A 57,260-nucleotide genomic window follows, 5' to 3' on the forward strand; every position below is an offset into this window, starting at 1 on the left:
ACAGCCTGTTGAAAACCAGTGCGGGGGCATTCCAATTTGCTCTGATCCTTAAGCAGCGGTTGGGCCTAGACGTGAGCTTTGGGCAAGACGGTGATCTGGCAATCGAGCCGCGTGCCGCGCGTGCCAGTTTTAAACATAGGGCGGATACTCGCGTTGACGAGCTCAATGTCGCGGCAGGACTTGGCATCGCTTTGGCTCGCCTGGCGGTCTTTGCTAGTCGAGCGCCCTATCATCAGTTGCCTGCTAATCCCCTTGAGATTTATGAGCTAGTGCGTCACTCCACTGGGCGGGCATGCGTTGACTTTCAGGGGTTGCTGGATCTCTGCTGGATGAATGGCATTCCGGTTCTATTTCTCAAAGAGATGCCCAGGAACACTAAGCGCATGACCGGTATGGCAGTCATTGTAGACGGCCGTCCAGCAATCCTTCTAGGTTTCAATCACACGCATCATTCTAAACAATTGTTCGTTTTGGCCCATGAGCTTGCCCACATTTTGTGTGGTCACGTCCAGGACAATGGAGCTCTGATTGATGAGGACATCGCTGATGTGAGCGAAGGACTTGAAGGTCGTGTGCAGGTCCGAAGGGACGAGCAAGAACGGGAGGCAGATACTTTCGCCCTCAGCCTCATACGGCATGGACAGATGGACATTGTTCGACGGATACCTCGCCAGACATCGGCTACCACTTTGGCGGCTGCCGCGCTTAGGGCTAGTCGGGAGAATGGTATAGATCAGGGACACCTTATCCTGTCTTATGCCAAAGAACATGATGACTGGATTTGGGCTAATCAGGCATTGAGGTTTGTTCCGCAAGAGGTCGGAGCGGTCGAGTTACTGCGGGATCGATTCATAAGGAATACTGATCTTTCAGCGATTTCCGAAGAGAGTGCCGAGCATCTTCTTTCCATGCAAGGATTTGCGAGGTAGCTCAGTCTTGTATTTGCTCGATAGCGATGCCGCAAAAAAAATATGCCAATACAGCCTTCTCCATGAGTTGGCCGGCGCGTTGGGCTGTGGCTTAGGCGATTTTGCAGTGCTTCCGCAGCTTAAGTTTCAGCTGAAGCTGATCAAGGACGATAAGGCTCTCGCCAAACTCGGTTCTTTGGAAGCGGTCGACCTTGCGCGACAGCTCGTGGCGTCAGCCTCTGAAGTAGAGGTTTTGGTGGAATCTGCGAATCCCCTGCTCCTGCTCAATCGACCTGATATTGATAGCGGTGAGGCAACTCTATTTGCGGCACTCTATGGTAACGAGGGGGCGGAGCTCCTGAGTGGTGACAAGCGGGCATACGTGGCGCTTTCCAAGGTTGAGGGCATTCCAGTGGTTGACGCTCTGTGGGCTCGACTGATTTGTCTGGAAGAAGCCTTGTATCTAATCCTGGGAAGCGCGGAGTTTCAGCTGGTCTCGGCAAAGGTTCGTGCTCGACCGGACGTCGATACTTCTGTAAGCATTGCTTTCGGTCGAACGGCGGAAAATCCGTTAGAGTCTGTAGTCGAGGCGCTTCTAAGCTATATGCGCTCCCTTGAGGCGGATACCAGTGGGAAGTATGTGCTACCTCGCTGACTACCTAGAGGCTTAAACATCCATTTCTACCAAATATTATGACCATGCGTGTGTATTCGTCCTAGAGTTTGGCGAATGTGATGCAGATGACCTAAGAGAAGCCCCCGAAAGGGGGCTTTGTCGTTAGCGGGATCAGCCGTAGCAGTTTCTATTGCTGGCGTCAGGGCCAGAGCGACCCTGGGCGAGTGGCTTAATCTGGACCTGAGGACCTGCCTGCGCTGCGGGCCAGGCATCACCAGCTCAATCTGCCCGTTTAGACTTCTTGCTCCAGACACTTCCCATTGTCAGGTACATGCGCTAATGAACCGATGAGGCGCGAGACAACCCTTCAGTTAGACTCACGGCAGTTAGAGAGGAGGGCGGGTGGCATTTTGCTATGTTCGGTATTATATTATTGAGAAAGGCGATGTTGTCGACCTGATCTTCAGGAGTTTGTCTTAATGAATATTTGTGTGCGCGCATAAGGACTGGTACTAAAATATGTCTTTTTTTGACAAGGGTGTTGATCCAGCTGAGTTTGATAAATATAAGTCTGAAGTTGATATCAGGTTCAGGCAGCTGACTGAAGAAATAGAAAGGAAAGCTTCGGACTCTGAGGTCTCAGCACTTGAGTCAGCTAGTAACGCTTCTAAGGCTTTAGCAAGTGTAAAGTCAATAGAAGGGCAGATAGAGCAAGCTCTTGCCGCCCTTATATCGTATAAGGATACTGCAAGTGGCGAGCTTATCGGTATCACTGATATTGGTAAGCAATCCAAAGTCCTGCTGGCAGAAGTTTCAGATGTTGCGAAGGCTGGAGAAGAGGCTCGCTCAGCCATAGTTCAGCAGCAGAGTTCAATGTCAGAAGTATTCAAGGCAGCGAGCGCCGATCTAGCTATGATTAAGGCTGCGCTTCAGGAGGTTCAAAATCTTCCAGGGCAGGTTGAAAATGGTAAGAAGCTTTTGGAAGGGGCCGCTGCTGTTAGTAAGGACATGGAAAGTCTGCTGACACATTCGATGAAGAAGAAGTCAGATATAGATGATTTGCACAAGTCTATTTTAGGTGCGGAAGTAAAGGCTGCTGACGGGAGCGTCGAAAGGATCGATGGGCTTCTTGATGAGCTGCAAAACTCGTATGACTCAATAAAGTCGAAAACGGAAGATATGGAAGGTAAGGTTGATGGGACAGTTAAGGAGTTGCTTGAAAAGCATGAACTAGCCTTGGCTAGTGAAAAGGATAAGTTTGAGCAGCTCTTGGATGTTTCAAATAAAAGGTATGCGGCGATAAATGATGAAATTTCAGGGTTGTTGCCAGGTGCTATGGCTGCAGGCTTGAGCGCCGCCTACGAGAAAAAGAAAGATGATGAAATAAAGTCGTTGTCGGGGCACGAGTTTAAGTTCTTGGTTGCCATAGGGCTCATGGTTGGTGTTTCTTTAATCCCGTTTGGTGTTGATGTCTTTTTGTTGGGCTGGAAGGGTAATGACCTGGTTGAGGTAATTAAAGGGACTCCAAATTTAATTGTCTCAATTTTGCCTTTGTATTTTCCGGTCTTATGGTTCGCATACTCGTCAAGTAAGAAGCTAAATCTTTCCAAGCGTTTGATCGAGGAGTACACCCACAAGGCGGTTCTTGGAAGGACATTCTCAGGACTATCAAACCAGATCGAGTCGCTGCCCCGTGAGAGTATTGTACGTGATGAATTGAGGACCAAGCTTCTGTTTAATATGCTTCAGGTTAGTTCGGAAAATCCAGGGAAGCTAATTACAGATTACAATAAGACTGATCATCCATTGATGGATGCGTTGGAGAATAGTGCAAAGCTTTCTGACTCTATTGAGAGCTTGTCTAAGTTGCCAGGTTTTTCTGCGCTTGCAAAGAAATTGTCTGCCAAGACTGACGAGCTTCTAAGCGCTCAGACCCAAAAGGTCGAGAGCGGGTTAGCTGCTCAAGAAGAAATTGAAAAACCGACGCAGAAAGCTGCTGCTGATAGCGAGCAGGCAAAGGTATAAGGCTGCAACATATGCTGCCGGGAAGGAATCGCTTCTTCCCGGTTGATAATCGAAATCCCAATGGCTAGCTCGACGTTCGCCCGTGGTGATACTCATAAATTCATGGAAGCATCCCCGGAAAATACATGCCCATCTCCGTATAATGAGGTGTAGTGCAGCTCAATTGCGATATCTTTTCGTGTAAGAAAGCTAACCAGTGCGGCTTCACATCCCGGTTGTGTGTTTTTTGATAGGCCCAAAATCTCTATTTCTGCACCGGGTCTCAGGGCGGCGAGCCTTGCCGGCCATGCAATAGAGAAACAGAGCGGATTCAAGCCAATGTCACGCAGGATATTCGGCCATTTATTAACACCTAACCCGTTGTAGGTCTTTCCTGACACTGAAACACTTAACGAGGTAAGCACTCCGAGTCCGATACCTTCATTGCTTAGATACAATCCGTTCTTACCCCCTGCCCCTGCTAAGTGGGGGGTGACTATAAGAAATGGTCGCACGGAAAGAACGTTGTGTTGCTTACCTATATTGATTTGCCATAACGATACGCAGAGGGCACCGCTTGCCACAATAAGCGCTGCTAGAGATATTAGTCGCTCAGGATTGTTAGCAGCTCGCGACCAAGCTGAGGCTATTGATTTTGCGAGTGGGCGTAGCATGTTCTGAATCCCCCTTTTCAAAAGTTGTTCTATTTCCTGGCTGTAATGCTCCAACGTTCCAAGCTTGCGCGAATCGCGTCGCTCACAACATCCGTATGCTTTTCTATCAGGCGGCTCAGCGTCTCGAGTCGATTCACTGTGATCGGTTCGTAGTGGCCTTCATTCAAGCGCCGCGCAATTTGGTTGAGATTTCGGCCTAGTGCAAGCAATTGATAGTTGGAGTCGCCCAACGCATCGATTTCGGACATGCTGAACTGCGGTTCATGGGTTAATCCTGTGCGAATAGCATCTACGATCCAGCGCCTCGAAGAGCAGTTCTCAGCTTCAGCGCGCTCTTTTATGGCGGTTCGCTCGGAGCTGGTTAGTAGAATTTCAAAGCGTTCCTTTCGCTCTCTAATGCCCTCAGTTTGCGTATAAGCTTTTGACCGCGCGGGTCTTTTTTCCGCGCCTGAGATCGCCAGTTGGTTTTCGATAGCTTCCTTTAGAGCAGCCCCAGGGGTTTTACCAAGACCGGCGCAATAAGTCGTCCAGCGTGTTTTTAGATCGGCGCCAAGGTGAACGTTTATGGCCCGGCTTGGCTTCTCCATAGCAGTCTCTCCAGACACCCTATGCGTACTAATAGATTAGTTCCTGATGATGTGCGCACACACTACCGGCGCTTAGCCTATCCTGCAGTAGTCACTTGTAGCAATTGGAATTTCGTCATGACGAAGATATTCGGATATATGGTGCTTCAAAATATAGAGCCAAACTGAGATAATCTGCCCTGCCGAAACGTAGTGTTTTGGTTAGTTCGATGAGTGCTGTAACCGCCTCGCTGATGCTTACTGCATTATGGGCGCGGCCCTTAAAAGACGGGGCCTACACCGGGTAAGACTGGCGCATAGTCACCCCAAGGACGGTTTAACCGTGCCGGGTGCGATTCCTGAACAGATCGACAGGCTGGAATAGACGGCCCAGTGCTCACCATGTCAAATGGAGAGGTGACTATGGGTCCGTTCAAGCGTTTTGTGCTCAAAAGCTTCCGATCAGCTAGTTTCGCGACGATGCTCACGTCGATGCTGGCTTCCCAGCAGGGGTACGCTCAAATTCCTGTAACCGTTACTACCCAAGTGACGGATTCCCCCATGACAGTCGCAGAGTTCGCATCTAACACGACTCGCTGGGCTCAACAGGTTCAGCAGATGACATCCCAGATTGATCAGATGAAGCAGCAGTACGGCGCGCTCACGGGGTCGCGTGGGCTCGGTCGAGTATTTGACGACCCGCAGCTGCGAGAGTATCTGCCCCAAGATTGGCAGGCTGTGTATGACGCAGTGAAGCGTGGCGGCTATTCAGGTTTGAATAGCCGTGCCGGTTCGATCTATTCGGACAACAAGGTGTTCGATGCCTGCGAAAGCCTGGTTCAGGATCAGCAGCGCGATGCTTGCCGAGCACAGGCGGTGAAGCCGTCGCAAGATAAAGCGTTTGCTCTGGAGGCCTATGACCAGGCCGAAGCCCGACTGCGTCAGATTGACCAGCTCATGGGGCAGATCAATCAAACGCAAGATCCCAAAGGGATCGCAGAGCTGCAGGGTCGCATCGCTGCAGAGCAAGCGATGATCCAGAACGAGCAGACCAAATTGCAAATGTTCCAAATGGTCGCTGGGGCTGAGGGCAAGATTCAGGAGCAGCGGCAACGGGAACTGAATGCCCAGGTGCTCGACAAGAGAGGCTACAAGAATCGCGAATTGCTGAACCTGGGGGGCAACTGAAATGATCTCGTACGCTCATATTCTCCCCTTGGTCGTGTGCTTCTTCATCCTCACTTCCTTACGGCGATTCTGGATTTGCATTGGTCGGTTCGGGGCTTTGAAAGAGGTGTCACGACGTGCACCTGGGTTGATCCAGAGCGATCTCCTGGCGGCGTCGGCCGCGATCATGCCTTTCGTACTGGCGCTTGCCGATTGGTTGCAGATAGTGCCGCCCCGAGCAACTGGGCCAATCTCCTCAACGCTCGCCGTTTTGATCTCGTTCGCATGTGCACTGGGTTCGTCGCTATTGATTTCGAGGTCCGAATGCCGCGTCGCGGGTAGTTGGGCAGGGACAAGGGAAAGCGCGTTGAGAACGCTTGTAGCACTTCAGATAATCAACGCTGCTGAGCTGGCCTATTCGCTGAAATTTGCTGGGGAATTCCGCCCGGAGGCGGAGTATTTGCTGCCTCGTGAAGTGAATGGGGCGGATCAGAATCGGGAGGGCCGGAAATGACAGTCTCTCGTTTCTCAATTGTCGTTTTGTTTCTGCTCACGGGCTGCGGGGCAGATGAACCTGTCCATTCTGTCGATTGGTACAAAGCCCACAGCTCGGAAAGGGATATCCATATATCGGAGTGCGAGCGACATGCCGGGACTCTTGCTCTTACGCCGAACTGCGTTAATGCCAAGCAAGCCAGGAATGAGCAGCAGCTTGATCAGCGCGGCTATCGGAAGCGTGAAGTGCTGAATCTGGAGGGGCAATGACCATGGCGTCCAATATCTACGAATGGATAGGTGGCTCTGTCGACGCGGTGTTGAACAGCTACGTTCAGCTGATGGCACATAGTGTCATTGATGACTTCTCGGGCTTGTTCGTTGTTGGCGGTGGCCTGTTTTTCATGACCCTCGGCCTTTTGTCGGTCAGTGGGTTCATCGAGCATCCCCTTCCACATCTCTTTAAGCTGATGCTGAAGTGGGTATTTATCGGCGCACTGGCACTCAATGCTGATACGTACCTTGGTTGGGTGGTGGAAGCGATTCGCGGCCTGGAGGCTGGCTTGGCAGATGCATTTTCGCCAAACGGCGACGGTGTAGCTGCGACATCGGTCTATCAGGTGATTGATAGAGCTATGACCGACGGCTTGGATATCTTTTCCGACCTCATTGCTCGCGCAGGGAGGCGTGGGATCACCGAGATAGGCATGATTCTTTATGACGGGGTCATCGCTGGAACGATGCTCTTTGCAACATTCCTGATCACGCTACCCGCTGGAGCGATGATCATTACAGCGAAGGTACTTTTAGCGTTTTTGCTTGGGTGCGGCCCGTTGTTCATTGCAATGCTGCTTTTCGGCCAGATGACCAGCAAGTGGTTCGATCAATGGTTCGCCCAGGTGATGACCTATGTCATTCAGTGTGCTGCTGTCACGTCAGTGCTGACGCTTGGAATAAAATTCTTTTCGGTAATGTTGGCAGATGTGCAGCCCACTGCTGGAAACGGCCCAGCGACCGACATGCTGGAGATCCTCGCGTTGAGCGGGATCGTGCTCTACATGGTTTATCAGGCTTACTCTTTAGGAGGCCAGCTTGCAGGTGGTTTGTCGTCCAGTGCGATCACATTGCGGCAGATGGCTCAGGCTGCGATAAACCCAGCCAAGGCGGTCTTTAACACAGTTAATCCGATGTCAACGCGCCGTGACCTGCAGTCGGGCATGATGACCACTGCAAGAGGTTTGAATCATGTGATCGCAGGGAACAGCGTTTGGAATCCCGCCTACCGGCAGCATGTCATGCAGAACCTGGGCAAGAACTGGGGTAGGGCGAGAGGAGGGAAGGTCGGCAGTTAAAGGTTTACTGGTACCGTGGAGCATGCTGCGCGCCCTGGCGGGCTTACCCAAAGGGGCTCTGCCCCTCTGGACTTCCCGCCCTCGCCGGTAGCAGGGGCCGCTGGGAAAGGCATCCAGCAGCCCCACATGTAGGATTGGGGGTGCGCAGCGTCAAGGGTTCGCTTCGCCGTCATCCTCGCCCGGTCCCGTTTCACGGGCTGCGGCCTCCGGTGACGCCCTTGACCCCCGTTTATCTGTTCAGCGCTGAAATTGTCTTGCTTTAGTCACCGACACGAGGGGGAGCCCGTGAATACTTCGGAGAGCGTCATCATCACGAGTGTTGAGCGGGAGCGGCGTCGGAAGGCTGTCGAGTATGCTTGCGCGTCAATCGGGCTCGAGGGTTTTGTATTGAGCGCTGAAGAACAGCGACGCGCTCAAGCTTTTGTGGACGGGAAGCTCACCTTGACCGAATTTGTTTCAGCCAGCATCCACGAATAGCTGGAAGCTGGGTCAAGGGCATCACCGCAAGCCGCAGCGGAGCGTAGCCCGGAGGGCGAGCACCGAACGGGTGAGGATGATGGGCGTAGCCGTACCCTTGATGCAGCTGTAAGCGACCAAGCCTAGCGACAGGGGGAGGAACAAGGCGAAGCCGCCGGACCTGCCCCTGCCGCCCGTCCGGCAAGGATAGGACGCGGGATGCAACCGAAGGGGTTGCCCAAGCGAAGCGCGGAGTATCTGGATGCATGACGTATCTAAAAACTTATTTTCGATCCTGAAGTAACTCCGTGTTTAATGTGCTGCCACCGTGCTCTTTTTTCTGCATCTGAAATGGTCGAGGTTGGTTGGTCCAACTGATCATTTGGCTTGGGCGTGTTTATGTCTAGTCTTCGTCGATTGCGTTTTTCTGCCACAGCTAAGCCTGCATTCGCTACGAATGTGCCTTTTCTGAACTTACTGATTATCCCCCTCATCCATCTGCTGGGGCTAGTTTTGATGCTGTGCGTAGCCAGTGCACCTTGCAGTTCGTCCAACAGAGTTTGTGCTGTCGTATGTTCGAACCTTTCCATCATTTCCATGATTATTTTCTTCTCTGAGCGAGAGGTGAGCATATGAGGCCAGATTAGTTGGGTTTCGGTGGTTTCCCCGTGTTCGCTGTAATTCAAGGGGGCAGAGTCGCCGTGTAGATTGCCTCCCGGTAGTTGTTGTAGTGATTCTTTATTTGGATTCTTTGTAGGTTTATGGGGTGACAACATCTTGTCATCCCCCGGTGACATATGTGGCACCGGGGGAGAGACGCTCTGGTCGGTGGCCGGTGTCTTCCTGGCGGGGGGAGGGTCACATTTTGTCAGGGGGGTGAAAATTTCGAGCGTGTATCTATTCGAACTCTGTCCGCCATCACTTCTGAATTGCTTGCTCACTGTCACGAATTTCTTTGCTTCGAGCTCCTTTAGTACCCTTTGTACAGTTCGCTCCGAAGTGCAGCATTTTCTCGCGATGATGCTGATTCTCGGCCAGCAAACACCTAGGTCGTCAGCGGCATCCGCTAAGGCCATCAAAACAATTTTTGACGATGGCGTAAGGTGCTGATCCCATGCCCAGTTTGAGGCTTTGATGCTCATCCCAGAGCACCATCTAACTCCAATACATCGTTAACTTGTATGGTTCGGAAAAAGACTCGTCGCCCAACGCGAACTACAGTTGGCTTAAGCTTTTGTGCCAGATCCGAATTGTTGTACATGGCGACTCTAAATCCGGCTGGAGACTTGCCGAGCAAGCTTGCTACCTGGGCTAGACTCATCAGCGGGCCAAATCGGTCGAGGAGGTATTCTTCTGCAGTCATGGGCTTCTCCGTGCTTACGTTGATTAACGTCTCGTTGTAATTACGGCTGAAGCTATCAGTATACTTTGGTGACAGTAAAGATGGAGGTTTCTAGTGCTACTGTCACCAATTTCGAGTTTAGGTCCTCTGGAAAACAACTCGGAAAACAATTTGAAAACACGTTGACAACAGTGTGGCAACAGAAAGAAAACAATAGGAAAACGAAATGGAGGTTATTTAGTTCCTATGCTCTGTCTGAAAAATACCGTCGCATACACCGCATGACACAGGCCAGCGAGACCATTGCGGCATAACTTTTTGCGAGCTTGTCGAAGCGCGTGACGATTCGGCGGTTCTCTTTTAGCCAGCCGAACATGCGCTCGATGATGTTGCGCTGTCGATATTTGGGGCGATCAAACAGCCTCGGCAAGCCGGGCTTGGGCTTGCGCTTCATTGAGCGGAGCGGTATGACCGGCTGCATCCGATAGCGGTCGCAGTAACGGCGCAAGGCCTCGGCGTCGTAGCCCTTGTCGGCCAGCAACCATTTGCATCGTTTGCGTGGACGGCCACGCTGGCTTGTCGGGATGCTGACCCTATCAAGCAAGGGTTGGGCGTAACTGATGTCACTGGCTTGGCCGCCAGAGAGAAGGAAGCGCAGCGGTATCCCGTTGGCGTCGCATAGCATATGTATTTTGGTTGTCAGGCCGCCGCGACTGCGGCCTAAAGCGTGATCGGCAGGCTCGAAAGGCCCCCTTTTTTCCGTGCTCCAGATGAAGCACGGGTTGCTCGAACAGCAGTGGAGTCGATCATCCAGGTGTGGGGGGCGATCAAGCCTTTGTCATTGAGTTTGAGGTGCAATCGTCTGAGCATCTGATCGAATGTTCCGCGGTTTCGCCAGACTCGGAAGCGGTGATAGACCGTAGCCCAAGACCCGAAGCGCTCAGGCATATCTCGCCAGGCTGCTCCCGAGCAGAGAACCCAGAGCACACCATCGAGCATCAAGCGATCACTATTGCGGGGCCTGCCCCTGACGTGCGCTGCTGTAAACAGATCGGCGACGACTGCCCACGCTTCATCCGAGAGTTCATAACGCTTTGCCATCACAGAATTCCTTTCCGTAGATGATCGGCAACTGTACAAAACCAAGGCCGTTCCGGCGCCACATTTCAGTTTCTTGGCATTTCAGACAGAGCCTAGGGCGCTTTTGTATGTCAGTGCTCTGTGGGTGAGCGATTGGAAAATCTGATGTCAATATGGCATCTTGGTGGTATGACTCCATAAGATTTCGGACAGATACCATGTTTTACGACGCACGCGAATTAAGAGCTCTTTCTATTCTGAAAAAAGTCAAAAAGCACCCTGGATTACTGGCTGCTGATGAAAATGAGCTGATCTATTCATGCATAGCGGTTGTTTCCTACCTGCTATTGCGCGGCGAAGCCCTTGCATCAAGGCCTATTTCCATAGACGAGATGACCGGTATCGGTGAGCACGCTCAGGAGGCCGAGATCCCTCACAACAATGCCCATCTTCCCCACCTCTTCGAGGCACTGCACAGCCCATTTCAAGGCCTGGGCACACGAGGAACAACTGAGTTCCTCAATTATCTAATCGATCGCTGCATCAAAAGGCTTACACAGGTTGAGCCGAGGCACTGCAAAGTCGTCTCAGGGTTTGCCGGAACGGTATTGAACCACCTTCAATACGACGTCATCGACGTAGTACCCAACGTCGCCGACCTATCTCTCGGCACTAAAAGCCAGGGCATAAAACATTCATTCCTGATGTCGGGAAGGATCAGCAAAGCACAATACAACCTCATCAAGCTTAAACTGCACTGCAGCCAGATCAACATCCGCTTTGTTGACCGCCCCCGTAACCTACCTAAGCCCAATGAACATCGTGCTTATCTGATTGACGCGCCCCTCCCGAAAAACCTCTCCGTTGTCCAGGATAAATTAATCCACGAAATGGCCTCGGAAGAGATTCTTGAGCAAATCCCTGGTGACCTTGGGGATGGAAGCCTTTACATACTGACACGCAGCGCCAACGGCGTTAATTCTGCAGAATTCAAACGTTCATGGCAGCGCTATCACCGGAGCATGGAGGCCGTCATTGCCTTCGACAGCTACCATGACAACATTTTGAAAAAATTTATCTTCATTGTTTTGAATCGTCAAAATACCCGAAACGGTGCCTGCCTCTATATCAACCTCTCCAACAATCCGGCCATCCAGCACCTCGACGCCATCGAACGCTCGATGCTGGCGGGTGCAGTTTATCTTTCCTGGCGCTTTAACGTTCACCCCGTCAAAAATATTTCCGAAAATGCCACCAGTTTATGGAACAGTCACTTCAAAAATGGCTATCGCAATGTCAATGGGCTCTGCAATGAGGTTCTCCAGACACCTGTTCCCAACCGCCACCTTTTCAATGTCAAACGACACGTCAATTTCGCAGAGCGAAAGACGATCACGTAGGACTATAACGTTGAAGAGCTGCTCGAGCATTTGAACTCTGCCACTCCGACATGCCTCTACATCATGGGCAACAACGGATCCGGCAAAAGCTCACTTCTTGGGAAATTGGCAACACAAATAACCGAGAACAAACAGCCCTCTACAGGCATTACACTTTCGCAATCGAGCCGTTTCCCTAAAATGTCAGGCAACGAGCACTTCTTGTCTTACTGCCTGAAAAACCGTTCTCCAAAATATCTGTCTGAGATTGTGCCTAAGCTGATTTCAGCTCTTTGCCGTGACGTAAAAAAACTTGATACCTTTAACCGTTGCCTAGAGCTGCTGGATTTCACACAAAATCTTTATCTAGGCCCAAAACCTCATTCAGATGAATCTTTCGACGTCAATATCGAACATTTGATCTCCATTGGCGAGAGCGCCATTGAAAACGATGAAAGCCTGCGAGACCTCCATGAAGAGTCTCTGGCATTTTATCTGGTTAAAAAAAGTTCATCCGATAATTACATCATTTTCTCAGAACTGAGCTCTGGCGAGCGAAACATAATAGCCTTACTGGCATTATGCATTGACAGTTCCACACGAGGAAAAATCGTCCTTCTGGACGAACCGGAGATCAGCCTGCATGTGCGTTGGCAGCAAAGGTTCCCTTTGCTCCTTGAAATAATTTCTCAACACTTGAAAGTTTCGTTCATCACGGCGACGCACTCTCCCCTTCTGATTTCCAACGCCCCACTTGACAACACTCACGCTTATACACTTAAAACCGGAAACCTCGAATACATTGAGGCCGCGAAGCGACGTTCGGTGGAAACCGCTCTGGTGTCTGTCTTCGATACTTACACACCCTTGAACAAAGAGGTTTACGAGCGCTGCGCCCGACTCGTGGCACTGACGATCGAAGGAAAAAACAGTCAGACCAAACAATTGAAAAAATTTTACAACGATAATTTAAAACAGTTAAAAGACCTAAAAATTACGGTTAAAGCATCCTCCGTCATCAACCATGACAGCCGCTATAAAAGCGACCTCGACCTCATCAACAAAGCCATGGTTGCCATCAAAGCAGTACGTGACGAGGCCAGCGATGCCAGCGCATAAAAACGACATCAGAAACCTTCTGGCGAAATACCGAAAAAACTGCATCGGTGATCCCTCAGGCTTGGCAGAGGCGCAGCGCTATATTACCTCGATGACAGACAAAGCCTTGGCTGAATATAAAACCCGTAAAGCGTCAGGCTTAAGCTCAACGACAAAACCCCCTCGCCGAAAAAAAGGTTCGTCTTCGCCCAATAAAAAGACACTATGGAGTGAGTTTTACGAATACGCGTCACCGACGAACGAAAACGTTACCGGAAAATCCATCAGAAACCACATCCGCACACTGATCGAGGCAGAGCAACACCAGCAGTGCTGCTATTGTCGGCGGCCTTTGCTCAACAACGCCTACGCCAAACCGATCGAGCACATCTTGCCACACAGCATTTTTGTTCAACATACTTTCAATATTCTCAACTTGAGCATTTCCTGCGTCGACTGCAACAGCAAGAAATCTGACAACGTATGGACTGCACACCGGGAAAGATTCTGGCGAACAACTCGCTACCCCACCGCCCGTGCATTCTCCGACATGTACCACCCAAGACTTCATCGCTATGATGAACACATAAAGTTCTTCAGAGTGCAATCAAATACACATTGCATTTCGATATACACAGGCCTGACACCTCAGGGAATAAAACTGTGTGAAAAACTGCTGACGCATATCTCAAAACTCGAAGTCTTCGTCAGCGCCAACTCGGAACTCAAGAAACATATCCAGACCCTCCAGGATGAGCAATCCCAGCCTGGCTCCGCCGCCGGAGACGCCATCGAGGCATTCAAGAAAGCCTTCGACAAAGCCACAGAGGCTATTCTGGAAGACGTCTGAAGAGCGCATCAGCCTGCGGATGCCGGCACAAGTTACTGATAAGCTCACTCTTTCCCTCTTCACCACCAAGCCTTCAGGCCGGGGGACGAGATTGGGGCTGTCGATGATCTCCGGGTTCGTTCAGCAATCTAGGGTCTGTGTGAAAAGTCTTGAGACGAAGGTCAGGCAAGGCGAAAACAGCCGAGGAAGCGGAGTTTACGGGTTGTAAATGAGCATTCCGAGGCTGTTTTCAACGCAGCATCACCGAGTATCAAGGCTTTTCACACAGAGCCTAGTTTGTCTAGCTTGTGAACTAAATCTTCAGCCCGCAGATGAGTGTAACGCTTGAGCATCTGCATCGATTTATGCCCGCTGATTGCCGAGACTTCTTGATCTGAAAGGCCGCCCTCAACCAGTCTACTTACGGCTTCGTGCCTCAGATCGTGAAAACGGAAGTCCGGCACGCCAGCCTTTTTCTTGATGGCGGCCCAGATCTTGGTGAACGCATAGGGGCGACGCTTTCCATCACGCCCAGGCTCACCGAAAAAAACCAGATCGCAGTCAATTGGCCGCACGGGATTCGCCAAGGCTGCGCGGAAGATCTCGGTAGCGAGCTTCGTCAACGGAACGGTGCGGGCACTGTCATTTTTTGTATCCGACAGCCGGACGATCCGTTTTTGGACGTCGACCTGTGATCGCCGCAGGCCTGCGATCTCCGATGCACGCATACCTGTCGCCAAGGCTATCTGGACGATCCAGCCCAGCATTGGATTGCTGTGCTTTCCCACAGCGGCCATGAGACGCTTTTCTTCATCAGCCATCAGGCGCCTGTTACGACCTTCGCCGGGGCTCGGTTTTCGAATGTTGAGCACGGGGTTAAAGGTGACGCCAAGTCCCCACTCCTGAATTGCGACTGTGAACAGATGACTGAGTAGGGCAAGCTCCAGCCGCACAGTGTTATTGCTCGTGGGTTGGCCGCGGTTGGTCAGCGAGCCCAGGCGTGTATCGCGATAATTGGCGATCACCTCGGATGACAGAGCTGCAAGCGAATATTTTCCCAGGTGCTGGATCAGCTGCTGAGCCTTAGTCGCCTCGGCCTTTTGCGTGGTGGGCTTCTTGGTAGGGCTGACTTCGCGCAGATATCGCTGCAGCGCATTTTCGAGTGTCAGTCGCTCGGACCCGCTGCGCTGGATATACACACCCCGCACCATTTCATCTTCGGTACGTCGCGACCAATCTTCGGCGTCGCGTTTGGTGCGGAAGGTTTTGGCATTGGTCGGCCATCCGGTCTTGCGGATGACGGCCTTCCAGGTGCCGGCAGGGGTTTTGACGATTGTGGCCATCTGAAGGACTCCAAAGGCGTGCAAGCGAAGCCGCACTGTACCTAATTTGTACCTTCGGACCATAGGACTGATCCGGCTGCCACAAACCCAAAAAGCCGAAAGCCGCGTAATACGCGGCTTCAAGGTTGGTGGGCCCACACGGACTCGAACCGTGGACCAAAGGATTATGAGTCCTCTGCTCTAACCGACTGAGCTATAGGCCCTCAGTAAGTGGCCGGATTATAACGAGGGTTTCGCACCTGTGCCATCTGAAAGATCCGATAGTGCTATACGAAGAAACGTCGCTGCGAACTCGTCCGGGGGCAGGGGCAGGCTGACGATGTAGCCTTGGATCTGCTCGCAGCCTTCAGCCGCCAGGAACCGTTGCTGGGCCTGGTTCTCCACACCCTCGGCAATGATGGTCAGCTGCATGCTGCGGCCCAGGGCAATGATCGCGCGTGCGATGGCGGCATCGTGGGGATCATCGGGCAGGCCGCGGATGAACGATTTGTCGATCTTGAGGATGTCCAGCGGCAGGCGCTTGAGGTAGCTCAGCGATGAATAACCGGTGCCGAAGTCGTCGATGGCCAGCTGCACGCCCAGTTTCTTCAGCTTGTACAGCACGGCCAGGGCTTCCTCTGCCTGGCTCATGATGAAGTTTTCGGTGATTTCCAGCTGCAGGTCGCCGGCCTTGAGCTGGTAGTGCTTCAGCAACTGTTCGATGCGCCGGGCGAGGTGAGGTTGGCGCAGCTGTGCGCCGGCGAGGTTGATCGACAAGGGGCCGAATGGTTCGTAGTGCAGCTTCCAGGCCTGCATCTGTCGGCAGGCCTGCTCCAATACCCAGTCGCCGATCTGGAGGATGGTGCCGTTCTCTTCCGCCAGGTGGATGAAGTGCTCTGGCGGCACTTCACCAAATGTCGGGTGGCTCCAGCGGATCAGCGCTTCGGCGCCAACCAGGCTCTGGGTCTTGAGGCTTAGCTTGGGCTGGAAGCACAGGCTCAGTTCGTTGCGTTCGATGGCGCGGCGCAATTCGTGCTCCAGGGCGATGCGTTCGCTGGCCTGGGCGGTGAGGTCGAGGGTGTAGGCTTCGACGCGGTTGCGGCCCTTGGCCTTGGAGCGGTACATGGCGGCGTCGGCGTTGCGAATCAGTGTGGCAACGTCGGTGCCGTCCTGTGGATAAAGGCTGATGCCGATGCTGGCGCTGGTGAAGAACTCGTGCTCGCCGGCCTGGAACGGCGCGTTGAAGCAGGTCAGCAGCTTGTTGGCGATGGCGCTGGCGTCACTGGGTTTGTGCAAGCCGGGCAGCAGGATGATGAACTCATCGCCACCCAGGCGGGCCACGGTGTCGACATCACGCACCTGCTCCTTCAGGCGTTGGGCGATGCCCTTGAGCAGCAGGTCGCCGACCGGATGGCCGAGGCTGTCGTTGATATGCTTGAAACGGTCGAGGTCGAGGAACAGTACCGCGCCCTTGCGGTTGGATACCTGCGAGCAGGTGAGCGCGGCCTGCAGGCGGTTCTCGAACAGGGCACGATTGGGTAGGCCGGTCAGCGGGTCGTGGTGGGCCTGGTAGTCGAGCTTGGCCTGTGCGTGCTTGAGGCTGGAGATGTCGGCGAACACGGCGACGAAGTGGGTAATCTCGCGTTCTCTGTTGCGCACGGCGCTGATGGTCAGCCAGCCGGGGTACAGCTCGCCGTTCTTGCGCTTGTTGTAGATCTCGCCTTGCCAGTGGCCTTCATCGGTAAGCTGGTGCCACATGGCCGCATAGAACGCGCTGTCGTGCTGGCCGGAGGCGAGCAGGCGCGGGGTCTGGCCGAGGGCTTCGATCTCGCTGTAGCCGGTAATTTCGCTGAAGGCGCGGTTGACGGCACTGATGCGCTGGTCGATGTCGGTGATCAACACGCCTTCGGCGGTGTTCTCGAACACGGTGGCGGCCAGTTGCAGTTTTTCCTGCATCAGGTGGCGCTCGGTGATGTCGCGGGCGATGGTCAGCATGCAGTCGTCGCCGGCAATCGGCAGCGGCCGTGCAGAAAGCTCGCAGAGGCGAATCTGCCCATCGCTGCGACGCAGGTGGCAAGTGAAGTCGCGTACGAAGCCGTCACGGTTGAGCTGTTCGACCAGGCGCTTGCGCTCGTTGAGGTCGACCCAGATGCCCAGGTCCAGTGAGGTCTGGTCGATGTTCGGGCTGAGGTCATAGCCGGTCAGGCGGCAGAAGCCTTCGTTCACTTCGAGCAGCAAGCCGTCGCTCTGGCGCGACAGCAGCAGGCCATCGGGCGAGGCATGGAAGGCCTTGGCGAATTTCTCTTCCGAGGTTTGCAGCTGTTCCTGGGTTTCCTTGAGCTGGCTGATATCGCGTACCGCCACCACCAGCGCGAGGTTGCCGTCGAGTTCGAAGGTTTCGGCCGAGGTCAGGCCGGTGAACAGTTGGCCGTTGCTGCGGCGGAAGCTCATTTCCAGGTTGCGTATACCACCTTGGTGCAGGCGTTCAAGCAGCCGCGGGCCGGTGCCTTCGAGGCCCCACAGGTTCAGTTCGGTGGCGGTGCGGCCAATTACCTGGCCCGGGGTGAGGCCGATCTGTTCTTCGAAGGCTTCGTTCACCTCCAGCAGGCAGCCGTCGCTGTGGCGGGCGATCAGCAGGATGTCGGGGCACTGCTGGAACACCGAGGCGAACTTCTGCTCGGACAAGCGCAGGGCATCCTCGGTGCGCTTGGTTTCGCTGATGTCGATCATCAGGCCGCGCATCACAGGCAGATGGCCATGCTCGATCATGCTGACGATGTTGCGTACCCACAGTGGCTGGCCATCGGCCCTGATCACCCGATAGTCGAGGCTGTGATCGCGGCCGGCGGCAGTTTCGCTGTCGCAGTAGGCCTGGGCCCAGAGGGCATCCTCCGGGTGCAGGATGCTGCGCCAGAAGCCGGGCTTGAGCCAGTCGGCCAATGGGTAGCCGAGCAGGCCTTCGGCGTGGGGCGAGACGTAGCTGTAGGTGAAGTCGTTGGCGTCGGCCTCCCAGGCGATGGCAGACAGGCTCTCCACCAGGCTGCGATAGTGGTACTCGCTGCTGCGCAGTTCCTGTTCCAGGGCTATGCGCCGAGAAATTTCCGAACTGAGCCGGCGGTTGATGCGGATGACCACTGCCAGCACGGCCATCAATACCAGCACCGCCGGCAGGCCATACACCAGCAGGTCTGACCAGAACATCCGTTGGTCGACCACATTGCCCACCCAGCGTTGCTGGATCTGGCTGACTTCGGCGCTGCTCATGTCTGCCATCACTTTGTCGAGAATGCCGACCAGTTCCTTCTTGTCGCGCGGGGCGGCCATGGCCAGTTGGTAGCGGTAGGGTGTTTCGCCGCTGACGTACAGGCCGTCGAGCTTGAGCTGGCGCAGGCTCCAGATGCTTGACGCGAGGTCACCGACCACGGCGTCCACTTCGTCAGTGGCCAGCGCCTGCAGAGTGGAACTGACGTTGGGCAGGGCCACCAGGTTGAGGTCTGGATGGTGGGTGCGCAGCAGTTCGTGCGGGGCGTAGTTTTCGACCACGGCAACCTTCAGGCCGTAAAGGTCGTTCAGATTGCGCGGTTGTGCGCCGCCTTTGTGGGCGAGGATGACGATGGGGAAGTCGAGGTATGGCCGGGTGAAGGCCAGGTAGGCTTGGCGCTCGGGGGTGGACATGATGCCGGGCAGCAGGTCGATGCGGCTTTCGCGTGCCTGCGTCAGTACCTCGGTCCAGCTGCTGGGTTCGACCGGTTTGAGCGTCACACCCAGGCGTTGCTGGATGGTGGCGATGTAATCGGCGGCCAAGCCCTGGTACCGGCCCTCCTGGTCGCGAAACTCGAACGGTGGCCAAGAGGCGTCTACACCCAGGCTCAGCTGCGGGTGGGCAGCCAACCAGGCTTTCTCCTCGTTTGTCAGGGTCAGGGCGCCGGCCGTTGTGTTCCATAAAATCAGGAGCAGCAACAGGATGGCCGGCATCGGGTGCATAGCGGCCTCGCATTCAGGGGGTCTGAAGTCGAGTGTAGACGGGCATTGCTGCCGGTGTGCGGTGAAGGACAGGGTCTTTTGTCAGAGACAACAGGGCCTTGCGGGTGTGGTGCGGCCTGCATCGCGTTCATGGCAAGCGCGGCCCCTGTAGGAGCAGCCTTGTGCTGCGAAGTCGCCAGTTAGGCTAAAGAATCATCTTCTGTTGCAATGGACTCTTCGCAGCACAAGGCTGCTCCTGCCGAGATCTCGCCAGAATTCAGATTTTGCGCAACAGGCGGAAAAGAAAAACCCCGGCCTGGGCCGGGGTTTTGTCATCACTCGTCGAGGAATGAGCGCAGATGCTCGCTGCGAGTCGGGTGGCGCAGTTTGCGCAACGCCTTCGCTTCGATCTGACGGATCCGCTCACGGGTCACGTCGAACTGCTTGCCCACCTCTTCGAGGGTGTGGTCGGTGTTCATGTCGATACCGAATCGCATGCGCAGCACCTTGGCTTCGCGTGCGGTCAGGCCCGATAGCACGTCACGGGTGGCTTCCTTGAGGCTTTCGACCGTGGCCACGTCGATCGGGGACTGCATGGTCGAGTCCTCGATGAAGTCGCCCAGGTGCGAATCTTCGTCGTCACCGATCGGGGTTTCCATGGAGATCGGCTCTTTGGCGATCTTCAGTACCTTGCGGATCTTGTCCTCAGGCATTTCCATGCGCTCGCCCAGCTCTTCCGGGGTCGGTTCGCGACCCATTTCCTGCAGCATCTGGCGGGAAATACGGTTGAGCTTGTTGATCGTCTCGATCATGTGCACCGGAATACGGATGGTGCGCGCCTGGTCGGCGATCGAACGGGTGATCGCCTGGCGGATCCACCATGTGGCGTAGGTCGAGAACTTGTAGCCGCGACGGTATTCGAACTTGTCCACCGCTTTCATCAAGCCGATGTTGCCTTCCTGGATCAGGTCGAGGAACTGCAGGCCACGGTTGGTGTACTTCTTGGCGATGGAGATAACCAGACGCAGGTTCGCCTCGACCATTTCTTTCTTGGCGCGGCGGGCCTTGGCTTCACCGATCGACATGCGACGGTTGATTTCCTTGATCTCGGCAACGGTCAGGCCGGTTTCGGTCTCAAGGTCGATCAGCTTCTGCTGGCAAGCGACGATGGCAGCGTCCTTTTCACCCAGGGCGGCAGCCCACTTGGTATTGCGCTTGGCCAGGTCACCGCTCCAGGTCTGGTCGGTTTCGTTGCTCGGGAACATGCGCAGGAAGTCGGCACGCGGCATGCGGGCGTCACGCACGCACAGCTGCATGATGGCGCGTTCCTGCTGGCGCAGGCGGTTCAAGGCGTCACGAACACGCTCTACCAGTACCTCGAACTGCTTCGGTACCAGCTTGATCGGCATGAACAGGTCGGCCAGAGCCTGCAGGGCTTCGATGCTTTCCTTGTGGGCGCGACCGTTCTTCTTCAGGACCTTGTTGGTGGCCTGGAGCTGGTCGTTGACCGCACCGAAACGCTGGCGAGCGACTTCCGGGTCCGGGCCGCTCTCGGCCTCTTCCTCGTCGTCACCACTTTCGGATTCTTCCTCGTCGTCGTCGGACTCTTCCTTCGCGGCGGCGGCCTTGGTGCCCGGGATCGGCACTTCTTCGGTCGGCGCGGCGATATTGTCGTCAGGGTCGATGTAACCGCTGAGAACGTCCGACAGACGGCCACCTTCGCTGGTGACGCGGTCATATTCGCCGAGAATGTAGTCGACAGTGCCCGGGAAGTGAGCGATGGCGCCCATGACTTCACGGATGCCTTCCTCGATACGCTTGGCGATTTCGATCTCGCCTTCGCGGGTCAGCAGCTCGACGGTACCCATTTCGCGCATGTACATGCGCACCGGGTCGGTCGTGCGGCCGATATCGGTTTCAACTGCCGCCAACGCAGCAGCGGCTTCTTCGGCCGCGGCTTCGTCGGTGTCGGCTTCCGCCAACAGAAGGGCATCCGCATCCGGAGCACTCTCGAATACGTTGATCCCCATGTCGTTGATCATGCGGATGATGTCTTCCACCTGTTCCGGATCTGAAATATCCTCAGGCAGGTGGTCGTTGACCTCCGCGTAAGTCAGGTAGCCCTGCTCACGACCGCGGGTGATCAACTCTTTGATACGAGACTGCTGTTGCGCTTTTCCGGACATAACACCCTATCCACTGAAGGTCTTGGCGGGCAAAAAACAAGCCGAGGATTATACCCGAGCATGGGCCTCACGCGCCAGATGAGGTCGGCGTTTGTGCGGGAACATTCCGGCTCAGCAGGGCGAGGAGCTGGGTTTTTTCCTCGCTGGTCAATTCGCTTTGACGTGATTTCCTGAGCAGTTGTTCCAGGCTGCGCTCGCGTTGGCGGGCGGACAAGCTAGTTATAGTGTCGAAAAACTGTTGTTCAAGGTTGTCGGCCACGATCAGCCATTCCTTTTCCGCCAAGGCCCGCAGCAGGCGCCCTTGTTCGGTGCCGTGCCAACGTGCGATCAACTGCATTGAGCTTAGCCCAGGATTTTTCTGCGCGGCTTCGATCAGTGCCACCAGCAGCTGGCTGTACAGGTGTTCTTCGTCGGCGAAGTGGCTGGCATCTTCCACCTTGCCGGCCAGCAGCGGGTGGTGCAGCAGCGTGCGCAGGGCGGCCAGGGTGGGTGGCTCGACCGGGGCCGGTACCCGTGGTGGCGCTTCGTCACGTTGCTGCCATGGCTTGCCACCCTTGCGGTTCTTGTCCCAGGGTTTGTCGCTCCACTGCTTCTTGCCAGTGGCCTTGTTCGGCTTCCACTCCTGTTCCTGATGAACGGGGGCGAAGTCGTGCTGCGGCATGTCGCCGTAGTCGGGGGTGTAGCTGGCCATGGCGTCGTAATCGTAGCCAGGGTCGTAGCCCGGCACGCTGCTGGCGGCCGGGGCGTGTTGCGCCAGTTGCTCGACCTGCTGCGGGTCGAGGCCGGTGATTTCCTTCAAGCGGTTGCGCATCAGTTGGCGCAGGTTGGCGCCGGGAATCTTTTCGATCAGTGGTGCGGCCAGGGTCGCCATGTGCGCCTTGCCTTCCAGCGAGCGTGGGTCGGCTTCGACGCCTAGCTGCTCGAAGAAGTAATCGGCCAGCGGCTGGGCGTGCTGGTTGATGCGGGCCATGAATGCATCGGTGCCTTCGGCGCGTACCAGGCTGTCCGGGTCTTCGCCTTCGGGCAGGAACAGGAAGCGCGCGCGGCGGCCGTCCTGCAGGTTCGACAGGGTTGATTCCAGGGCGCGCCAGGCGGCCTTGCGCCCGGCCTGGTCGCCATCGAAGCAGAACAGCACGCTGGGTACCACGCGGAACAGGCGCTTGAGGTGTTCTTCGCTGGTGGCGGTGCCGAGCGTGGCCACGGCGTTGCGCAGGCCCTGCTGGGCCAGGGCAATGACGTCCATGTAGCCCTCGACGACGATGATTTCGTCAAGGTTGCGGTTGTGCTTGCGTGCCTCGTACAGACCGTACAGTTCCTGGCCCTTGTGGAACACCGGCGTTTCCGGGGAGTTCAAGTACTTGGGCTTGTCGTCGCCGAGCACCCGGCCACCGAAGGCGATGATGCGCCCGCGGCTGTCGCGGATCGGGAACATCACCCGGTCGCGGAAGCGGTCGTAGCGCTTGCCGCTTTCGGCGTTCTCGATCAGCAGGCCGGCATCGATCATCACCTTCTGCTGCAGGGTATCGGCACCCAGGTGTTTGAGCAGGTTGTCCCAGCCTGGCGGGGCGAAGCCCAGGCCAAAGTCACGGGCGATTTCCCCGGACAGGCCACGGCCCTTGAGGTAGTCCACCGCCGCCTTGCGGGTCGGGTGGCTGCGCAGGGCTTGGCGATAGAACTCGGAGGCCGCTTCCAGCAGCGGGTACAGCGGCGAGTCGGTTGGCTGGCGTGGCTTGTGGTCGCGGCGGCCTTGCTCGCGGGGCACTTCCATGCCGGCGGCGCGGGCCAGCTCCTCGACGGCCTGGGGGAAGTCCAGGTTGTCGTGGTCCATGACGAAGCCCAGGGCGTTGCCGCCGGCACCGCAGCCGAAGCAGTAGTAGAACTGCTTGTCGGGGCTGACCGTGAAGGAAGGGGTCTTCTCCTTGTGGAACGGGCAGCAGGCGGAATAGTTCTTGCCGGTTTTTTTCAGCTGGACGCGCGAACTCACCACGTCGACAATGTCGAGGCGGTTGATAAGGTCGTCAATGAAACTCTGGGGAATCAGCCCGGCCATGGCAGTCTCGTCATCTGGCAGCTGGCAAGTCTAATCGCTCACGCGCCGAATGGGGCGAGTGCCGCTTGGGAAAGTGCGAGGGAATGTGTGCTCGTCGCCAGCCCCTGAGGGCCCGTCAGTCGGACGTGCACGTCTGGTCATACAGCAAGGGGGACCAGCTCTGACGTTTCAGGCAGGTTGCCCATGTGCAGTTCGCATGAAGCTTGTGCAGGGCCTTGAGCTAGCTGCTCAAGTTTGAATCGACCACTGCCATCGCCCGGCGGTTAGCCGGGCAGGCAGAAGCTTTGCGTAGAACGTCTGTATTAGTACAGACGAACGGCGCGGCGCTGTTCGCGCTGAACTTTCTTGGCGTGACGCTTAACAGCAGCAGCTGCTTTACGCTTACGCTCGGCGGTCGGCTTCTCGTAAAACTCGCGGCTACGAACTTCAGCCAGTACACCGGCTTTTTCGCAGGAGCGCTTGAAACGACGCAGAGCTACGTCGAAGGGTTCGTTCTCTTTAACTTTGACGGCTGGCATCCAGGGCTACCTTAATTCATTACCGGGGTAGACGTGCTCCTGGCAAAACAAAGGTGTGCTGGAGAACGTCGGTTTTCAAGGGTTGCGGATGTTAACCCTTAGCAAGCCGGAATGCAAAGCCTCTGATCGAAAACCGCTGGTCGGCATCCGACACGGGGACTATCATGCGCGGCTTCGAATTCAGCCCCCACAAGGGACGAACCCATGCTAGTACTGGGATTGGAAACATCCTGCGACGAAACTGGCGTCGCATTATACGACAGCGAACGCGGTTTGTTGGCCGACGCGCTGTTCAGCCAGATCGACCTGCACCGCGTGTTCGGCGGCGTGGTGCCAGAGCTTGCCTCGCGTGACCACGTCAAGCGCATGCTGCCACTCATCCGCCAGGTGCTTGACGAGGCCGGTTGCGTGGCTACCGAGATCGATGCCATCGCCTATACCGCGGGCCCAGGCTTGGTAGGGGCCCTGCTGGTGGGGGCCTCCTGCGCCCAGGCGCTGGCCTTTGCCTGGGACATCCCGGCAATTGGCGTACACCACATGGAAGGCCACCTGCTGGCCCCCATGCTGGAAGAAAACCCACCGGAGTTTCCGTTCGTCGCTTTGTTGGTTTCCGGCGGTCACACCCAGCTGGTGCGGGTTGATGGCATCGGCCAGTACGAACTGCTGGGCGAGAGCCTGGACGACGCCGCCGGCGAAGCGTTCGACAAGACCGCCAAGCTGATCGGCCTGAACTACCCCGGTGGCCCGGAAATCGCCCGCCTGGCCGAGCGCGGCGTGCCTGGCCGCTTCGTGTTCCCGCGACCGATGACCGATCGCCCGGGGCTGGAGTTCAGCTTCAGCGGCCTGAAAACCTTTGCCCTGAACACCTGGCAGCAGTGCCGCGATGCCGGCGACGACAGTGAGCAAACCCGTTGCGACCTGTCCCTGGCATTCCAGCAGGCGGTGGTGGAGACTCTGACCATCAAGTGCAAGCGGGCGTTGAAGCAGACTGGCCTCAAGCGCCTGGTCATTGCCGGTGGCGTCAGCGCCAACAAGGCCCTGCGTGCGTCCCTCGAAGACATGCTCGGCAGCATCAAGGGCAACGTGTACTACGCGCGCCCGCAGTTCTGTACCGACAACGGCGCGATGATCGCCTATGCCGGCTGCCAGCGGTTGTTGGCCGGGCAAAAGCAGGACCTGGCGATCAGCGTGCAGGCACGCTGGCCGATGGAGCAGTTGCCGCCGGTTTAAGCGTTAGAAGTGCCGTTCGCGGCCGGCGAACAGGTCGCGCAGGTTGCTGCGGTGACGCCATACGATCATCGCCGTCAGCACGGTGATCGGCAGCAGGGCCTCTGGCTCGCGCCAGGCCAGCAATGGCAAGGTCAGCGGTGTGGCGATCAGCGCCGCCAGCGAGCTGGTGCGGGTGAGGTAGAAGGTCAGCAGCCAGGCGCCGATGGCCAGTAGCGCGGCCGGGAAGTACAAGGCCATGAGCATGCCCGCGGCGGTTGCCACGCCCTTGCCGCCCTGGAAGCGGAAGTACAGCGGGAACAGGTGGCCCAGCACTGCGCACACGCCTACCCAGGCCTGTGCGTGCAGGTCCAGCCCGGCACCGCGGGCAAGCAATACCGGCAACAGGCCCTTGCACAGGTCGCCAAGCAGGGTCAGGATCGCCAGCTTGCGGCCTGCCAGGCGTAGCATGTTGGTGGCGCCGGCATTGCCTGAACCGCTGGAACGCGGGTCCGGGCTGCCCGTGAGGCGGCTTAGAACGATGGCGAAGGACAGCGAGCCGAGCAGGTAGGCGAGCAACGCCAGTAACCAAAACATGCTAACTATTCCGGGCGAGGACGCCCTGATTCTAACGGCGCCAGTCGCCCTTGTCGTGCTGTGGAGAGAAGTGCTTGGACAGAGTGTTCATCGAAGGCCTGGAAGTCGATACCGTCATCGGTGCCTATGACTGGGAGCGGGATATTCGCCAGTGCTTGCGCCTGGACCTGAGCTTCGCCTGGGACAACCGCCCGGCTGCGGCCGGTGACGACCTGAACCTGGCGCTGGACTATGCCAGTGTGTCGGCGCGCATCCAGGCGTTTGCCGAACAGGCCCGTTTCGAGTTGGTGGAAACCTTCGCCGAGCGCCTGGTGGCGACGTTGATGGAAGAGTTCCACATTCCGTGGGTGCGGTTGAAACTGACCAAGCCGGGTGCGGTGCCGGCGGCCCGTGGTGGTGTTGGCGTGGAGATCGAGCGCGGATGTCTCTGAGCACGGTTTACCTGGGCCTTGGCAGCAATATCGACCGCGAGGTGCATTTGTGCGCCGGGCTCGATGCGTTGGCAGGCATCCTGACCGACATGCGCTGTTCGCCGGCGTTCGAAAGCCAGGCGGTGGGAATCAAGAGTGGGCCGTTCATCAACTTCGTGGTGACCGGGCAGACTGAGTTGCCATTGATCGAACTGGACCGCCGGCTGAAGTTCATCGAGGCCGATAATGGCCGCTATGCCCCGGACCGCAAGGGCCTGCCGCTGGATATCGACGTGCTGATGTATGACGGCCTGCACGGCACGTTCGATGGGTTGGTGTTGCCTCGGGCCGAGATCCTGAAGAACGCCTTTGTGCTTTGGCCGCTGTCGCTGCTGGCGCCGGAGCTGGTGCATCCGGGGGTAGGCAAGACAATGGCGCAGTTGTGGCAGGAGGCGCGGATCGAGCAGGTGTTGGCTCCGGTTGCCTTTGAGTGGCGTGGGTTGCAGCTGACTCCCGCGTAAGCCTGCACCGGCCCTTTCGCGGCTAAAGCCGCTCCCACAGGGGGGGCACAACATTGGGCATCATGCGATCCATGCAGGAAAAGTTGAATTCTTCGCGGGCATGTCCGCTCAGGCTCACGCAGTCCCTGTGGGAGTGGTTTCAGCCGCGAAGGGGCGGGTATCTTCAACCGAGCTTGTAAGCCTCGAGCGCTTTCAGCCGCTCACCTTTGAGCGCCTCTCCCAGGGCCTGGCCGCTCAGCCCTGTCAGCACCAACGGTTTCACATCCACCGCCCGCGCCGCCGCCGCAGCCCCTCGCAGGTAGTCGGCCTGTGGATAACCCGCTTTGCCCTCGCCTAGCGCTGTCATCTCGCAAGCGATCAGGAAGTCTTCGAACCGTTGTGGCCGTCGGTACACATCGAACTTCTGCAACAGCTCCAGCAGTGCCGTGGCAGGCAGCTCCTGCGCCTGGTTGCCCAGCTTCAGGCATTCACCCGTCAACAACGCCAGCTCCTGGCATTCCCGTGGCGCCTTCAGGCGCTGGTTGACGGCTTTGATAGCGGCCGGTGTCAGCGACTGCAGCAGGCAGGCCCAGCGTACCTGCAGGGTCTGTTCGTGCATGGCCGCCTGTTCCAGCGCCGCCAGGGCCTTGGGGGTGTCATCAAACTCTGGCAGCAGCTCCCGCAGTGCCCCACAAGCATGCAGCACCTGGAAGAACACCTGCGGCTGCGCCTCCATCAGCGCCCGCTCGATTTCCTTCCAACTGCGCTCGGCGGTCAGCGCCTGCAGTTCGCCAGAAGCACTGATCTGGCGCATCAGTTCCAGTGTCTCATCGGCAACCCGAAAACCCAGCGGCGCGTAACGTGCAGCAAAGCGCGCAACACGCAGCACGCGCAATGGATCTTCGGCGAATGCCGGCGAAACATGGCGCAAAAGGCGCTGATCGAGATCGTCCTGGCCATGATAGGGGTCGTACACCGTACCCATCTCGTCCTCGGCCATCGCATTGATGGTCAGGTCACGGCGGATCAGGTCTTCCTCCAGGGTCACATCGGGGCTGGCGTGGAAGGTAAATCCGCCATAGCCGCGCCCGCTCTTTCGCTCGGTGCGGGCAAGGGCATATTCCTCGCCGGTTTTCGGGTGCAGGAACACCGGGAAATCAGCGCCGACCGGGCGAAAGCCCTTGGCGTGCATTTCCTCGACCGTGGCGCCGACCACCAGCCAGTCGATATCGCTGACAGGGCGACCGAGCAGGCGGTCGCGCACGGCGCCGCCAACTTTGTAGATGTGCATGTGCAGCTCTCCATAACTGCCGACAGGATACCCTGTCGGCACTCATGGCGTGGCACTAGAGGTGGTGGATGACAGCCAGATCCATGCGGCCGTAGTCGGCGCTTTCGCCGTGCTCGCCGCGTGGTGGCATGTGATGGGTCTTCATCACCTGCTCGCCCTGAACGGTTTCCAGATGGATGTCGAAGCCCCACAGGCGGTGCAGGTGCTTGAGCACTTCATCGGTAGAATCGCCCAGCGGTTTGCGGTTGTGTTGCTGGTGACGCAAGGTCAGCGAGCGGTCGCCGCGGCGGTCGACGCTCCAGATCTGCACGTTCGGTTCACGGTTGCCCAGGTTGTACTGCGCCGCCAGCAGTTCGCGAATCGTCCTGTAGCCGGCCTCGTCGTGGATGGCAGGTACATACAGGTCGTCGCGCTGGTCGTCATCGAGGATGCTGAACAGCTTCAGATCGCGCATGACCTTCGGCGACAGGTACTGCAGGATGAAGCTCTCGTCCTTGAAGCTGCTCATGGCGAACTTGATGGTAGAAAGCCAGTCACTGCCAGCAATGTCGGGGAACCAGCGGCGATCTTCTTCGGTCGGGTTCTCGCACATGCGGCGGATGTCGGTGTACATCGCAAAGCCCAGTGCGTAGGGGTTGATGCCGTTGTAATAGGGGCTGTCGAAGCCGGGCTGGAACACCACACTGGTGTGTGACTGCAGGAACTCCATCATGAAACCTTCGGTGATCAGCCCCTCGTCATACAGGTCGTTCATCAGTGTGTAGTGCCAGAACGTCGCCCAGCCTTCGTTCATCACTTGGGTTTGGCGCTGTGGGTAGAAATACTGTGCGATCTTGCGCACGATGCGCACCACTTCACGCTGCCAAGGTTCCAGGAGTGGGGCGTTCTTTTCGATGAAATACAGGATGTTTTCCTGCGGTTCGGCAGGGAAGCGCGCATCATCGCGCTCGTTACCCTTGTCAGCGCTTTTCGGAATGGTGCGCCACAGGTCATTGATTTGCCGCTGCAAGTGCTCCTCGCGCTCCTTCTGCCGCCGCCGCTCCTCTTCGGCGGAAATCGGATAAGGCCGCTTGTAACGGTCGACGCCGTAATTCATCAGGGCATGGCAGGAGTCGATCAGGTCTTCTACTGCATCGATGCCATGGCGCTCTTCACATTGGGCTATGTACTGCTTGGCGAACACCAGGTAGTCGATGATCGAGCTGGCGTCGGTCCAGGTGCGGAAAAGATAGTTGCCCTTGAAGAAACTGTTATGGCCGTAGCAGGCATGGGCAATCACCAGTGCCTGCATGCACATGGTGTTTTCTTCCATCAGGTAGGCGATGCACGGGTCCGAGTTGATCACGATCTCGTAGGCCAGGCCCATCTGGCCACGGCTGTAGGATTTCTCCGTGCTGAGGAACTGCTTGCCGTAGGACCAGTGGTGGTAACCCAGCGGCATGCCGACCGAGGCGTAGGCGTCCATCATCTGCTCGGCGGTGATCACCTCGATCTGGTTGGGGTAGGTGTCCAGGGCGTAACGCTCGGCCAGGCGGCTGATTTCCCGGTCGTAGGTCTGGATCAGTTCGAACGTCCACTCGGACCCGGTGGAAATTGGTTGGCGTCTCTGTGCTCTGGCGGTCATGTGGCTAACCTGCGCTGGAAGAGTTCACGGAAGACCGGGTAGATATCGCCGGCCGATACCAACTGCTGCTGGGCGAACGTGTCGGGGAAGGCTTCGCCGATGCGCTCGTATTCGTACCACAGCGCCTGGTGTTCACGAGGGGTGATTTCAACGTAAGTGTAGTACTGCACATGCGGCATGATCTGCTTGGCCAGGATGTCGCGGCAGATCGGCGAGTCGTCGTTCCAGTTGTCGCCGTCGGAGGCTTGGGCGGCGTAGATGTTCCAGTCGCTGGCCGGGTAGCGTTCGGCCATGACCTCCTGCATCAGCTTGAGCGCGCTGGAAACGATGGTGCCGCCGGTCTCCCGCGAATAGAAGAATTCTTCCTCATCGACTTCACGGGCGCTGGTGTGGTGGCGGATGAACACCACTTCGATGCGCTCGTAGTTACGCTTGAGGAAGAGGTACAGCAGGATGAAAAAACGCTTGGCGATATCCTTGGTGGCCTGGGTCATCGAGCCAGATACGTCCATCAGGCAGAACATCACCGCCTTGGAGCTGGGGTTGGGCTGCTTGACCAGCAGGTTGTACTTGAGGTCGAAGGTGTCGAGGAAGGGCAGGCGGTTGATGCGTGCCTTCAGACGTTCGATCTCGTGTTCGACTTCCTGGATATCGGTGAAGTTGTCTGGTTCCTCGACCTTCAGGCGGGCGAGTTCCTTCTGTGCCTCGCGCAGCAGTGCGCGGCTGCTGCCGGTCAGGGCGATGCGCCGGGCATGGGCTGAACGCAGGGTGCGCACGATGTTGATGCGTGACGGGTTGCCTTCGTTGGCGATACCGGCGCGCACGGTCTTGAAGGTATCGGCCCCGGTCAGGTGACGTTTGACCAGGTTGGGCAGTTCGAGGTCCTCGAACATGAACTCCAGGAATTCTTCCTGGGTAATCTGGAAGACGAAGTCGTCCATGCCCTCGCCGGAGTTGCCGGCCTTGCCGCGGCCGCTGCCACCGCCTCCGCCGCCTTGCGGCCTGGGGATGTGTTCACCGGCGGTGAACTCCTTGTTGCCTGGGTGCACGATGGTCTGTTTGCCCCCGCGACCATGGTGCAGCACCGGTTCGTCGATATCGCGCCCCGGAATGCTGATCTGCTCGCCATGTTCCATGTCCATGATGGAACGGCGGCTTACCGCCTCTTCGACGGCCTTCTTGATATGTTCGCGGTACCGCCGCAGGAAGCGCTGGCGGTTGACCGTGCTCTTGTTCTTGCCGTTCAGGCGTCGATCTATAACGTAGCTCATGGCCCCTCCGGTAGCTGGGAACAGCTGCACGCTTCAAGCTACGAGCTGCTGCACGTAATGGCAGCAAAGCAGCTTCCGCCGCCCAAGGCTGGCAGCAGCCTTGGGCGTGCGGTGGGTAGCTTGTCGCTTTATTGCGATTTCCTGACCCGCAGGTACCATTCCGACAGCAGACGAACCTGTTTGTCGGTGTAACCACGCTCCACCATACGCGTGACGAAGTCGTTGTGTTTCTGTTGGTCCTCCTTGCTTGCCTTGGCGTTGAAGCTGATGACCGGTAGCAGGTCTTCGGTGTTGGAGAACATTTTCTTCTCGATCACCACCCGCAGCTTTTCGTAGCTCAGCCAGCTCGGATTCTTGCCGTTGTTGTTGGCACGGGCGCGCAATACGAAGTTGACGATTTCGTTGCGGAAATCTTTCGGGTTGCTGATGCCGGCCGGCTTCTCGATCTTCTCCAGTTCTTCATTGAGGGCGATACGGTTGAGGATTTCGCCGGTTTCCGGATCGCGGTATTCCTGGTCCTGGATCCAGAAGTCTGCGTACAGCACGTAGCGGTCGAAGATGTTCTGGCCGTATTCGCTGTAGGACTCGAGGTAGGCAGTCTGGATTTCCTTGCCGATGAACTCGATGTAGCGCGGGGCCAGGTACTCCTTCAGGTAGCGCAGGTAGCGTTCCCGCACTTCGGCCGGGAACTGTTCCTGCTCGATCTGCTGCTCCAGCACATACAGCAGGTGAACCGGGTTGGCTGCCACTTCATGTGGGTCGAAGTTGAACACCTTGGACAGGATCTTGAACGCGAAGCGGGTCGACAGGCCGTTCATGCCCTCATCGACGCCGGCGGCATCTCGGTATTCCTGGATCGACTTGGCCTTCGGATCGGTGTCCTTGAGGTTTTCCCCATCGTACACCCGCATCTTCGAATAGATGTTGGAGTTTTCCGGCTCTTTCAGGCGCGACAGTACGGTGAACTGGGCGAGCATCTTCAGCGTGTCTGGCGCACAGTGGGCCTTGGCCAGCGAGCTGTTGATCAGCAGCTTGTCGTAGATCTTGATTTCGTCGCTGACGCGCAGGCAGTACGGCACCTTGACGATGTAGATCCGGTCGATGAACGCCTCGTTGTTCTTGTTGTTGCGGAAGGTGTGCCACTCCGATTCGTTGGAGTGGGCCAGCAGAATCCCGGAGTAGGGGATGGCGCCGAGGCCTTCGGTACTGTTGTAGTTGCCCTCCTGGGTGGCGGTGAGCAGCGGGTGCAGGACCTTGATCGGTGCCTTGAACATCTCGACGAATTCCATCAGGCCCTGGTTGGCCCGGCACAGCGCGCCCGAATAGGCATAGGCATCGGCGTCGTTCTGCGGGAATTCCTCGAGTTTGCGGATATCCACCTTGCCGACCAGGGCCGAAATGTCCTGGTTGTTCTCGTCGCCGGGTTCGGTCTTGGCGATGGCGACCTGGTTGAGGATCGACGGGTACAGCTTCACCACCTTGAACTTGCTGATGTCGCCGCCGAATTCCTGCAGGCGCTTGGTAGCCCAGGGCGACATGATGGTGTTCAGGTAGCGCCGCGGGATGCCGTACTCTTCCTCGAGAATGGCCCCGTCTTCGGTGGCGTTGAACAGCCCCAGTGGCGACTCGAATACCGGCGAGCCCTTGATGGCGTAGAACGGTACCTTTTCCATCAGCTGCTTGAGTTTTTCGGCCAGCGACGATTTACCGCCGCCCACCGGGCCCAGCAGATAGAGGATCTGTTTCTTTTCCTCCAGGCCTTGGGCGGCGTGGCGGAAGTAGGACACGATCTGGTCGATGCACTCTTCCATGCCATGGAAGTCGGCAAAGGCCGGATAGCGGCGGATAACCTTGTTGGAAAAGATTCGCGACAGTCTGGAATTGGTTGAGGTGTCGATCAGCTCCGGCTCACCGATGGCCAGCAACAGCCGTTCGGCCGCCGATGCGTAGGCACTGCGATCCTCTTTGCACAGCTCGAGGTACTCCTGCAGCGAGAGTTCTTCCTGGCGCGTAGACTCGAAACGTTGTTGGAAGTGGCTAAAAATACTCATGACGTCACCTCGCTCGATACGTGGAGACGACGCCGGATCAGTCAGCTGATGCTGGCATGCAACCGGGGTTGCCGATTGCTGTATACCCCCCAGAACACCTTGTAACGCTACCGATGACCCGCACGCCGGTGTACCGGCTCTCCCCTTTTTCTGGATGGCCTGCGCTTAAGAATAGTTGGTTATCCGCAAGGTCAAGGGTGAGGGGCGGAGAAGTTGCGAACGACCGTTCGTCAGATAAGCCGCAAGCCCGCATGGGGCGCGGGCTGCAGTAAAAATGAAAAAATTATTCGGCAGCGCCCTGGGCGGTCTCGGCCGGGTAGGTGGCGCGCCACAGCTCAAAGCCGCCGTCGACGCTGTATACGTCCGAGAAGCCTTGGTTCACCAGATAGGCCGCAGCACTCTGGCTGGAATTGCCGTGGTAGCACACCACCAGGGTTGGAGCGTCGAGGTCGGCATTGCGGATGAACTCGGCGACAGAATGGTTATCCAGATGCTTGGCGCCGGTGATGTGGCCGGCAGCGAAAGCTTGTGGGTCGCGAATATCGACGACGACCGCACCTTCTTTCTTGCGAAGCTCCAAGGCCTGCTCGGGAGGGATGCGCTTGAATTCGCTCATGGGTACTACTTCCTTCGGGTGTGGTCGTTGAGTGTAGTGGGTTGTGCCGATTGGCGCAGGGTGCCGTCGTCGGCGCAGTCACAGCGGTGGTATTCGCCGCTGTCGACGTTGTACAGAGTCATGGCGCCGCCCCATACGCAACCGGTGTCCAGGGCGATGATGCCGGGCTCGTCGACCTGCCCCTGCAGGGCGGCCCAGTGGCCGAAGATGATCTTCACGTGGCGTGAGCGGCGGCCTTTGTGCGCGTACCAGGGCTTGTAGCCTTTGGGGGCGGTATCCAGGCCTTCCTTGCTCTTGAGGTCGAGCTTGCCTTCGGCTGTGCAGAAACGCATGCGCGTGAGGTAGTTGGTGATGACCCGCAGGCGTTCGATGCCGCTGAGGTTCTTGCTCCACTTGTTCGGCTCGTTGCCGTACATGCCGTCCAGGTACAGTTTCAGGCGCTCGTCGTCGCGCAGCACTTCCTCGACCTCTGCGGCCAGGTCCAGGGCTTTGCCCAAGGTCCATTGCGGTGGAATGCCGGCGTGAACCAGGGCAATGCCACGGGGTTCGTCGTAATGCAGCAGCTTTTGCTGGCGCAGCCAGTCGAACAGCTGGTCGGCGTCCGGCGCTTCGATGATCTCGCGCAGGGTGTCGCTTTTCTTCAAGCGTTCGACGTTGTGCCAGGCGGCCAGCAGGTGCAGGTCATGGTTACCCAGCACGCACACCAGCGACTGACGGATCGAATAAAGGAAGCGCAGGGTTTCCAGTGACTCGGGGCCGCGGTTGACCAGGTCGCCGACCAGCCACAGGCGGTCGACGGCGGGGTTGAAGTTGACCCGTTCGAGCAGGCACTTGAGTGGCTGCAGGCAGCCCTGCAGGTCACCGACGGCGTAGGTAGCCATCAGTGCAGCGCCCCTGGCACCGCCAGGCGGAAGGGAGCGATCTCGGCATCGAAGCGTTTGCCGTCTTCGGCGAACATCTGGTAACTGCCTTGCATGGTGCCCACGCGGGTGCTGATGACCGCGCCGCTGCTATAGGTATGGCTCTGGCCCGGGTCGATATTGGGCTGCTGGCCTACCACGCCGGCACCACGCACCTCCTCGACCTCGCCGTCACCATTGGTGATCAGCCAGTGGCGCGACAGCAGCTTGGCTTTGAGCGAGCCGTTGTTCTGCACGGTGATGGTGTAGGCGAAAGCGAAACGACTGTTTTCGGGGTCGGATTGTTCTTTCAGGTAGCGGGTCACGACGCTGACGTCGATCTGATAGCGGGGGTCGGACATGCAAGGGCCTTGGGCGAACTGACGCAATAATGCAGTCTAGGCCATTGGGAGGGGGGAGGGCCAGCGGTGAGGGGCTTGGGGATTTGTGTTGCCTGTCCCGGCCCTTTCGCGGGTAAACCCGCTCCCACAGGATCTCACCCTATTTGAAGGAGGTGATTTACCTGTGGGAGCGGGCGTGCCCGCGAAGAGGCCGGATCAGGTTGAGTCAGGCTTTGGGCTGATCGGCCAACTGGTCAGCCAGGCGCACGAAGGCGGCCAGGTCCAGCTGTTCAGGGCGCAGGCTGCCGTCCACGCCGGCAGCTTCGATGGCGGCGCTGTCGAGCAGGCCTTTCATGGTGTTGCGCAGGGTCTTGCGGCGCTGGTTGAACGCTTCGCGTACCACCTGCTCCAGCAGCTTTGCGTCCTTGGCTGGGTACGGCAGCACTTCGTGCGGCACCAGGCGGACGATGGCCGAGTCCACTTTCGGCGGCGGGTTGAAGGCGCCAGGGCCAACGTTGAACAGGTGCTCGACCCGGCAGTGGTACTGCACCATGATCGACAGACGCCCCCAGTCACCACCGCCAGGGCCGGCGGCCATGCGCTCGACCACTTCCTTCTGCAACATGAAATGCATGTTGCGGATCAGCCCGGCATGGCTGAGCAGGTGGAAGATCAGTGGGGTGGAGATGTTGTAGGGCAGGTTGCCCACCACCTTGAGGCTGCGCGGTGGCACGCCCAGCTGGTTGAAGTCGAACTTCAGGGCGTCGCCCTGGTGCAGGCGGAAATTGCTGCGGCCGGCGAACTTGTGCTGCAGGATCGGCACCAGGTCCTTGTCCAGTTCCACCACGTCCAGCTGTGCTCCGCTGCCCAGCAGGCCTTCGGTCAGGGCGCCCTGGCCGGGGCCGATTTCCAGCAGATGTTCGCCGGCCTTGGCGTTGATGGCACGCAGGATGCGGTCGATGATGCCGGCGTCGTGCAGGAAGTTCTGGCCGAAGCGCTTGCGCGCCCGGTGTTGGTATTGCTCGTTCATGGTCGGTTCTCGGCCATCTGGTAGGCGGTTTCCAGCGCGACGCGCAGGCTGCCGGTGTCGACCTTGCCGGTGCCGGCCAGGTCCAGGGCGGTGCCGTGGTCGACCGACGTGCGGATGATCGGCAGGCCCAGGGTCACGTTGACTGCAGCGCCGAAGCCTTTGTACTTGAGTACGGGCAGGCCCTGGTCGTGGTACATCGCCAGCACCGCATCGCAGTGCTCCAGATATTTGGGGGTAAACAGGGTATCGGCCGGCAGCGGTCCGCGCAGGTCCATGCCTTCGGTGCGCAGGCGGGCCAGGGTCGGCTCGATGATGTCGATTTCCTCGCGGCCCAGGTGGCCGCCCTCGCCCGCGTGCGGGTTGAGGCCGCACACCAGGATGCGCGGGTTGGCAATGCCGAACTTGTCGCGCATGTCGGCATGCAGGATACGGGTTACACGCTCGACGCGCTCGGCAGTGATGGCGTCGGCAATGTCGCGCAGCGGCAGGTGCGTGGTCACCAGGGCCACGCGCAGGCCATGGGTGGCCAGCATCATCACCACTTGCGCGGTGTGGGTCAGCTCGGCAAGGAATTCGGTATGCCCGGAAAAGGCGATACCGCTTTCGTTGATCACGCCCTTGTGTACAGGGGCGGTGATCATCCCGGCGAAGTGCCCGTCCAGGCAGCCTTGCCCGGCACGGGTCAGGGTTTCCAGCACGAACGCGGCATTCGCCTTGTCGAGCTGGCCCGGTACTACCGGGGCTGCCAGGGGGGTGTCCCAGACGTACAGGCTACCCGCTGGCGCCGGCTGCTCGGGCCATAGGCCCGGCGCTACCGGCAGCAGGTTGACGGCCAGCCTCAGCCGCGTGGCCCGCTCGGCGAGCAGGTCACGGCTGGTGATGGCGATCAGGGGGTGGGGCTGGGCGTCTGCGGCGAGCAGCAGGCACAGGTCGGGGCCTATCCCGGCCGGCTCGCCGGGGGTGACGGCGAAGCGCAGGGGCTTCACTGGGCGGCCTGGTCAGCGCCAGGCAGCTTGATTTCAACGTAGGCCTCGTCGCGGATCTGGCGCAGCCAGGTCTGCAGCTCTTCGTCGTACTTGCGGTTGCGCAGTACGTTCATGGCCTGTTGCTCACGAGCCTGTTCGGTGCTGTCGGTGGCGCGACGGCCCAGCACTTCCAGGACATGCCAGCCGTACTGGGTCTTGAACGGACGGGTGACTTCGCCTTGGGCGGCGTTGGCCATCTGCTCGCGGAACTCCGGTACCAGGCTGTTCGGGTCAACCCAGTTGAGGTCGCCGCCGTTAAGCGCCGAACCCGGGTCTTCAGAGAAGCTCTTGGCCAGTTCGCCGAAGTCTTCGCCGTTCTTGATGCGCTCGTACAGGCGCTCGGCCAGTTGCTCGGTGGCAGCCTCGCTGCGGATCTCGCTAGGCTTGATCAGGATGTGGCGAACGTGCACTTCGTCACGCAGCACGTTCTCGCTGCCGCCACGCTTCTCCTCGAGTTTGAGGATGATGAAACCGTTGGGGATGCGGATAGGCTGGGTAATTTCACCAACCGGCATGCTGCTGAGCATCTTGGCGAAGTCTGGTGGCAGCTGGCCGGCTTTACGCCAGCCCATTTCGCCGCCTTCCAGGGCGTTTTCGCTGGCGGAGCGGGCAATGGCCATCTGGCCGAAGTCCGCGCCCTGCTTGAGCTGCTGGTACACATCGCCAACCTGGCGCGCGGCGGCCTGGATGGCTTCAGAGTTGGCCGCTTCCGGGGTCGGGATCAGGATGTTGGCCAGGCGGTACTCTTCCGACATCTGCATCTTGCCAAGGTCGGAGTTGAGGAAGTTCTTCACCTCCTGCTCGGACACCTGGATGCGCTCGGCCACGCGGCGCTGGCGCACGCGGCTGATGATCATCTCGCGCTTGACCTGCTCGCGGGCGTCGTCGAACGACATGCCGTCACGGGCCAGAGCGGCGCGGAACTGGTCAAGCGACATGCCGTTGCGCTGGGCAATGGTGCCCATGGCCTGGTTCAGCTCTTCGTCGGTGATGCGGATGCCGGAGCGTTCGCCGATCTGCAACTGCAGATTTTCGACGATCAGGCGCTCCAGTACCTGCTGGTCCAGCGCACCGGCAGGCGGCATGCCGCCGCCGCGCTTGGCGATGGTTTGCTGTACCTCGCGGACACGTTGGTCCAGCTGGCTTTGCATGACCACGTCGTTGTCGACGATGGCCACCACGCGATCAAGAGGTTGCACCGCGGCATGCACCGCGCCACTCAGCAATGCAACGCCCAGCAACGCCGGGCGCAGTCGATCAATAAGCTTGGTCTTCACGTTCACGGTAACCTTGAATGCCTTCGTCGAGGAAAGACTCGACCTTGTTGCCGACTACACCACCGAGGCCTTTCAGGACGATCTGAAGGAAGATGCCGTGGTCGCCTTTTTCGTTCGCCGGGAGGGCTTGGCTGAAGTCGTCGTAATCGATCCAGTAACGGTTGATCAGGCGCAGCTTCCAGCAGCAGTTGTCGTACTCGAAACCGCCCATGGCTTCCAGGGTGCGGTTGCGGTTGTAGTCATGCTGCCAGCGAGCGATGACGCTCCACTGCGGAACGATCGGCCAGATGACCGAGAAGTCATGCTGCTGGATCTTGTAGTAATCCTTGATGTAGTTCTCGCTGCCTGGGACGCCGTAGTCGCCACCGCCCACTTTCCAGGTACCGGTCGTGGAGTCGTAGGAGATGGTGTCGTTACGGTAGCGATAACCGAGGTTGACCACTTTGTTCGGGTTGTCTTCAGGCTGGTAGTGGAACATCGCGCTGCCCGAGCGGGTGCTGCGGCTGTCCGGGTCCCAGTTGAAGTCCGAATTGAAGCGCCAGTCGCGGTTGAAGTAGTAGTTGTACACCAATGCGTATGGCGACACATCGGACTGCGAGTCGCTGCGGGTACGGTAATCGATACCAGGGAGCTGAACTTTACGGTCCTTGAAGTAGAAGGCCTGACCGATGCTGAAGTTCTGGCGTTCGAAGCCGTTTTCTTCGATCCAGCGGGTGGTCACGCCCAGCGACAGCTTGTTCTCGTCACCGATACGGTCGGTGCCGCTGAAGCGATTGTCGCGGAATAGCGAGTCGTAGCTGAACAGGGTTTCACCGGAGTCGAACAGCGGGATGTCCTTCTGGTCCTTGTATGGGACGTAGAGGTAGTACATACGCGGTTCGAGGGTTTGTTTGTAGTTGGTGCCGAACAGCGAAGTTTTGCGGTCGAAGTACAGGCCGCTGTCCACGCTGAAGATCGGCACGTCGCGGTTCAGCGAGCTGTTGTAGCTGCCGTACGCCGGGTTGGCCGATTGCGCGATAGCCTGGGTTTTACCCTGGCTGTCCAAGTCCAGATCGTAGTGGGTGTATGCGTACTTCAGCTTGGGGGTCAGGAAGCCGTAACTGGCTTCCATCGGCAGGCTGATCGATGGTGCAACGTTGAAACGGTTGCCGTTGGCACGAGCGATGCCGCTGACGTTCTGGTCCAGGCGGCGACCAGGCGCACCCGCCGAAGTGTCGGGAAGGCCATCTTCGTTCAATACGAAGTCGTCTTTCAGGTCACGATCGAAACGGACTGCCTCGGTTTCGTAGGCAATATTGAGCCCACCTGGCTCGTACGGCAGCTTGCCATTGAAGGTAATCTGCGGCAGACGATCGTACGGAGTGATCTTCGAGATGGTCGCCATCTCGTAGGCATGCACATTCAACCGCGCGGTGTAGCTGTCGCCACGGTAGGTCAGTGCTCCCTGCTGGTTCAGCAGGTCCTGGGTTTCAATACCGATCTGGTCGGATTCCAGGTCTTGGAAGTAGAACGGGTCGCTGATGTCGGTGTAGTCCACCTCGGTCATCAGGCGCTCGTCCAGCCCGCCCTTGTGCTGCCAGTTGACCATCCAGCGCTGCTCTTTGTAGTCAGTCTGGTCTTTGCGGTCGTCGTTCTTGTCGTTGAGGTACGCGCCACCGAACTGGCCTTCGCTGGAAGGCGTCAGGTAGCGGAACTCGCCTTCCATCAGCAGGCCGCGCTTGGTCATGTAGCGCGGGTACAACGTGGCGTCGTAGTTCGGCGCCAGGTTGAAGTAGTACGGCGTGACCAGCATGAAGCCGGTGTCGCTGGTGCTGCTGAACGATGGCGGCAGGAAGCCGGACTGGCGACGGTCGTCGATCGGGAAGTAGATGTACGGTGTGTAGAACACCGGGAAATCCTTGACCCGCAGCGTAACGTTGGTCGCGGTACCGAAACCGGTGGCCGGGTTCAGGGTGATGTTGTTGCCCTTCAGCTGCCAGGCGTTGCTGCCCGGTTCGCAGGTGGTGTACGTACCGTCCTTGAGGCGGATGATGGCGTTCTCGCCACGCTTGGCGTACAGGGCACTGCCGCGAATGTGCGACTTGTGCATCACGTATTCGGCGTTGTCGACCTGGGCTTCGCCCGTGTCGAGCTGGATCTGTGCCTCGTCACCGACCACCAGCGAACCGTTGTCACGGATCTTGACGTTGCCCTTGAGCTCGCCACGGTTTTCGGTCTGGTAGAGGTTGGCCTCGTCGGCCTCGGCCTGCATGCTGCCCTGGCGCATCACCACGTCACCGGCGAGGGTAGCGATCTGCTGCTCCTGCTGGTACTTGGATACCTTGGCGTTGATGTAGGTCGGCGACTCGTCCTTCGGCGTGGTGTCGGCCATGCCCGGGCGGGTTGGCTCGATGTAGGCGCCACCGCAGTACGGGCCGGTTTCGGCCAGCTGTGCGGCAGTGAGCTTTTCACGCGGAACCCAGTCCAGGTGGCTGTAGTCTTCGCTACGCGACTTCAGGCCACGGCCCTTGGCCTCGGTGACCAGCATCGGCCGGTCCGCGGTTTCGCCTTCGCTCGCGGCTTCGGTGCCGGTGCTGACGGCAGCACCCTCGTGCACCGGGCGCGGTGGCAGGTTGTTGGCTGGGGTCTTGGGCTTGCAGTCCCAACCACCGGAGGCGGACACTTGGCAGTCGAATTGTTCGGCTGCCACCACGTAAGACGTGGCCAGAGGTTGCAGGGCCAGCAGACCGCCGGTTACCAGCAACGGAAACTTTCTACGAAACGCGGGGGATTTCAATGCCATCTTATTAGTCCGGGCTTCCTGCGTGCCATCTGCCCGCGTGTGGGGCCGCACGCCTCTCGATGGTCTGAAAAAGATGCTGGATAATAAAGCATGACCCGCTTGACGGCTAGGGCCGTCGGAGACCCTTGTAATGCCTGAACACGATGTACGCCTGCAACAACTGACGGTCTGGCTCGATGAGCAGCTCAATGATCTTTTCCGGAAAAACGCCTGGGGCGATGTGCCCGCAGGCAGCCTGACCGCGGCCAGCAGCGACGCCAGCTTCCGTCGTTACTTCCGCTGGCAGGGCGCTGGTCACAGCTTCGTGATCATGGATGCACCACCGCCCCAGGAGAACTGCCGACCGTTCGTCGCCATCGACCACCTGCTTGCCAGCGCCGGCGTACACGTGCCGCTGATCCATGCCCAGGACCTGGAGCGTGGCTTCCTGCTGCTGGGTGACCTGGGCCACCAGACATACCTTGATATCATTGATGCGGACAACGCCGACGGCCTGTTCGCCGATGCCATCGACGCGCTGCTGGCGTTCCAGCGCCTGCCGATGGATGCGCCGTTGCCCAGCTACGACGACGCACTGCTGCGCCGTGAAGTAGAACTGTTCCCGGAGTGGTACGTGGGCCGTGAGCTTGGCCTGGCCTTCAGCGATGCCCAGAAAACCATCTGGCAGCGTATCAGCCAGCTGCTGATCGACAGCGCGCTGGCCCAGCCCAAGGTGCTGGTGCACCGCGACTACATGCCGCGCAACCTGATGCAGAGCACGCCCAATCCCGGCGTGCTGGACTTCCAGGATGCCGTATACGGTCCGGTCACCTACGACATCACCTGCCTGTTCAAGGACGCCTTCCTCAGCTGGCCGCAGGCGCGGGTCGAAGGGTGGCTGCGCGACTACTGGCAGAAGGCGCAGGCTGCCGGCATCCCGGTGCAGGCCGAGTTCGAGGCATTCCAGCGTGCCAGCGACCTGATGGGTGTGCAGCGCCACCTGAAGGTAATCGGCATCTTCGCCCGAATCTGCCACCGCGACGGCAAGCCTCGTTACCTGGGCGACGTGCCGCGCTTCTTCGCCTATATAGAAGAAGTGATCAGCCGCCGACCCGAATTGGCGGAGTTGGGCGAGCTGATTGCTGAGTTGCAGGCCGGAGCGCGTGCATGAAGGCAATGATCCTGGCAGCGGGCAAAGGCGAGCGCATGCGCCCGCTGACCCTGCACACCCCCAAACCGCTGGTCCCGGTCGCCGGCCAGCCACTGATCGAATACCACCTGCGGGCCCTGGCTGCGGCGGGCGTCACCGAGGTGGTGATCAACCATGCCTGGCTCGGCCAGCAGATCGAGGACCACCTGGGTGACGGCAGCCGTTTCGGCCTGAGCATCCGCTATTCGCCCGAAGGCGAGCCGCTGGAAACCGGCGGTGGTATCTACAAAGCCCTGCCATTGCTGGGTGACGCGCCGTTCTTGCTGGTAAACGGCGATGTCTGGACCGACTATGACTTCGCGCGCCTGCAGGCTCCCCTGCAAGGCCTGGCCCACCTGGTGCTGGTCGATAACCCTGGCCATCACGGCCGCGGCGACTTCCGCCTGGTGGGCGAGCGGGTGGTCGATGGTGACGATGCGCCTGGCACGCTGACTTTCAGCGGCCTTTCGGTGCTGCACCCGGCGCTGTTCGAAGGCTGCCAGCCTGGCGCCTTCAAGCTGGCGCCGTTGCTTCGCCAGGCCATGGCTGCCGGCCAGGTCAGTGGCGAGCACTACCGTGGGCACTGGGTGGATGTCGGCACGCTCGAACGTTTGGCCGAGGCCGAGCGCCTGATTGGCGAGCGCGCCTGACATGTGGTGGCCAAGCACGGTGATTGGTGCCGGTGCCGGCTTTGCCGTTGCCAGCATCCCCGGGGCCTTGCTCGGCGCGTTGCTCGGCCAGGCCATGGACCGCCGTCTGCGTTTGCAAGGTTGGGAGGACATGCGCGAACGCCTGGGGGGGCGCCCAGCCTTGCAGGACGACGAGTTGCTGTTCGTGATGCTCGGGCGCCTGGCCAAGTGCGATGGCCGGGTGGTCGAACAGCATATCCAGCAGGCGCGCCAGGAGATGGTGCGTCTGGACCTGGCCGAAGCAGCCCGACTGCGCGCGATTGCTGCGTTCAACCGTGGCAAGGCGGGCAAGGACCGGCTGGGTGGGCACCTGCGCCGCATTCGCCAGCAGCCGCATGCGGCCGAAGGCACCCTGCGTGCCTGTTGGCGCATGGTCTGGGCCGACGGCAAGATGGGCAACAAGGAGCGTGAGCTGCTGCTGGACTGGGGGCAGAAACTGGGCCTGAGCCGGCGGCAGGTGCAGGCCATGTCGCTGGAGTACGAACCACGCAAGGCGGCGGGGCCGGAAGGGATCGCCATGACCTACGCGGCGGCGTTGCGCTTGCTGGCGGTCGAGGCGGATACCGATGGCGACAAGGTCAAGCAGGCGTATCGTCGGCTGGTCAGTCGGCACCACCCGGACAAGCTGGCGGGCACTGGTGCCAGTGAGGCGCAGGTGCGTGAAGCGACCGAGCGTACCCGGGAGTTGCATCAGGCCTATGCAATGATCCGTAAGCGGCGGGGCCTTTGATGGCCCTATCGCCGGCAAGCCAGCTCCCACTGGTATTGCACTGACCCTTAACACCGTGGGGTACCTGTGGGAGCCAGCTTGCCGGGGATGGGCCGTCATGGCAAACCTTACCCCTGCGGGTTCATCCACCCCCGCACCCGGCGGAACAGTTGCTCCTGCTCGGCCACCTTGTTCCCCGGCATGGCAATCAGCGACAACTGCCGATACTGGCTGTCCTTCTGCCGCTTGCTGGCCTGCAGGCGCTGCGCGGCCGCATTGCGGTCACCGCTGCGGGTGACGTAGTAGATGTCGGCAGTCGGCACTTTCAAGGTCGGCGCCAGGCTTTCCAGGTCATGCTCAACCCGCGCCGGTGTCTGAGCGGCAACCATCACCAGTTTCTGCACCTGCGGTGGCTGTTTCTCGCTCAGGTAGCGGGCCGCCCAATACGCACCGCTGCCATGGCCGATCAGCACGATGCTGCGGGCGTTGTGCTGCTGGGCAAAGGCCACCGCAGCATCCAGGCGGGCGAAAATGCGCTCGGCATCAGCCGGGTCTGTTTGCTCGCTGGCCTGTTTGGCGTCGGTGCTTTCCGCGGTGTCGGCATCTGCTGCGGTCGCCTGGGCGACGTTGGCATTGGCATCGTCCGGCACGTCCTTGGCCGGGGCGCTTTCGCCCTTTTCTGGCTGCGGCTCGGCAGCCGGCTTGGCCTCGACCCGCGCCTGTGGGCTGTCGGCGAGCAGATCGGGCAGGCTGATGCTAAGGCTGTGCCAGCCGATATCGGGGAACTTCTGCCGCAGCGGGCCGACCGCATTCGGCCAGTCAGCCGTTTCGCCAGCCCCCGGGACGATGATGACCGCTCCCTCCGGGTCGCTGTCGTTGGCTGGTTTCCACAGGGCCAGGAAGCTGTCGGCACCAGCCTGCAGGGTCTGCTGTTCGGCCTTGGGTACCAGCCGCTCGAGCGCCTGGGCGTCCTCCTGGCTGCGTTCCAGCAGCGGCGGGCGAGGGGCTTGGGCAGCGGGTGCTTCGGTAGTGGATGGTTTTTCGGCATCGGCGGCCAGGGCGCCGAGTGGAAGGAGCGAGGCTAGGCAGCACATTGCCAGCGTCGTGCGATAAAGTGTGGACATGAGTCAACCCAGGGCCAGAATGATACCGGCAGCCTAATAGTATTTGCCCGTGACGGCCATGCTGCATGGCCGCCTTGCCAAGACGAGCGTGTAGATGAAGCGAGTGCGTCGCCTGTTTGTTATCGGCTGCTTGTGGCTGCCCTTGATTGCATTGGCCAGGCCCGAGACGGTGCCCACGGTTGCCTTGGAACCGGCCCAGCAGCAATGGCTGGATACACACCGCAGCCTGCGTGTCGGCCTGGTGTTGCAGGCGCCCTACGCTCAGTTCGACCGGCGCCTGCAGCAACTGTACGGAGCCAACGTGGAACTGGTGAGCAGCCTGGCACAGGCCCTGCGGCTGGACCTTACCTGGCGCAACTTCGCCGACCAGGCCAGCCTCGAGCATGCCCTTCAGGCCGGCGAAATCGACTTTGCCCCGGGGCTTACCCAGACCCCCGCCAGCCTGCGTCTGTGGCTGTTCAGCGACCCTTACATGCGCGTGCCGCAACTGGTGGTGGGGCCGCGTACCGGGACCATGGCCGTGGAACTGGAAACGCTCGAGGCCGAGCAGCGGGTGGCGGTGCGCATGCCCAGCCAGCTGGCGGACTACCTGCGTGGCAATTACAGCAACCTCAACCTGCAAGGGGTGCCCAACGAGCGCGAGGCCCTGCAACTGGTGGTGGGTGGCCAGGCTAGTTTCGCAGTGCTGGACGAAGCCCAGCTCAGCCGCCTGTCGCGCGAAAGCGAGTTCAGTGAGTTGGCCGTGGTCGGCGATATCGGCCTGCCGCAACTGTTGCGCATCGGTTCGCGGCGCGACTGGCCGCTGCTGGCCGATGTGCTCGAGCGTGGCCTGCAGGCGTTGCCGGCCAAGGAACTGGAGCAACTGCACCAGCGTTGGCTGCAGCCAAAGTACCCTCGTCTGAGTGAATCGACGGGTTTCTGGCAGAACCTGGCCTTGTTGTCCGGCATGCTGCTGTTGTGCGCGCTGGCTACTCTGGTGTGGCAGCGTCGGCAGCAGCGTCAGCTGGAGCGTAGCCTGCTGGCCACCCGAGAAAGCCTGGTGGAGCGGCAAGTGCGTGAAGAAGCATTGCGCCTGAGTCAGTTCGCCATCGACCAGAGCACAGTGGGCATCCTCTGGGTCAACTGGGACAGCCACGTACGCTACGCCAACCATGCCGCCGAGCGCATGCTGGGCTATGGCGAAGGCGCGCTGCTGGAGCGGCCGCTGAGCGACTTTGAACCCAGCCTGACCATGGACCGCTGGCTGGAGCTTTGGAAAGGCGCGCGCACCGGTGCGGGCGGTGTCGGCCAGTTCGAGACGCAGTGCCGGCGGGCAGACCACAGTCTGCTGCCGGTCGAGCTGTCGCTGAGTTTTCTGCGTTTTCGTGACTCCGAGTACCTGGTGGTATACCTCGCCGATGTCACCGAGCGCCACCGCGCCCTGGCGGCTCTGCGCGAAAGCGAGGCGCGCCTCAAGGGCATCGCCGGCAACGTGCCGGGATTGGTGTTCCGCCTGGAGCGAGACCCGGCCGAGGGTGACCTGGAATTCCCCTACATCAGCGAGGGCAGTGAGGCCTTGGTGGGCTATTCGCCCAGCGAGATCCAGCACCCGCAGATGGGCCTGCGCAACCTCGTACATCCCGAGGACCGCGCCGACTATCACCGAGTGCAGGACCTGGCCCTTGCCAGCGACCAGGATTGGTCCTGGCAGGGGCGCATCCTCACCCGTCAGGGTGAGCAGCGCTGGGCCGACATCAAGGCCAGCACCCGACGCCTTGGCAACGGCCAGGTGGTGTGGGACGGCGTGGTGTGGGACATCACCCAGGGCAAGCGGGCCGAGTTGGCGCTGGCCAGGTCCCAGGAGCAGCTGCGCGAACTGTCGGCCCATCTGGAAAGCGTGCGTGAGGAAGAAAAGGCCCGCATTGCCCGGGAAGTGCACGATGAACTGGGGCAGATGCTGACCGTGCTCAAGCTGGAGGTGTCGATGTGCGAGCTGGCCTTCGCCGAGCTGGACCCGGGCCTGAACGAGCGCCTGACCACCATGAAGCGCCTGATCGCCCAACTGTTCCAGCTGGTGCGTGACGTGGCCACCGCCTTGCGCCCGCCGATTCTCGATGCCGGCATCGCCTCGGCCATCGAATGGCAGGCGCGGCGCTTTGAAGCACGCACGCAAATCCCCTGCCTGGTGCAAGTACCGGATAATCTGCCAGCATTGAGCGATGCCAAGGCCATCGGGCTGTTCCGTATCCTCCAGGAGGCGCTGACCAACGTGATGCGCCATGCCCAGGCGCACAGCGTGGAGATCGAACTGGTGCGTGAGCACGGGCAATTGCGCATGACTGTCAGCGATGACGGCCAGGGCTTTTGCCGCGACCAGCCACGGCCCACCTCGTTCGGCCTGGTAGGGGTGCGTGAGCGGGTGCTGATGCTGGGCGGCAGCATGGCACTGGACAGTGAACCGGGCGAAGGCACCAGCCTGAGCGTGGCCATACCGTTGGAGTAGGAGAGCGATCGTGATTCGAGTGCTGGTGGCCGAAGACCACACCATTGTCCGTGAAGGCATCAAGCAGTTGATCGGCCTGGCCAAGGACATGCAGGTGGCGGGGGAGGCCGGTAACGGTGAGCAGTTGCTGGAAACCCTGCGCCACACGCCGTGCGAGGTGGTACTGCTGGATATCTCGATGCCGGGTGTGAATGGCCTGGAGGCGATTCCGCGGATCCGAGCGTTGCACGACGCCCCGGCGATCCTGATGCTGTCGATGCACGACGAAGCGCAGATGGCGGCGCGGGCGCTGAAGGCCGGGGCGGCGGGCTATGCCACCAAGGACAGCGACCCGGCGCTATTGCTGACCGCGATTCGCCGGGTTGCCGCTGGCGGGCGCTATATCGACCCGGCGCTGGCCGACCGCATGGTCTTCGAAGTGGGCCTGACCGAGTCGCGGCCGTTGCACACGCTGCTGTCGGAGCGGGAGTTTTCGGTATTCGAACGGCTGGCACAGGGCGCCAACGTCAACGACATCGCCCAGCAACTGGCGCTGTCGAGCAAGACCATCAGCACGCACAAGGCACGCCTGATGCAGAAGCTGAAAGTGAACTCGCTGGCTGAGCTGGTGAAGTACGCAATGGAGCACAAGTTGGTCTGAATGCGACATGCCTGTTCTCGGAACTTGCCGAGATCCCTGTGGGAGCGGGCGTGCCCGCGAAAGGGCCTGACCTGCCGATCTCTATGGCTGAACCGGCTCCTTCGCGGGCATGCCCGCTCCCACAGGTTTGGCGGGTGGCTCGGATGAGCATTCCAAACCCGCCATCTTTGTAGGGGAATCCCTACAGCAAATCTTCCATCCGGATGATGGCATTCTCTCACCACCCCCGATTTTCCGGCGCTTGCCGCTTGTCTAGTCTTTGCCTACGCAGTCATCCAACAAGAAGGTGCAGGCATGAGCGAGGCGAAGTCGAACGCTGCAACCAGCGAAACGCTGGTCAGCTTCCGTGGTGTGCAGAAGAGCTACGACGGCGAGTCGCTGATCGTCAAAGACCTCAACCTGGATATTCGCAAGGGCGAGTTCCTCACCCTGCTTGGCCCATCCGGCTCGGGCAAGACCACCAGCCTGATGATGCTGGCCGGCTTCGAAACCCCCACCGCCGGTGAAATCCAGCTGGCCGGGCGTTCGATCAACAACGTGCCGCCGCACAAGCGCGACATCGGCATGGTTTTCCAGAACTACGCGCTGTTCCCGCACATGACCGTGGCCGAGAACCTGGCCTTCCCGCTGACCGTGCGCAACCTGAGCAAGACCGACATCAGCGAGCGGGTCAAGCGGGTGCTGAACATGGTCCAGCTCGATGCCTTCGCCAAGCGTTACCCCGGCCAGCTGTCCGGAGGCCAGCAGCAGCGTGTGGCCCTGGCCCGCGCGCTGGTGTTCGAGCCGCAGCTGGTGCTGATGGACGAACCGCTGGGCGCGCTGGACAAGCAGCTGCGCGAGCACATGCAGATGGAGATCAAGCACATCCACCAGCGCCTGGGCGTGACCGTGGTGTACGTGACCCACGACCAGGGTGAAGCGCTGACCATGTCAGACCGGGTAGCCGTATTCCACCAGGGCGAAATCCAGCAGATCGCCGACCCGCGCACGCTGTACGAAGAACCCTGCAACACGTTCGTCGCCAACTTCATCGGCGAGAACAACCGCATCAACGGCACCTTGCTCGCCAGCGATGGCAAACGCTGCCAAGTGCAGTTGCCGCGTGGCGAGCGGGTCGAGGCGCTGGCGGTAAATGTCGGCCAGGCCGGCGAGCCGGTGACCCTGTCCATCCGCCCGGAGCGCGTGCGCCTGAACGGTCACAGCGAAAGCTGCGTGAACCGCTTCTCGGGCCGGGTGGCCGAATTCATTTACCTGGGCGACCACGTGCGGGTGCGCCTGGAAGTTTGCGGCAAGGGCGACTTCTTCGTGAAGCAGCCGATTGCCGAGCTCGACCCGGCGCTGGCCGTGGGCGATGTGGTACCGCTGGGCTGGGAGGTGGAGCACGCCCGCGCGCTCGATCCGATTGCCGAAGCCCATTGATGGATAGCTTCACCAACCCTGTACTGTGGAGAGAATAATAATGCGCAAGCAGTTGAAACTGACCGCCCTGGCCCTGGGGCTGTTCGCCGCTGGCCAGGCCATGGCCGCAGACCTCACCGTGGTTTCGTTCGGCGGTGCCAACAAGGCGGCCCAGGTCAAGGCGTTCTACGAGCCCTGGGAGAAGGCCGGCAAGGGCAAGATCGTCGCTGGCGAGTACAACGGCGAAATGGCCAAGGTCAAAGCCATGGTCGACACCAAGAGCGTGTCGTGGAACCTGGTGGAAGTGGAGTCACCCGAGCTGGCCCGCGGTTGTGACGAGGGCATGTTCGAAGAGCTCGACCCGGCGCTGTTCGGCAACGAGAGTGACTACGTGCCGGGCGCCATCCAGCCTTGCGGTGTGGGCTTCTTCGTATGGTCCACGGTGCTGGCCTACAACGCCGACAAGCTGAAGACCGCACCGACCAGCTGGGCCGATTTCTGGGACACCAAGAAATTCCCCGGCAAGCGCGGCCTGCGCAAGGGCGCCAAGTACACCCTGGAATTCGCCCTGATGGCCGACGGTGTGGCGCCGAAGGACGTGTACCAGGTGCTGGGCACCAAAGAGGGCGTGGACCGCGCCTTCAAGAAACTCGACGAACTCAAGCCAAGCATCCAGTGGTGGGAAGCCGGCGCCCAGCCGCCGCAGTATCTGGCCTCGGGTGACGTAGTCATGAGCTCTGCCTACAACGGCCGCATTGCTGCGGTGCAGAAAGAGAGCAACCTGAAAGTGGTGTGGAACGGCGGCATCTACGACTTCGACGCCTGGGCCATCCCGAAAGGCGCCAAGGATGTCGAGGAAGCGAAGAAATTCATCGCCTTCAGCGTGCAGCCCGAGCAGCAGAAGACCTACTCCGAGAACATCGCCTACGGCCCGGCCAATTCCAAGGCCGTGAGCCTGCTGTCGGACGCGGTGAAGAAGGACATGCCGACCACGCCTGAAAACATCGCCAACCAGGTGCAGATCGACGTGGCCTTCTGGGCTGACAACAGCGAGCAGCTGGAGCAACGCTTCAACGCCTGGGCGGCGAAGAAGTAAACGACCAGCGTAGGGGGCCGCTTTGCGGCCCATCGCCGGCAAGCCAGCTCCCACAGGGGCCGCGCTATCCCCGAGATCAGCGCAGTACCTGTAGGGGCAGCTCCCACAGGGATCAGAAGCCCCGAGGCCAGTGCAGTACCTGTGGGGAAAGCTCTCACAGGGATCACAAGCCCCGAAGCCAGTGCAGTATCTGTAGGAGGTAGCTCCCACAGGGATCAGAAGCCTCGAAGCCAGTGCAGTACCTCTGGGAGCTGGCTTGCCGGCGATGGGCTGCGCAGCAGCCCCATTTTCAGTTCGTATCGCGGAGTTCGCCATGGCCATTGCAGTGCCCCTCAAAGAAGGCGCAGGTCCAAGTCTCAAGCAGCGCCTCAAGCACGCCGAGCGGGTAAACCGCTGGAAGGCGCAGGCGTTGATCGCGCCGCTGGCGCTGTTTCTCCTGCTGGTGTTCCTGGTGCCGATCGCGGCGCTGCTGTACAAGAGCGTCGGCAACCCGGAAGTGGTAGGCGGCCTGCCACGCACCGTGGGCGTCATCACCCAGTGGGATGGCAAGAGCCTGCCGGGCGAGGACGTGTACAAGGCGTTGAGCCAGGACCTGGCCGAGTCGCGCAAGAACCAGACCCTGGGCGATCTGTCCAAGCGCCTGAACATGGAGCTTGCCGGTTACCGCAGCCTGTTGGCCAAGACCGCGCGAGCGCTGCCGTTCAAGAGCGAACCCGCTTCCTATAAAGATGCCTTGCAGGCCCTCGACGAGCGTTGGGGCGACCCGGCCTACTGGCAGGCGATCCGCCGCAACACCAGTACGGTCACCTCGTTCTACCTGCTGGCTTCGCTCGACCATCGTATCGATGACCTTGGCGAACTGGCCAAGGCCACCCCGGACCAGGCCATCTACCTGGATATCTTCGCCCGTACCCTGTGGATGGGTGTGGTGATTACCGCCATCTGCCTGGTGCTGGCCTACCCGCTGGCCTACCTGCTGGCCAACCTGCCGACCCGGCAGAGCAACCTGCTGATGATCCTGGTGCTGCTGCCGTTCTGGACCTCGATCCTAGTGCGGGTGGCGGCGTGGATCGTGCTGCTGCAGTCGGGTGGCCTGATCAACAGCGCGCTGATGGCCATGGGCATCATCGACCAGCCGCTGGAACTGGTGTTCAACCGCACCGGCGTGTACATCTCGATGGTGCACATCCTGCTGCCGTTCATGATCCTGCCGCTGTACAGCGTGATGAAGGGCATTTCGCCAAGCTACATGCGTGCGGCGATCTCGCTGGGCTGCCACCCGTTCGCCAGTTTCTGGCGGGTCTACTTCCCGCAGACGTACGCCGGAGTTGGCGCTGGTTGCCTGCTGGTGTTCATCCTGGCCATCGGCTACTACATCACCCCGGCACTGCTGGGCAGCCCGAATGACCAGATGGTCAGCTACTTCGTGGCCTTCTACACCAACACCAGCATCAACTGGGGCATGGCCACCGCGCTGGGCGGGCTGTTGCTGCTGGCGACCGTGCTGTTGTACCTGATCTATAGCTGGCTGGTCGGCGCCAGCCGCCTGCGCCTGAGCTGAGGAGCCTTGTCATGCTGAGCCCTTACATGTCGCCCGTGGAGCGGGTGTGGTTCTACAGCCTGCGCATTCTATGCGGCTTGATCCTGCTGTTCCTGATACTGCCGGTACTGGTGATCGTGCCGCTGTCGTTCAACAGTGGCAGTTTTCTGGTGTACCCGCTGCAGGGCTTCTCGCTGCAGTGGTACCAGGACTTCTTCGGCTCGGCCGAGTGGATGCGGGCCTTGAAGAACAGCATCATCGTCGCGCCGGCGGCCACAGTGCTGGCCATGGTGTTCGGCACCCTGGCGGCCATCGGCCTGACCCGTGGCGACTTTCCGGGCAAGTCGCTGGTGATGGCGCTTGTGATTTCGCCGATGGTGGTGCCGGTGGTGATCATCGGTGTTGCCAGCTACCTGTTCTTCGCCCCGCTGGGCATGGGCAACAGCTTCACCTCGCTGATTCTGGTGCATGCGGTACTGGGCGTTCCGTTCGTCATCATTACCGTGTCGGCAACCTTGCAGGGCTTCAACTACAACCTGGTGCGCGCGGCAGCCAGCCTGGGCGCCTCGCCGCTGCTGACTTTCCGCCGGGTGACCCTGCCGCTGATCGCGCCCGGGGTGATTTCGGGGGCGTTGTTCGCCTTTGCGACGTCGTTTGACGAAGTAGTGGTGACCCTGTTCCTGGCCGGCCCGGAGCAGGCGACCCTGCCGCGACAGATGTTCAGTGGTATTCGCGAGAACCTGAGCCCGACCATTGCCGCGGCGGCGACCTTGCTGATTGCTTTCTCGGTGGTGTTGCTGCTTACCCTGGAGTGGTTGCGTGGGCGTAGCGAGAAGCTGAGGACCCAGCAGCCTGGTTGAAGGTGTGTTGCCTGTGCTGGCCTCTTCGCGGCTAAAGCCGCTCCCACAGGGTTTGTGCACCTGTGGGAGCGGCTTTAGCCGCGAAGAGGCCAGTACAGGTTGATGCTAATCAGCCTTCATCCGCTTCCCTGGGTTACAATGCGCGCCACCGTGATTCTGCCAACAGGTGCGCCATGCAGCCCTACGCTATTGCCCCCTCCATTCTCTCCGCCGATTTCGCCCGTCTGGGCGAGGATGTCGACAAGGTATTGGCCGCGGGTGCCGACATCGTCCACTTCGATGTCATGGACAACCACTACGTCCCCAACCTGACCATCGGCCCGATGGTCTGCACCGCCCTGCGCAAGTACGGCGTCACCGCCCCGATAGACGTGCACCTGATGGTCAGCCCGGTCGACCGCATCATCGGCGACTTCATCGAAGCTGGTGCCACCTACATCACCTTCCACCCGGAAGCCTCGCAGCACATCGACCGTTCGCTGCAGCTGATCAAGGACGGTGGCTGCAAGGCCGGCCTGGTGTTCAACCCGGCCACCAGCCTGGACGCGCTGAAGTACGTGATGGATAAGGTCGACATGGTGCTGCTGATGAGCGTCAACCCAGGCTTCGGCGGGCAGAAGTTCATCCCGGGCACCCTCGACAAGCTGCGCGAGGCGCGTGCGCTGATCGACGCCAGTGGCCGTGATATCCGCCTGGAAATCGACGGTGGCGTCAACGTCAACAACATTCGCGAGATCGCTGCCGCTGGCGCCGACACCTTCGTGGCCGGCTCGGCGATCTTCAACGCCCCGGACTACCAGGAAGTCATCGCCAGGATGCGTGCCGAACTGGCTCAGGCCCGCGCATGAGCGGCTTCGAGCAGCTGTTCCCGGGGACGCTACCCAGGCTGGTGATGTTCGATCTGGACGGTACCCTGATCGATTCCGTGCCAGACCTGGCCGCCGCCGTGGACCGCATGCTGCTCGAACTGGGGCGCCCGCCTGCCGGTCTGGACGCGGTGCGCCACTGGGTGGGCAACGGCGCCCAGGTGCTGGTGCGCCGGGCGCTGGCCGGTGGCATCGACCACGCCACCGTGGACGATGCGCTGGCCGACCAGGCGCTGGCGCTGTTCATGGACGCCTATGCCGAAAGCCACGAACTGACCGTGGTCTACCCCGGTGTGCAGGACACCCTGCGCTGGCTGCGCAAGCAGGGCGTGGAAATGGCGCTGATCACCAACAAGCCCGAGCGCTTCGTTGGCCCGCTGCTGGACCAGATGAAGATTGGCAACTACTTCCGCTGGATCATCGGCGGCGACACCCTGCCGCAGAAAAAGCCCGACCCTGCGGCGCTGCTGTTCGTCATGCAAATGGCCGGTGTCACCCCTCAGCAGTCGCTGTTCGTCGGCGACTCACGCAGTGACGTGCTGGCAGCCAAGGCGGCTGGCGTAAAGTGCGTGGGCCTGACCTACGGCTACAACCACGGCCGGCCGATCCACGACGAGTCCCCCAGTCTGGTGATCGACGACCTGCGCGCATTGCTGCCCGGTTGCGCAGACCCGGCCACTGGGATAACGTTGGCGGACCTTCAAGCCTCACAAGACAGAGAGTCCACCGTGGCGGTTACCGGCAAATTCTGGATGAAAGTCATCAAGGCCCTGGCCCGTTGGCGTTGGCGCGCCTGACTTCAGCCTGCCGGCGCGTGCCGGCCCGTCCGTTTGCCTGACCTATTGCTGCTTGCCACGAGGCTACTCATGACCCGCGAAGAATTCCTGCGCCTGGCCGCTGCCGGCTACAACCGTATTCCCCTGGCCTGCGAAACCCTGGCCGACTTCGACACGCCGCTGTCGATCTACCTGAAACTGGCCGACCAGCCCAACTCGTACCTGCTTGAATCGGTACAGGGCGGCGAGAAATGGGGCCGTTACTCGATGATCGGTCTGCCGTCGCGCACCGTGATGCGTGTGCACGGTTACCACGTCAGCATCCTGCAGGATGGCGTGGAGGTGGAGAGCCACGATGTCGAAGACCCGCTGGCCTTCGTCGAAACCTTCAAAGACCGTTACAAGGTCGCCGATATCCCTGGCCTGCCGCGCTTCAACGGCGGCCTGGTCGGCTACTTCGGCTACGACTGCGTGCGCTATGTGGAAAAGCGCCTGGGTGCCAGCCCCAACCCGGACCCGCTGGGTGTGCCGGATATCCTGCTGATGGTGTCCGACGCGGTGGTGGTGTTCGACAACCTGGCGGTCAAGATGCACGCGATCGTGCTGGTCGACCCGGCTCAAGAGCAGGCTTTCGAACAGGGCCAGGCGCGTCTGCAAGGCCTGCTGGAAACCCTGCGTCAGCCGATCACCCCACGCCGTGGCCTGGACCTGAGTGGCCCACAGGCTGCCGAGCCGGAGTTCCGCTCCAGCTATACCCGCGAGGATTACGAGAACGCCGTCGGCCGCATCAAGGAATACATCCTGGCCGGTGACTGCATGCAGGTGGTGCCGTCGCAGCGCATGTCGATCGACTTCAAGGCTGCGCCTATCGACCTTTACCGCGCGCTGCGCTGCTTCAACCCGACGCCGTACATGTACTTCTTCAACTTTGGCGACTTCCATGTGGTCGGCAGCTCGCCCGAGGTGCTGGTGCGCGTCGAGGACAACCTGGTCACCGTGCGCCCGATTGCCGGCACCCGCCCGCGTGGTGCTACCGAAGAGGCCGACCGCGCGCTGGAAGACGACCTGCTGTCGGACGACAAGGAAATTGCCGAGCACCTGATGCTGATCGACCTGGGCCGTAACGACGTCGGTCGCGTGTCCTCGACCGGCAGCGTGCGCCTGACCGAGAAGATGGTGATCGAGCGTTACTCCAACGTGATGCACATTGTGTCCAATGTCACTGGCCAGCTGCGCGAAGGGCTGACTGCGATGGACGCGCTGCGGGCGATCCTGCCGGCCGGTACGCTTTCGGGGGCGCCGAAAATTCGTGCGATGGAGATCATCGACGAACTGGAGCCGGTCAAGCGTGGTGTTTACGGTGGTGCTGTCGGTTACTTCGCGTGGAACGGCAACATGGATACCGCCATTGCCATCCGTACCGCGGTAATCAAGGACGGTGAGCTGCATGTGCAGGCCGGGGGCGGCATCGTTGCCGACTCGGTGCCGGCGCTGGAGTGGGAAGAAACCATCAACAAGCGCCGGGCGATGTTCCGCGCGGTGGCGTTGGCTGAGCAGACTTCGGCCAAGTAAGTTGATCGGGGCTGCGTTGCAGCCCTTCGCGGGCATGCCCGCTCCCACAGGGAAATCACATGCTGCAAGGCCTGTGCAATACCCGTGGGAGCGGGCGAGCCCGCGAAGGGCCGCAAAGCGGCCCCATCAATTCAAAAGTCGACGCTGACGCCCAAACTCACCCCCTGCTGCGTCAACTCATCACTCTTGCGCCAGTTGTAGTTGCCGCGCAAATGCACCCCCGCCACCACTTCATGGCTCACCCCCAGACTCGCCCGAGTCAGGTCGCTGTGCGGCGTATACCCGGCCAGGGTGAAGTCATTCGCTGGCAGGCTGGTCAGGTGCATCGTCACATCCTGCTGGTCATCCTCGAACTCGTGCTCCTGCGCCACCTCGGCGAACAGCCGGGTACTCGGCAGCACCTGCAAACTGCCCAGCAACCCTACGCCCAAACGGCGTGATGTACGTTCCTGATCATCGAAGCCCAGCGCCGTCGAACGCCCGCTCTTCTCGTCATAGCCATCCACTTTCACCCGCGCATAGTCGGCGCTGATGAACGGCGCCAGCTGCCAGCTGCTGCTCTCGGCTGCCAGGTTGTAGCCCAGCCGCCCCGACATCGCCCAGGCCTCGCCATCGGTGTCGCCCTTTTCGCTGCGGTCGTTCACGCCAAGGGCGAAGGTGCGCTTGAGGTCGCTGTAGTCCAGGTGCCCGGCGGTCAGCGCCGCGTCGGCCCACCAGCGGTCGTGGCGGTATTGGGCGAAGGCGCTGGCAAGGTAGCTGTCCAGCTTGTAGTCCGAGTCCTGTGCGCCGGCTTCCAGCTTCTGCCGGTACACGCCTCCGGCCAGGCCCAGGCGCCATGCATCGTTCAGACGATAGCTGCCGCCCAGGGTCAGGCTGTAGCCGCGGCCGTCGCCGCTGGCCGCGCTGCGCTGGCCGTCGAAGTCCAGGTCCTGGGCGCCGGTGGCAACGAAGGCCTGCCACTGGCCAACTGCCTGCCAGGGTGTCTGCCACTGGTTGCGCAATTCGTCCTGGTGAGCGCGCAGGCTGGCGTGGGCCATTTCCGGGAGCAAGGTCAGTTCCCAGGGGGCGGCAATGATCGAATAGGCGTAGTCGGCAATCAGTTGTTGGCCGGCGATGGTCGGGTGCACCGAGTCGTTGAACAGCAGCTTGGTCGGGTCTGGCGTGGCGCCGTTGATGCCGTACACCGGGTTTTCCACGCAGCCTTCGCCGCTGTAGCAGGTGCCGACCAGATTCTGGCCGCTGGCAAGGCCGAACTGATCGGGGCTGGCCAGCGCTTCGCTCAGCAGCACAGGGATGTTCAGTGGAATGATCTCGGCATCGATCTGCCCCAGTTGGCTGAGCAACGACTGGTTGAACGCGCCGGATAGCAGCGACAGTGGGTTTTGTTGCGGCGTACCGCTGAAGTTCGGTGTCTG

At 59.8% G+C, this 57,260-nt stretch carries 49 protein-coding genes and 1 tRNA gene (2 of these 50 cut by a window edge); 25 read left to right on the forward strand and 25 right to left on the reverse strand.

Annotation, left to right across the window (positions count from 1 at the left end; translation table 11 throughout):
• From V3314_RS05620 to V3314_RS05630, 3 genes are all read left to right on the forward strand, one after another.
• Positions 1 to 929: the 3' portion of an ImmA/IrrE family metallo-endopeptidase gene (locus tag V3314_RS05620; RefSeq protein ID WP_338460004.1), read on the forward strand. The gene continues 109 nt to the left of window position 1, outside the view; only the last 929 of its 1,038 coding nucleotides appear in the window; its start codon lies beyond the left edge, outside the window; the stop codon is at positions 927 to 929.
• A gap of 7 nt (positions 930 to 936) precedes the next feature.
• Positions 937 to 1,563 carry a hypothetical protein gene (locus V3314_RS05625; protein ID WP_338460005.1) on the forward strand — a complete coding sequence of 209 codons (627 nt, stop codon included), beginning with the start codon at positions 937 to 939 and terminating at the stop codon, positions 1,561 to 1,563.
• A gap of 480 nt (positions 1,564 to 2,043) precedes the next feature.
• Positions 2,044 to 3,549 (forward strand): hypothetical protein, encoded by a 1,506-nt coding sequence (locus V3314_RS05630; protein ID WP_338460006.1) that lies wholly within the window; start codon positions 2,044 to 2,046, stop codon positions 3,547 to 3,549.
• 92 nt (positions 3,550 to 3,641) lie between these two features.
• On the opposite strand, the gene V3314_RS05635 is transcribed toward V3314_RS05630, so the two are convergent.
• On the reverse strand, positions 3,642 to 4,202 hold the full coding sequence (locus V3314_RS05635; RefSeq protein ID WP_338460007.1) for a hypothetical protein: 561 nt from the start codon (positions 4,200 to 4,202) through the stop codon (positions 3,642 to 3,644).
• A gap of 29 nt (positions 4,203 to 4,231) precedes the next feature.
• A complete protein-coding gene (mobC, locus tag V3314_RS05640; protein ID WP_338460009.1) occupies positions 4,232 to 4,789 on the reverse strand; it encodes a plasmid mobilization relaxosome protein MobC in 558 nt (185 codons plus the stop codon).
• Between the two features lie 402 nt (positions 4,790 to 5,191).
• Between mobC and virB5 the strand changes: the two genes are divergently transcribed.
• From virB5 to V3314_RS05660, 4 genes are all read left to right on the forward strand, one after another.
• Positions 5,192 to 5,956, forward strand: a complete 765-nt coding sequence (gene virB5, locus V3314_RS05645) for a P-type DNA transfer protein VirB5 (protein WP_338460011.1) — start codon at positions 5,192 to 5,194, stop codon at positions 5,954 to 5,956.
• A 489-nt stretch (positions 5,957 to 6,445) separates the two neighbouring features.
• Entirely contained in the window at positions 6,446 to 6,700 is a 255-nt protein-coding gene (locus V3314_RS05650) for an EexN family lipoprotein (protein WP_338460012.1), read from the forward strand.
• On the forward strand, positions 6,697 to 7,782 hold the full coding sequence (locus tag V3314_RS05655) for a type IV secretion system protein (RefSeq protein WP_338460013.1): 1,086 nt from the start codon (positions 6,697 to 6,699) through the stop codon (positions 7,780 to 7,782). The genes V3314_RS05650 and V3314_RS05655 overlap by 4 nt, the downstream gene beginning before the upstream one ends.
• Positions 7,783 to 8,067: 285 nt before the next feature.
• Positions 8,068 to 8,259 carry an antitoxin VbhA family protein gene (locus tag V3314_RS05660; RefSeq protein WP_338460014.1) on the forward strand — a complete coding sequence of 64 codons (192 nt, stop codon included), beginning with the start codon at positions 8,068 to 8,070 and terminating at the stop codon, positions 8,257 to 8,259.
• Positions 8,260 to 8,513: 254 nt separating this feature from the next.
• On the opposite strand, the gene V3314_RS05665 is transcribed toward V3314_RS05660, so the two are convergent.
• The 3 genes from V3314_RS05665 to V3314_RS05675 all read right to left on the reverse strand — a co-directional run bounded on the left by V3314_RS05665 (position 8,514) and on the right by V3314_RS05675 (position 10,681).
• On the reverse strand, positions 8,514 to 9,380 hold the full coding sequence (locus V3314_RS05665; RefSeq protein ID WP_338460015.1) for a helix-turn-helix domain-containing protein: 867 nt from the start codon (positions 9,378 to 9,380) through the stop codon (positions 8,514 to 8,516).
• Complete coding sequence (locus V3314_RS05670) at positions 9,377 to 9,601, reverse strand: DNA-binding protein (protein WP_186690163.1); 225 nt, start codon at positions 9,599 to 9,601, stop codon at positions 9,377 to 9,379. Before V3314_RS05670 ends, V3314_RS05665 begins: the two co-directional genes overlap by 4 nt.
• A gap of 223 nt (positions 9,602 to 9,824) precedes the next feature.
• Positions 9,825 to 10,681, reverse strand: a protein-coding gene (locus tag V3314_RS05675; RefSeq protein ID WP_338460016.1) for an IS5 family transposase whose coding sequence is annotated in 2 segments (ribosomal slippage) — positions 9,825 to 10,340 and positions 10,343 to 10,681 — 855 coding nt in all. Because the reading frame shifts where the segments join, the coding sequence is not laid out codon by codon here.
• Between the two features lie 197 nt (positions 10,682 to 10,878).
• Between V3314_RS05675 and V3314_RS05680 the strand changes: the two genes are divergently transcribed.
• The 3 genes from V3314_RS05680 to V3314_RS05690 all read left to right on the forward strand — a co-directional run bounded on the left by V3314_RS05680 (position 10,879) and on the right by V3314_RS05690 (position 13,987).
• Positions 10,879 to 12,060: a hypothetical protein gene (locus tag V3314_RS05680; RefSeq protein ID WP_338460017.1), complete on the forward strand. Its 1,182-nt coding sequence runs from the start codon at positions 10,879 to 10,881 to the stop codon at positions 12,058 to 12,060.
• A 63-nt stretch (positions 12,061 to 12,123) separates the two neighbouring features.
• Positions 12,124 to 13,158, forward strand: coding sequence for an AAA family ATPase (locus tag V3314_RS05685; protein WP_338460018.1), 1,035 nt, complete (start codon positions 12,124 to 12,126; stop codon positions 13,156 to 13,158).
• Positions 13,145 to 13,987: a hypothetical protein gene (locus V3314_RS05690; RefSeq protein ID WP_338460019.1), complete on the forward strand. Its 843-nt coding sequence runs from the start codon at positions 13,145 to 13,147 to the stop codon at positions 13,985 to 13,987. Before V3314_RS05685 ends, V3314_RS05690 begins: the two co-directional genes overlap by 14 nt.
• A 260-nt stretch (positions 13,988 to 14,247) precedes the next feature.
• Here the strand turns inward: V3314_RS05690 and V3314_RS05695 are convergent, their stop codons facing one another.
• From V3314_RS05695 to rpsU, 6 genes are all read right to left on the reverse strand, one after another.
• Positions 14,248 to 15,309: a site-specific integrase gene (locus V3314_RS05695; protein WP_338460020.1), complete on the reverse strand. Its 1,062-nt coding sequence runs from the start codon at positions 15,307 to 15,309 to the stop codon at positions 14,248 to 14,250.
• Between the two features lie 126 nt (positions 15,310 to 15,435).
• Positions 15,436 to 15,512: transfer RNA gene (locus V3314_RS05700), tRNA-Ile, on the reverse strand.
• A gap of 16 nt (positions 15,513 to 15,528) precedes the next feature.
• On the reverse strand, positions 15,529 to 19,272 hold the full coding sequence (locus V3314_RS05705) for an EAL domain-containing protein (RefSeq protein WP_153671266.1): 3,744 nt from the start codon (positions 19,270 to 19,272) through the stop codon (positions 15,529 to 15,531).
• A gap of 314 nt (positions 19,273 to 19,586) precedes the next feature.
• Positions 19,587 to 21,437 (reverse strand): RNA polymerase sigma factor RpoD, encoded by a 1,851-nt coding sequence (rpoD, locus tag V3314_RS05710; protein WP_046614426.1) that lies wholly within the window; start codon positions 21,435 to 21,437, stop codon positions 19,587 to 19,589.
• 67 nt (positions 21,438 to 21,504) lie between these two features.
• Positions 21,505 to 23,487 carry a DNA primase gene (gene dnaG, locus V3314_RS05715; protein WP_046614425.1) on the reverse strand — a complete coding sequence of 661 codons (1,983 nt, stop codon included), beginning with the start codon at positions 23,485 to 23,487 and terminating at the stop codon, positions 21,505 to 21,507.
• A gap of 302 nt (positions 23,488 to 23,789) precedes the next feature.
• Positions 23,790 to 24,005, reverse strand: a complete 216-nt coding sequence (gene rpsU / locus V3314_RS05720) for a 30S ribosomal protein S21 (protein WP_003255575.1) — start codon at positions 24,003 to 24,005, stop codon at positions 23,790 to 23,792.
• Positions 24,006 to 24,209: 204 nt separating this feature from the next.
• On the opposite strand from rpsU, the gene tsaD reads away from it, so the two are divergent.
• On the forward strand, positions 24,210 to 25,235 hold the full coding sequence (gene tsaD / locus V3314_RS05725; protein ID WP_025337452.1) for a tRNA (adenosine(37)-N6)-threonylcarbamoyltransferase complex transferase subunit TsaD: 1,026 nt from the start codon (positions 24,210 to 24,212) through the stop codon (positions 25,233 to 25,235).
• Positions 25,236 to 25,238: 3 nt separating this feature from the next.
• On the opposite strand, the gene plsY is transcribed toward tsaD, so the two are convergent.
• Positions 25,239 to 25,808: a glycerol-3-phosphate 1-O-acyltransferase PlsY gene (gene plsY / locus V3314_RS05730; RefSeq protein WP_013970581.1), complete on the reverse strand. Its 570-nt coding sequence runs from the start codon at positions 25,806 to 25,808 to the stop codon at positions 25,239 to 25,241.
• A gap of 74 nt (positions 25,809 to 25,882) precedes the next feature.
• On the opposite strand from plsY, the gene folB reads away from it, so the two are divergent.
• Together folB and folK are read left to right on the forward strand one after the other, a co-directional pair.
• Positions 25,883 to 26,239, forward strand: coding sequence for a dihydroneopterin aldolase (gene folB / locus V3314_RS05735; RefSeq protein ID WP_004375185.1), 357 nt, complete (start codon positions 25,883 to 25,885; stop codon positions 26,237 to 26,239).
• Positions 26,230 to 26,739 carry a 2-amino-4-hydroxy-6-hydroxymethyldihydropteridine diphosphokinase gene (gene folK, locus V3314_RS05740; protein ID WP_108480293.1) on the forward strand — a complete coding sequence of 170 codons (510 nt, stop codon included), beginning with the start codon at positions 26,230 to 26,232 and terminating at the stop codon, positions 26,737 to 26,739. The genes folB and folK overlap by 10 nt, the downstream gene beginning before the upstream one ends.
• A gap of 163 nt (positions 26,740 to 26,902) precedes the next feature.
• Here the strand turns inward: folK and V3314_RS05745 are convergent, their stop codons facing one another.
• From V3314_RS05745 to V3314_RS05795, 11 genes are all read right to left on the reverse strand, one after another.
• On the reverse strand, positions 26,903 to 28,009 hold the full coding sequence (locus tag V3314_RS05745) for a multifunctional CCA addition/repair protein (protein WP_338460021.1): 1,107 nt from the start codon (positions 28,007 to 28,009) through the stop codon (positions 26,903 to 26,905).
• Between the two features lie 55 nt (positions 28,010 to 28,064).
• Positions 28,065 to 29,633 (reverse strand): SpoVR family protein, encoded by a 1,569-nt coding sequence (locus V3314_RS05750; protein ID WP_025337455.1) that lies wholly within the window; start codon positions 29,631 to 29,633, stop codon positions 28,065 to 28,067.
• Positions 29,630 to 30,904 (reverse strand): YeaH/YhbH family protein, encoded by a 1,275-nt coding sequence (locus V3314_RS05755; RefSeq protein WP_046614422.1) that lies wholly within the window; start codon positions 30,902 to 30,904, stop codon positions 29,630 to 29,632. Before V3314_RS05755 ends, V3314_RS05750 begins: the two co-directional genes overlap by 4 nt.
• 128 nt (positions 30,905 to 31,032) lie before the next feature.
• A complete protein-coding gene (locus V3314_RS05760) occupies positions 31,033 to 32,955 on the reverse strand; it encodes a PrkA family serine protein kinase (protein WP_046614421.1) in 1,923 nt (640 codons plus the stop codon).
• Positions 32,956 to 33,238: 283 nt separating this feature from the next.
• Positions 33,239 to 33,571, reverse strand: coding sequence for a thiosulfate sulfurtransferase GlpE (gene glpE / locus V3314_RS05765; protein WP_046614420.1), 333 nt, complete (start codon positions 33,569 to 33,571; stop codon positions 33,239 to 33,241).
• A 5-nt stretch (positions 33,572 to 33,576) separates the two neighbouring features.
• Positions 33,577 to 34,452: a symmetrical bis(5'-nucleosyl)-tetraphosphatase gene (locus tag V3314_RS05770; protein WP_085600110.1), complete on the reverse strand. Its 876-nt coding sequence runs from the start codon at positions 34,450 to 34,452 to the stop codon at positions 33,577 to 33,579.
• Positions 34,452 to 34,832, reverse strand: coding sequence for a Co2+/Mg2+ efflux protein ApaG (gene apaG, locus V3314_RS05775; RefSeq protein ID WP_012270198.1), 381 nt, complete (start codon positions 34,830 to 34,832; stop codon positions 34,452 to 34,454). The genes V3314_RS05770 and apaG overlap by 1 nt, the downstream gene beginning before the upstream one ends.
• Positions 34,833 to 35,037: 205 nt before the next feature.
• Complete coding sequence (gene rsmA / locus V3314_RS05780; protein ID WP_338460022.1) at positions 35,038 to 35,841, reverse strand: 16S rRNA (adenine(1518)-N(6)/adenine(1519)-N(6))-dimethyltransferase RsmA; 804 nt, start codon at positions 35,839 to 35,841, stop codon at positions 35,038 to 35,040.
• Positions 35,838 to 36,827 (reverse strand): 4-hydroxythreonine-4-phosphate dehydrogenase PdxA, encoded by a 990-nt coding sequence (pdxA, locus tag V3314_RS05785; RefSeq protein ID WP_338460023.1) that lies wholly within the window; start codon positions 36,825 to 36,827, stop codon positions 35,838 to 35,840. Before pdxA ends, rsmA begins: the two co-directional genes overlap by 4 nt.
• A complete protein-coding gene (locus V3314_RS05790; protein WP_015268722.1) occupies positions 36,824 to 38,143 on the reverse strand; it encodes a peptidylprolyl isomerase in 1,320 nt (439 codons plus the stop codon). Before V3314_RS05790 ends, pdxA begins: the two co-directional genes overlap by 4 nt.
• On the reverse strand, positions 38,124 to 40,925 hold the full coding sequence (locus tag V3314_RS05795) for an LPS-assembly protein LptD (protein ID WP_046614416.1): 2,802 nt from the start codon (positions 40,923 to 40,925) through the stop codon (positions 38,124 to 38,126). Before V3314_RS05795 ends, V3314_RS05790 begins: the two co-directional genes overlap by 20 nt.
• Before the next feature lie 130 nt (positions 40,926 to 41,055).
• Between V3314_RS05795 and V3314_RS05800 the strand changes: the two genes are divergently transcribed.
• The 3 genes from V3314_RS05800 to V3314_RS05810 are packed head-to-tail and all read left to right on the forward strand — an operon-like array spanning position 41,056 to position 43,512.
• Positions 41,056 to 42,075, forward strand: a complete 1,020-nt coding sequence (locus V3314_RS05800) for a phosphotransferase (RefSeq protein ID WP_085600118.1) — start codon at positions 41,056 to 41,058, stop codon at positions 42,073 to 42,075.
• The gene (gene murU / locus V3314_RS05805) at positions 42,072 to 42,743 is read left to right on the forward strand and encodes an N-acetylmuramate alpha-1-phosphate uridylyltransferase MurU (protein WP_046614414.1); all 672 of its coding nucleotides are present in this window, start codon (positions 42,072 to 42,074) and stop codon (positions 42,741 to 42,743) included. The genes V3314_RS05800 and murU overlap by 4 nt, the downstream gene beginning before the upstream one ends.
• Before the next feature lies 1 nt (position 42,744).
• Positions 42,745 to 43,512 (forward strand): TerB family tellurite resistance protein, encoded by a 768-nt coding sequence (locus V3314_RS05810; protein WP_046614413.1) that lies wholly within the window; start codon positions 42,745 to 42,747, stop codon positions 43,510 to 43,512.
• Between the two features lie 107 nt (positions 43,513 to 43,619).
• On the opposite strand, the gene V3314_RS05815 is transcribed toward V3314_RS05810, so the two are convergent.
• Entirely contained in the window at positions 43,620 to 44,615 is a 996-nt protein-coding gene (locus V3314_RS05815; protein ID WP_046614412.1) for an alpha/beta hydrolase family protein, read from the reverse strand.
• 94 nt (positions 44,616 to 44,709) lie between these two features.
• Here V3314_RS05815 and V3314_RS05820 point away from each other — a divergent pair, with 94 nt between their 5' ends.
• The 9 genes from V3314_RS05820 to trpE all read left to right on the forward strand — a co-directional run bounded on the left by V3314_RS05820 (position 44,710) and on the right by trpE (position 55,845).
• Positions 44,710 to 47,097: a transporter substrate-binding domain-containing protein gene (locus V3314_RS05820; RefSeq protein WP_338460025.1), complete on the forward strand. Its 2,388-nt coding sequence runs from the start codon at positions 44,710 to 44,712 to the stop codon at positions 47,095 to 47,097.
• A 7-nt stretch (positions 47,098 to 47,104) separates the two neighbouring features.
• A complete protein-coding gene (locus V3314_RS05825; protein ID WP_170929296.1) occupies positions 47,105 to 47,737 on the forward strand; it encodes a response regulator transcription factor in 633 nt (210 codons plus the stop codon).
• Between the two features lie 294 nt (positions 47,738 to 48,031).
• Positions 48,032 to 49,156, forward strand: a complete 1,125-nt coding sequence (locus V3314_RS05830) for an ABC transporter ATP-binding protein (RefSeq protein WP_012270208.1) — start codon at positions 48,032 to 48,034, stop codon at positions 49,154 to 49,156.
• A gap of 40 nt (positions 49,157 to 49,196) precedes the next feature.
• Positions 49,197 to 50,231, forward strand: a complete 1,035-nt coding sequence (locus V3314_RS05835; RefSeq protein WP_153671261.1) for an ABC transporter substrate-binding protein — start codon at positions 49,197 to 49,199, stop codon at positions 50,229 to 50,231.
• A gap of 313 nt (positions 50,232 to 50,544) precedes the next feature.
• Complete coding sequence (locus V3314_RS05840; protein ID WP_013970602.1) at positions 50,545 to 51,792, forward strand: ABC transporter permease; 1,248 nt, start codon at positions 50,545 to 50,547, stop codon at positions 51,790 to 51,792.
• Positions 51,793 to 51,803: 11 nt separating this feature from the next.
• Positions 51,804 to 52,631, forward strand: coding sequence for an ABC transporter permease (locus tag V3314_RS05845; protein ID WP_013970603.1), 828 nt, complete (start codon positions 51,804 to 51,806; stop codon positions 52,629 to 52,631).
• Positions 52,632 to 52,804: 173 nt separating this feature from the next.
• Positions 52,805 to 53,479, forward strand: coding sequence for a ribulose-phosphate 3-epimerase (gene rpe, locus V3314_RS05850; protein WP_046614408.1), 675 nt, complete (start codon positions 52,805 to 52,807; stop codon positions 53,477 to 53,479).
• A complete protein-coding gene (locus V3314_RS05855; protein ID WP_085600126.1) occupies positions 53,476 to 54,294 on the forward strand; it encodes a phosphoglycolate phosphatase in 819 nt (272 codons plus the stop codon). Before rpe ends, V3314_RS05855 begins: the two co-directional genes overlap by 4 nt.
• Before the next feature lie 69 nt (positions 54,295 to 54,363).
• The gene (gene trpE / locus V3314_RS05860) at positions 54,364 to 55,845 is read left to right on the forward strand and encodes an anthranilate synthase component I (protein WP_338460026.1); all 1,482 of its coding nucleotides are present in this window, start codon (positions 54,364 to 54,366) and stop codon (positions 55,843 to 55,845) included.
• A 131-nt stretch (positions 55,846 to 55,976) separates the two neighbouring features.
• On the opposite strand, the gene estP is transcribed toward trpE, so the two are convergent.
• On the reverse strand, positions 55,977 to 57,260 hold the 3' portion of the coding sequence (gene estP / locus V3314_RS05865; RefSeq protein ID WP_196183777.1) for an esterase EstP. The gene runs 597 nt beyond the window's last position; 1,284 of the gene's 1,881 nt are visible here — the last part of the coding sequence; its start codon lies beyond the right edge, outside the window; it ends in the stop codon at positions 55,977 to 55,979.

This window comes from Pseudomonas sp. TE3-3-F2023, from assembly GCF_036784815.1.
Lineage (GTDB): Bacteria > Pseudomonadota > Gammaproteobacteria > Pseudomonadales > Pseudomonadaceae > Aquipseudomonas > Aquipseudomonas pudica.

Excerpts from the sequence above, each read along its gene's own strand:
- tsaD (WP_025337452.1), top strand. The coding sequence starts at position 24,210 with ATGCTAGTACTGGGATTGGAAACATCCTGCGACGAAACTGGCGTCGCA.
- V3314_RS05815 (WP_046614412.1), bottom strand. The coding sequence starts at position 44,615 with ATGTCCACACTTTATCGCACGACGCTGGCAATGTGCTGCCTAGCCTCG.
- V3314_RS05670 (WP_186690163.1), bottom strand. The coding sequence starts at position 9,601 with ATGACTGCAGAAGAATACCTCCTCGACCGATTTGGCCCGCTGATGAGT.
- V3314_RS05810 (WP_046614413.1), top strand. The coding sequence starts at position 42,745 with ATGTGGTGGCCAAGCACGGTGATTGGTGCCGGTGCCGGCTTTGCCGTT.
- V3314_RS05840 (WP_013970602.1), top strand. The coding sequence starts at position 50,545 with ATGGCCATTGCAGTGCCCCTCAAAGAAGGCGCAGGTCCAAGTCTCAAG.
- V3314_RS05745 (WP_338460021.1), bottom strand. The coding sequence starts at position 28,009 with ATGCACATCTACAAAGTTGGCGGCGCCGTGCGCGACCGCCTGCTCGGT.
- V3314_RS05655 (WP_338460013.1), top strand. The coding sequence starts at position 6,697 with ATGACCATGGCGTCCAATATCTACGAATGGATAGGTGGCTCTGTCGAC.
- V3314_RS05830 (WP_012270208.1), top strand. The coding sequence starts at position 48,032 with ATGAGCGAGGCGAAGTCGAACGCTGCAACCAGCGAAACGCTGGTCAGC.
- V3314_RS05680 (WP_338460017.1), top strand. The coding sequence starts at position 10,879 with ATGTTTTACGACGCACGCGAATTAAGAGCTCTTTCTATTCTGAAAAAA.
- apaG (WP_012270198.1), bottom strand. The coding sequence starts at position 34,832 with ATGTCCGACCCCCGCTATCAGATCGACGTCAGCGTCGTGACCCGCTAC.
- rpe (WP_046614408.1), top strand. The coding sequence starts at position 52,805 with ATGCAGCCCTACGCTATTGCCCCCTCCATTCTCTCCGCCGATTTCGCC.
- V3314_RS05650 (WP_338460012.1), top strand. The coding sequence starts at position 6,446 with ATGACAGTCTCTCGTTTCTCAATTGTCGTTTTGTTTCTGCTCACGGGC.
- V3314_RS05695 (WP_338460020.1), bottom strand. The coding sequence starts at position 15,309 with ATGGCCACAATCGTCAAAACCCCTGCCGGCACCTGGAAGGCCGTCATC.
- V3314_RS05690 (WP_338460019.1), top strand. The coding sequence starts at position 13,145 with ATGCCAGCGCATAAAAACGACATCAGAAACCTTCTGGCGAAATACCGA.
- glpE (WP_046614420.1), bottom strand. The coding sequence starts at position 33,571 with ATGAGCGAATTCAAGCGCATCCCTCCCGAGCAGGCCTTGGAGCTTCGC.
- V3314_RS05800 (WP_085600118.1), top strand. The coding sequence starts at position 41,056 with ATGCCTGAACACGATGTACGCCTGCAACAACTGACGGTCTGGCTCGAT.
- V3314_RS05855 (WP_085600126.1), top strand. The coding sequence starts at position 53,476 with ATGAGCGGCTTCGAGCAGCTGTTCCCGGGGACGCTACCCAGGCTGGTG.
- V3314_RS05750 (WP_025337455.1), bottom strand. The coding sequence starts at position 29,633 with ATGACCGCCAGAGCACAGAGACGCCAACCAATTTCCACCGGGTCCGAG.
- V3314_RS05845 (WP_013970603.1), top strand. The coding sequence starts at position 51,804 with ATGCTGAGCCCTTACATGTCGCCCGTGGAGCGGGTGTGGTTCTACAGC.
- V3314_RS05665 (WP_338460015.1), bottom strand. The coding sequence starts at position 9,380 with ATGAGCATCAAAGCCTCAAACTGGGCATGGGATCAGCACCTTACGCCA.
- V3314_RS05760 (WP_046614421.1), bottom strand. The coding sequence starts at position 32,955 with ATGAGTATTTTTAGCCACTTCCAACAACGTTTCGAGTCTACGCGCCAG.
- rsmA (WP_338460022.1), bottom strand. The coding sequence starts at position 35,841 with ATGAACGAGCAATACCAACACCGGGCGCGCAAGCGCTTCGGCCAGAAC.
- V3314_RS05630 (WP_338460006.1), top strand. The coding sequence starts at position 2,044 with ATGTCTTTTTTTGACAAGGGTGTTGATCCAGCTGAGTTTGATAAATAT.
- V3314_RS05755 (WP_046614422.1), bottom strand. The coding sequence starts at position 30,904 with ATGAGCTACGTTATAGATCGACGCCTGAACGGCAAGAACAAGAGCACG.
- folK (WP_108480293.1), top strand. The coding sequence starts at position 26,230 with ATGTCTCTGAGCACGGTTTACCTGGGCCTTGGCAGCAATATCGACCGC.
- rpoD (WP_046614426.1), bottom strand. The coding sequence starts at position 21,437 with ATGTCCGGAAAAGCGCAACAGCAGTCTCGTATCAAAGAGTTGATCACC.
- V3314_RS05685 (WP_338460018.1), top strand. The coding sequence starts at position 12,124 with ATGGGCAACAACGGATCCGGCAAAAGCTCACTTCTTGGGAAATTGGCA.
- murU (WP_046614414.1), top strand. The coding sequence starts at position 42,072 with ATGAAGGCAATGATCCTGGCAGCGGGCAAAGGCGAGCGCATGCGCCCG.
- mobC (WP_338460009.1), bottom strand. The coding sequence starts at position 4,789 with ATGGAGAAGCCAAGCCGGGCCATAAACGTTCACCTTGGCGCCGATCTA.
- dnaG (WP_046614425.1), bottom strand. The coding sequence starts at position 23,487 with ATGGCCGGGCTGATTCCCCAGAGTTTCATTGACGACCTTATCAACCGC.
- V3314_RS05795 (WP_046614416.1), bottom strand. The coding sequence starts at position 40,925 with ATGGCATTGAAATCCCCCGCGTTTCGTAGAAAGTTTCCGTTGCTGGTA.
- V3314_RS05770 (WP_085600110.1), bottom strand. The coding sequence starts at position 34,452 with ATGGCTACCTACGCCGTCGGTGACCTGCAGGGCTGCCTGCAGCCACTC.
- V3314_RS05835 (WP_153671261.1), top strand. The coding sequence starts at position 49,197 with ATGCGCAAGCAGTTGAAACTGACCGCCCTGGCCCTGGGGCTGTTCGCC.
- plsY (WP_013970581.1), bottom strand. The coding sequence starts at position 25,808 with ATGTTTTGGTTACTGGCGTTGCTCGCCTACCTGCTCGGCTCGCTGTCC.
- trpE (WP_338460026.1), top strand. The coding sequence starts at position 54,364 with ATGACCCGCGAAGAATTCCTGCGCCTGGCCGCTGCCGGCTACAACCGT.
- V3314_RS05820 (WP_338460025.1), top strand. The coding sequence starts at position 44,710 with ATGAAGCGAGTGCGTCGCCTGTTTGTTATCGGCTGCTTGTGGCTGCCC.
- virB5 (WP_338460011.1), top strand. The coding sequence starts at position 5,192 with ATGGGTCCGTTCAAGCGTTTTGTGCTCAAAAGCTTCCGATCAGCTAGT.
- rpsU (WP_003255575.1), bottom strand. The coding sequence starts at position 24,005 with ATGCCAGCCGTCAAAGTTAAAGAGAACGAACCCTTCGACGTAGCTCTG.
- V3314_RS05705 (WP_153671266.1), bottom strand. The coding sequence starts at position 19,272 with ATGCACCCGATGCCGGCCATCCTGTTGCTGCTCCTGATTTTATGGAAC.
- V3314_RS05635 (WP_338460007.1), bottom strand. The coding sequence starts at position 4,202 with ATGCTACGCCCACTCGCAAAATCAATAGCCTCAGCTTGGTCGCGAGCT.